Raw genomic sequence first — 56,460 nt, forward strand, 5'->3', positions numbered from 1 at the left:
AATTACCGAAAAACGGCGTGCTGAACTCGAAGCCCTCCCTGGAGCCTCGTCATGGCACGTGGACCGGTGGATTGCTCATCGGCAGGCTTTCGAAAACGATGAGGTCGTGATTCTAAACAAGTCCGCCTTCGACGACCTTCACGATACGGAGCCTCTCCTCTTGGACATAGAAACGGATCTTCAACAGGATCGGATCTGGCTGGTCGGCACCTACAGTTACCAGAACGATGCGTACCGACAATTCTTCGATCCGGACGACGAGTCAGCACTCCTTCAGGCGCTGTCTGAGTACCTTAATGATCATAGCACCGAGCCAATCATCTACTACGGAGGGAACTACTTCGACGAACAGTGTCTCAGTCGCAGATTCGACGAACACGGCATCACCGAGGGGATCGGCCATCTGGAGCGAGCACACGACCTCGGGATTACTGCACAACAGGAACTCTTCGGGCCCTTCAATCGGCATAAATTGGACGTCGTAGCGAGCGCACTCGGCTTTGAATATCAAGACCCGACCGTCGATGGATTTGTGGTCGGGGGCAAGTACACGCGATACCTCCTCGACGGCGAAGAACCAGACTGGGACCGACTCAAACAATACAATAACGACGACGTGACTGCACTGAAAACCATCGTCGACCACATCAAGTCATAGTTTTCTCACGCGCCACGACCCGTAGCCGCGTTCCTCTGACCACCGTTCCCTGAGGTGAATCAAATAATGTCGTCACTCACACCAGCGTCGAGCGGCGCTGATACAGCACAATCCGTTCTCCCCGACCGCCCGGCTCAGGCCCGGCGTTCCTCACAACGGACGCGCCGACTCACTGAGTACATCCAGGCTCACACCGGCAAAAACATCGAAGTCGTCCTCACATCACACGTCCAGACTGCGTGCGTTCTCCCGGCAGACGCCGATCGCTTAATCGACGCCGATGCGACCGACTTCGACCAGCAGGCCGCCCAGCAGCTCGTCGATGCCGTCGACGGCGACTACCTCGTTCTCATCTCCACCAATCCGGCAAATCTCGATAACCTCCCGCTCGACGACCAGCTCACGGCCGACCGCGCCCAGCAGTTCGGCCTCTCACTACACGAACTCGGCCACATCCGCTACACGAACATCTCGACGGTCGCCGACCACCTTGACGAGCGCGTCGACGAAGAGTATCAGGAGTTCGTCCACGGCCTCATCAACTACGCCGAGGACGCCGCGATCGAACACCAACTCCGAGCGGCACAAAGTCAGCTCGCCGCCGACCGCCTCGAGCTCGTCAACCGGAGTCTCACTCAGATGGCGAGCGATCTCCCCGACACCGCTACCATCACCTTTACCTACCGGGACGCGATCCAGTCCTACCTCTACGACCACGGCATCTACGACTCTGGAAAGAGCGACGTCCTCCTCGACCCGGACGACCCTCGGATCACCTTCCAGTCCCAGGATGACGCGGCGGCCTTCGCGCAGACACAGAACGCGCTTGACGACCTCCTCGCAACCGTCCTCAGTGAACCCGACTCCGTGAAGCGTGGGGATGCCGTGCTTGACTGCTGGGAACAGACTATCAAGCCGCTCCTCAACCAGATGGACGAGGACAACCACCAACAGGGTCAAAAAGACGAAGACACCGCCGCAACGGGTGGCAGTAGTCCGAACACGCCCCCGTCGCCTTCTCAATCCGACTCGTCGACGCCCGACGAGTGCGAGCAGGGCGAGTCGTTCGACCCGTCCGCTGACACGGACGCAGAGACACCCGATGAGTCGCCGGAGGATGCACCCAGTGAGGACGGCGCCGCAGACGCCGACCCGAGTGACGTCTCGGAGTCGCCAACCAGCGACAGTCCGGAGACGTCCGGAGACACTCCTAACGGCGAGCAGGGTGAGTCGCCCGCTGACGGCGACCCCTCGGAGGCATCGAGTGACGACGCTTCCGCGGAGCCGCCGGCGGACTTCGACCCAGAGAACGTCTCCCTCGAGCAGACTCAGGACGGGCTCTCCACAGACGTCCTCGCCTACCCGGACATCGGGACGGCAGACACCGCTGACGAGCTCGCTACCGACGACGCCGAGTCCACTGACGTCGACGTCGGAGCCGCGTCTGAGACCGCATCCGATGTGGAGTCCGATGCCGAGCCTAACCCCCAGGCCGAGTCGATGGACACCTCCCCGGACGAGGGCGAGAGTGACGATCCGTCGGACGAGTCGGGGACGGATGCTAGCGGTGCAGACTCCGTAGACGGAGAACGTGACAGTGGTGTTGGAGCGTCCAGCGGCGACGATCTTGAGTCCACGTCCGACGAGGTCGAAGAGCCGGCGGCCGAAGAGAGCGGCATCGAGGAGCAGGGAGACGGAAAGGCCACCGAGGGCGCCGCAGACAGTAGCGGAGCATCCGATGCGTCGAGTGCCCCGTCGAACGGGCAGGCGTCGCTTTCGCACTTCCTCGGCGGTGACCGCGCCGAGCGCACCAGCGGTGAGGCCGCGAGTACCGCCGAGGAGGCGACCCCAGATGGCTCAGACACCTCAGATACGTCCGACACTACCGGTGGAGACGCGGCTGGCGGCACGGACGGCGGCGACACAGACGCCACGGAGAACGAAAGCACCGGCACGGCAGGTGAGGATGAAGCGGACATCGACTCAGACACGCTCGACGGCCCCACTGATGACGGCACTGTGCAAGACGGCGAGATGGACAACACCGGCAAGCTGGCCGAGGAAGCCGCAGCGCCGCTCGCCGAGCCAGCGTACGATGATTCCCTCGACGAACGAGCCGACGCGCTCAGCACGGACCACGACGCCGCTCACGAGGAAGCTGACCGCGCCACTCCCGATCAGGACGCGCTCGAACGCGACCTCGAAGAAACCGTAGCCGCTCTCGAAGATCTCGCGAACGACGGCGACACCGACGAGAGCCCCGACACAACGACCGCACGGCGACGTGGCGGCGCCGGCGCAGAAAAGGGGAGTCTCGACTCGCTCTCGATCCTCCCACAGATCGGTGAGCAGGCACCTCCTGCGAGGTGGCAAGCCGCGACCGCGGGTGCAGACGCCGTCGGTGGCACCCTCCGGATGGCGCTCCGAGAGAGTCGCCGCGACCAGACCCGCAGCGGTGTCACCAGCGGGAGCTTCGACCGGCGCCGCGCTGGCGCCCTCGCCCGCGGCGACGTCGACGCCTTCAGCGTCCGCCAGCAGGGCGACGAGAAACAGTACGACCTCGTCCTCGTCCTCGACCGCTCCAGCTCGATGAGCAATCTCATCGACACTGCCGAAGACGCTGTTGCACGGTTCGCCCTCGCCTGTGAGGACCTCGGCATCAACGTCGCCATTATGGACTTCGTCTACGGGGACGCCCGCCTCATCAAACCATTCAGCGTCGAAACCGATCACGTCCAAGCGAGTCTGATGAGCGGCGAAACGGCTGGCGGGACACCCCTCACTGATGCTCTCGGACTCGCCCGCCGCCTCCTTGACCAGCGCCGCGACTCCCCCCTCGTCATCATCATCACTGATGGTAAACCCGGCTCCGCAGACGACTACCAGCAGGAGCTCCAGCAGACGTACGCGCCTGTTTGCGGACTCACGCTCGCTCTCGACACTCCCCACGGACAAGCTCCGGAGCGAGCGAAGGATGTCGAGCAGTTCTACGACCGCCATCTCTACGTCCACGACGCCGCCGACCTCGACCGCCGCCTCGACCAGTTCGCCGTGATGTTCGACGGCCTCTAACTATGAGCACCGACACCGGCTACGCCCCCACGCCGCCCCGCGTCGCCGACTTTATGACAACCAGCGTCTTCGGCATCGACCGACCCACGAGCGAGGATACGGTCTTCTACCCCGGCCTCGGCACGGGACACCTCTACGACGCTGTCCACCGCTACTGCACGCCCGGCGATGGCTACGTCTCAAAATTCGACTACGATCCCCCGCAAGGCGTCGCGTACGAGATCGATCCAGAGCTCGTCACCGAGTTCAGGCAGACACATCCTGACGCCGCCATCAAAATCTACCAGGCAGACTTCCTCACGGCGACGATCGACGAACGCGTCGACTACGTCCTCGCGAACCCTCCGTACATCCACTACAACGACCTCCCCGATGATCGCCGCAATCAGTACACCGACCGTTTCGATACCGCTCACGGTCAGTACAACAGCTACTACCTCTTCTTTGAGCAGGCGCTTCGCGCCCTCACGCACGGCGGCACCCTCACCTTTCTTACCCCTATCCAGTATCTCTTTGCGGACAACGCCCAGCCCCTCCGTCGTCTCCTCAGTCGGCACACGTTCGATGCGTTCTACCTGATGCCGGACGCGATCTTCGACGAGACCACCCAGACGATGATCACCACGCTCCGCAAGGTCGAACATCCTCCGCCGAACTTCGCTTGGTCCCCGCCTAGTGAGTCCGACTTCTGGCTCAAACCCCTCTACCGTTATGAACATGACTACTTCTTCCCCGACCGGACGGATGATGAGAAGACCGCTCTCTGGGCCGAATATCGAGACCTCGCCCGAAACCTCCGCGGACCGGTCAGACGAGCTACTACCCGCCGCTCCAAGACAAGGCAATCTCCCCCCGAGCAGGTAGAATTCATCGAGTACTACTTCGGGTCGACTGTATCCACTGCCACTAGCATTCAAGCAGAGCTATCCAAGTTCGGGTGACCATCCGAGCGACCGCCCTGTTTTATTATGATGGTAGAATTAAATGTTCATTCATCTTTTAACTCGGTGATCGTATACGAGACATCTTGTTCCAAATATAGGAGGTTGGCTTGGACGGGCTCAAATCGGATTTTCAGCCGGGTTTGTAATCCCTCCGGCTCCTCCATCATTTCTAATTCTGGCGGAAGATGCAACGTTTCCCCAATGTCACTAATATCGTTCGACCATTCCTCGGCGAAGTCATTTAATTCGTCCAAAGCCTCTTGTAATGTCATCGTCGTACTCACTTCGTTCTTAAACGGCCGGTGGCGGGTTTCTGCCCACTCCTCCACGAGATCCTCATCTTCCTCCGGTATGTCCTGTTCTGGGAGATGCAGCGGATTGAAGAACGGACCGAGTTTACGCTGCTGGACAACCCTCCCATCAGCTGTTTCCGCTTCCACCTCCACCCATGACACAGCAGGCCGCATCGCCTCATCCAAGCCATCATACAACGTGGACAAATTCGAGGCAGACTCTATTACATCAATCTGCTCGTCGACAAGAAAACCAAGGGTCCGAATTTCTTCATCAATATGCTTCTCAAGCTGGGCAAGCCTCCGATACCAATCAAGGTGCTCCCAATCAACCGGCGGGACTGATACCTGAGACTGTGGCCGTAATTCACCAACATTTCGTCCCTCTGCAATAAACTGAATGGACTCTAACGCGTCATCTGCTGCCGCCTTCGCAAACCGACACACTTCAAAATAGTCTGACACCGATATTAACGTATTACTGAAGGACCAGTTGACTTGGCCACTAAATTCTCCGTACTCCTCAACGACCGCTTCGAACTCATCACGATCCATCGCATCGATATGGAACAAGTGGTACGCACCGTCCTGCCTGGGATCAAATGAATACTGCACCGAGTGCGGGAACTCGTCCGTATACTCCTCCTCATCTACAATAATGAACTGAGCCCGTGTCCCGTCACTATACATCCGCAGCTTCGCCGGAAGCACCGTCGCAAAGGGCGTCGTCTGCACACCGTCCTGTAGCGAGAACCCCTCAACCGGGGTTACGTCAAGCCACAGCACTGGGATCGGATGCTCCTCCGACGCTTGCAACACGTCTCGAGTCAAGCCATCATTGAGGAACCGCAAATTCTCTGTCCGGTATAATTCGCCGTCAATGTATAGCTCAAGTGCTGGATCGTCCATTAACTCGAACACAGCATGGTCTGGCACGTTGCGCAATCCCGTGACTTCACCGTCATAATAGAGATAACGACCATCATCCTGTAAACTGGCCTGCACCGCAACATTCCCATAATACAGGCCATTACTGTCCGTCAGGATCCCAACACCCTCAATCGTGTCACCGACCTCCATTGGCGCTTGATCCTGCCGTCCTTCGCGTAGAGCGGCTTCTTTTGCCTCGATCTCGTCAATCACGTCGGTGATCGTATCGCATGAATCCAAGTTACTGCGGACGACATCCAAGATCATTCGCGTTCGTGATTGAAGTCGCTTCACGTCACGTTCTAACTCGGGAAAATCACGAGCTGCATCATGCACAATTTGACTGCGGATATCGTACATCCACTCGAAGATCGGTCGATATTCTTCTTCGAACTTCGGCATAATCTGGAGTAGACGCATGGCTCGTTCCGCCAGCTGCTCCTTCTTCCGCCACACGGCGCGGTCGGGAACGAGAACGTTCTCTAGGGCGATGATGAATTTCAAGAACTGATCCTCAGGATGGTAGCTTTCTAGGCCGTACCGGAACCAGCGAAGGCTGTTTTTGTATCCCTGCTCCAATTCCGATGGATTGTCAGAGATGTTGAAGAACGATTGCTGCCGGTCAACGTGATTTCTCACCTGCTCTGTCGACAACACCGAGCGATGGCCATACCGCTGGTTCCAGGACTTGAACCGGTTACTCGTTCCATCGGGCTCGAATTCGTAGAAAATGTAGCTCGGCTGCTGAAACGGCGACGCAATTAGGCCGTGATCGCGATAGAAATTCAGGGCGTCTAGAACCCGGGAGAGTTCTTCCCGCATCGCCTTCCGCGTGACACCGCGTACTGGGCCTGTCGTCGCCATATAAGCGAACTTATCAGCTAAACCGAGGTCGTGGTCGACAAACGATTCGGGAAGAACATACTCCGCCTCATCGGACTCCGCGCTTTCGTCCTCAACCTTCAATCGATCCCGGAGGTCAAAATCGCTGTGAGACTGATCGTAGATGGTGATTTGCCCGGCAAACAAGCGGTCGACATCGAGATCACAGTCAGGAAGAGGGATGTAGTACTCGCGTCCATGATTGGTCCCGGAGAGTGTGTCGATAAGGTTGTCAATCCGTTCGTCGTGAGAATCGAACTCATCTGTAGTGAACGCATTTAGCAACCGGTCTATATCTGTTTTCGACTGTTCTACAGCCTCCGCTTTCCCAAATGTCCAGCCATCAGATCGTAGTTCAGCTGATAGCTGAGCGACTATCGTGCGCAGCGTGTCCTGGCTGATGTCCTCCTCGTAGTGGAGGAATGACGCAATATCCTGGATGAGCGCGGATTTGTAGCGGTCGCGAAAATCAGGTGTTCTGAGATCGCTGATTACAGTGGCTAACGCCGCCTGCAGGTCTTCGATATCCGCTTCAACCGAGGATTCGCGTTTCGCAAACTCAGCGATTACACCGCCAAGTTCTGCATAGAAATCATCGACTGACTTCTCAATCCCATGGTCTTCAAATACCGTTTCGAGTTCTGACTCATCGTAGTCAACCGAGTCGTTCAGTTCACGTTGTAGACGCTCGGCATCTGACTGTCGCTGATTCTCATCAATTTCGAGATAATCATCCAATTGCTCACGGATGTCAGCAAACTCACCGCGCTGTATATCATCGAAGCAGGCCTCAACGTGACGAACTTTTTCCAATATTTTCCCTCGATTATGAGGCTGATCGATAAGCGTCGTCTGGAGACTTTCTAATAAGTCTACCAGTTCCTGACGAGGGCTTGATCGATATCGCTCTGTATCAATGACTTCCCTCCAAGCGCCCTCCAATCGTCGGACACGCTCATCCGAAGTAGAAAAATCGCGGACTCGGAATTTACCTGATACCATAGTATACCTCCTTTATGAAGGAGTATGTTAAAAACAGGCTGGTGAAATCCCGCATCGCTGTCTGAACCATTGGCTGATGGCTGATTAGGAGGATTTCGACAGTTCTTAGATGGTAGCAATTGCGCGATTCGCGCCCTGAGGGCACCGTAAGAAGGGTAAATCTCTATGAGTTCGGTGGTTAGAAGGGCTCTACATCCAGGAAAACATAGTCAGTTTGCAAACATACCCCTTTTTACTGGGCCCTCGCGCCCTGTATTCCGCAGACTAGTATTATCAACTGTCGATGATTGCTATGGAGCCGGTGCTCAAGCACGTCGAATGAGTCTACCTACTGAACGGGTGCGGTATTCTCACACGCCCGGTCACTACCTGCCGTCTTCTCATAGTACCCTGAGCACCCCCAGAACTGGCGGTTCTTCCCTTTCGGAGATTGGAGCACCATCGGCCGACCACAATCCGAGCAGACCTTTAGTTCGTCCTGCGTTGCCACCGCGTTCTCGAGTTTCTCACGAAGATTCTGTGGCCACGTCTGTATCCGATACGTCCGCTTTGGCTTCCGCAGCGGCCGCCACGTCGGCTCCTCGCCGGCGTCGGCCACGTTCAGCAGGAGGACCGACTTTATCGCGTCTGAACCAGCTTCACGACTCGCGTTGTCTTCGCAGTCGATCGACGAGTATACCCGCAGGCACTTCTCCCCGTCATCCAGAATCGATTCGTATACCCATTCGTCGGTCCAGCCGTACGTCTTCCGCTCAAAATCGACGCTGACACCCTCAAGAAACGTCTCGAACTCGCGACGTGTGATCGGGCGATACGTCTGCGCTGAATCATCCGAGTCGTGCTCCTCGACCATCGCGTCCGTACCCACTCCATCGCCCGCAGCTACCGACTGTTCGGTCGCACCATCGTCTGGCGAGTCGTCTGCCGTCTCGACTGGGTCCGAGGTGTCTTCTGGTGACTCCGCACCCGGCCACACGACATCGCGGAAGACGCTTGCCTCCGAGTCATAATCGGCGACGATCTGCACGGCACCGACGTCTTGGAGCTGCTCGCGAACTCGATCCGGGAGGGAGGCATACGCGGACTCAGACACTGGATAGCTCTTGATTGGGAGCGAAACGACGTCGAAGACCGTTAGCTCACGATGCGAAGCGTCTCCGAAGCGCATCAGATAGCCGGTCTGGCTCGATAGTTGTGTGCGGGATTCGCGTAACGCCTCGGCAATCCCCGGTCGCTGCTCTGAGTCTACATCGGCAGTCGCGAACAGTGTAATGACGTCGTACTCTATCCGCCCCCGCGTGCTGTTCGGTGGCATAACTCATCCTCCTCGTCCAGATAGTCCTGTCCCCTTGCTTAACACTCTTACTCTGAACAGAATAGGATCAGGTTCCCCCGCAACCGCTACTGGCTACGAGCGCCACCGTCTGCTATGGCCTCAGATCTCTCCTCGACATCAACGTGGTCGTTCTCCCATTGCCGCCGCTCTGCGAGTAGCTCGCGAGCAGCATCGGTGAGCTCGTACGAATTCGTACGGTCGTCGATTTTGCCCTTCTTGAGGAGTCCTTGCTCGACGAGCCTGTCGAGATTCGGATATAAGCGACCGTGGTTCACTTCCTCGCTGTAGTATTCCTCAAGTTCGCGTTTAATTGCCAGTCCGTAGGGCGAATCCTGATCACCGACCGCATACAGTATATCCCTCTGAAATGCGGTTAGTTCTCGCATCACACCGATCTTCATTCGTACTCCCTTATATGACTGTGGGGTATGACCCTCCAAATTTGCCCCAACTAGCGGTCTCCCCTGTGATTTCTTTCGCGCCACAAGTGCAGACGCATGGCAAAACCGAATCAAACGCCAACGACTCCCGACGATATCCCGTTCCCCCTCCTCGAGCGGGGCGATGTTGTCCGCCTCAAGGACCCCTACGAGCTCGCACCGAGTCGGTATCTCGCTACCGACACCGAAGCCACTGCAGCTGCGCTCGCTGCTACGAGCATTGACCCCGATGACCTCCCCGACCATCTCGACATCGAGCACGTCCTCCACTCCCCTCAGTACGAGGAAATCGACTCCGCCCCACCCATTCGCACCTTCACGCACGGGATCGTCGCGGAAGTCGCTACCCGGTACCCCGCTCGTGACTTCGATCTGCCGGACGGCCGCATCGTCGACTACCAGAGTGTCGGCGGAGGCCCACCTCGAAATGTCGCTCTCTTCCTTTTCAATCCCGAGACTGGCCTCATCTTCCTTGACCACGGCGCCGGCGAAACCGGCCGCCCTACTTTCGTTGACTTCCACATTCAGTGCCTCATCCTCGTCCAGAAGCACAACGAGGCCTATTCCCACCGCGAAATAGACATTGGGGCTGTCTACAACCTCTGGGGAATCACCGATATCGTCGACACACTCCCGGGCGACGACACCGACGAACCAACCGAACCGCAGCCCTTCCTCTCTTTGACTGAGACCGGCCCCGCAGCGGCCGCCAGCGGTTCTTGGCTCAGCGTCGACCCTGATCGCCTCATCAGGTCACTCGCCGCCGAAGCCCAAGAACGGCTCCAGAACGAGAGTCCCAGTCTCTATGACGCGATCCACAACACGATCGAGTCCAACCGAGCCGACCTCTGGCGTGAGCTCTCCTTCGTCGAACAGATAGCACTCGCCGACCAACTCACCGAAATGTACAGCCTTGAGGACGCCTACGAAACAGAACAAGCCAGCGAGGCACCCTACGGTAGTGAGGATTGGCGTGAAGCCATCCTCAGCGGTTACTTCTGGCATATTCTCCAGAGCGCGATCATAGCCGTCCTCGACGCCGACCACGACGACCTTTGATCGAGTGCCTCCCTTGTGAGTGTCCAAAGATTCTGTCAGGGGTAGTACTACCCCTCGCGTTTCTCCTCGTCCACACTGAGTCGAACGGTGCGATCGAACTATGTCCACACAGCCCTCAACGAAAATCCTCTGCCACTGGTCAACGATGGTCGACACTGCGACCAACGTCGCCATCGACTCGAACGATCAGTCCCATCGCGTCGTCATCCGGGAATGGCCTGACCGCCCCCAGGTCGACATCGTCCACGAGCAGCGCGTTGGCGCAGGCGACGACTGGCAGACAGCGGATCTCAAGGAAGTTCACCCACTCGTCCACCGAAGCACGACTACGCTCTGTACGTGGGTAAAAACGCGTTATGACCGAGGGATCGCAATGGCGAGCTACCGGAACGATATCGAGCATCGGGTCGTTATTCGCCCTATCGAACCCGCCGATGGTTTCGAGGTCGTTCACGAACGCCGCGGGCCCAGCGAGGACACCTGGACGACCGTCGACGACCACCAGATCACCGCCTAGCCACACACAGACTGATGCCACGAGACAGATTCATCGGCGACAGCCAGAGGATGCCCTCGAAGCGTTCATCGACGGGTGGTGTCGCAAACACGAACGAGACGGCTACAGCTATGCCTACCAAGTCAAGCGAATCACCGAGGGTCCAGAGGACAAGCCGAACGCCGACGCGAAGTTCCGGTTCACGCGAAAAGAGACGCTCTACTCGCCGACCTACCGGGAATACGAGGGCTACATCTACGAGATACACGACGGTCGGTACGCGGTTGAACACTGGGATAGCCACGTTGATCGAAACACGCCACCCCCGAAGCCTCCGGGGAAGACACCGCGCCGTCTTCGCGGACGGCGACCGCGCGACACGCGATACTGATCCAGTACGTCGAAACACCCGTTTTGTTGCGGGCTGACTACAACACAAGACGACGGCCCCCGACCACCACACCAACGCGGACGGGGACGCTGAACTACGATCCCGACTGGCCCGTGCCCTCGCTACCAGCGGTTTCGAGGACGTCCTCATCACCGACCGAGAGACCGCCAAGAAGGTCCTCACGGTGAAGCGCCAGCAACTCATCTCCCGCATCCGTGAAGGCGACATCAAGTTCGTCCGCGCCCTCGCCGATGGCCTCGATCGCGACGTCTCCGGCGTCAGTCGCGACCTCAATCTTCTCTTTGAGGCCGATACATCGAGTTCGATACCGACGACCAACGCAAAATCCCCTACCTCAAGCACGACACTATCGTCGCCGAACCCATCGCGTAGCGACCTACGGACTCGGGCGAACGCTGTCCGGGAGACTCGGGACACGGTCACGAAGCTCAGTGAGGCAAGTTTCGAGGATTGCCATCGGATTCGAGTCTGTGAAGGATGCAGACTCACGGTGCGGTGCTGGCCACGCTTCGTGGTCAACTTGGAAATGGCTTGGGCCGAGCTTCTCGTGGGTTTTGTCTTGATGCCAGCCACATGACCACGGGGTCCTCGGTTCATTATACTGAATGCGGAACTCATCGCGCTTGGAATGGGGGCGCCACTCGAATTCAAGTGTCGCGTCGCCAGCATCCGTGTTTTGGTCAAAAAAGACCGCGCGATCGAGGGTCGCTACGAGACGGACTGGCCGCATCGGACTTGGTTTGGCTTCTACGGTCGTCACGCCAGCTTCCCGTTGAAGTCGATTTGTAACCCGTTTGTGGACCTCGTATCGGTGGAGATGCGTGTCTCCAGAAATCGGTGGATTTCCCATTTTACTGTCACCGAGTCAGTTGGCGGAGGCAATACGACTCTCACGAGTCGCCTCAATCGTATCATAGAGCTGAATCGCCTGCTTAATGAGCATCGCTTGGTGCTCATAGTAGTCCCAATCCTCCGCGTCGTGGCGCCGCTGCTGGCGTTCGGATGCCGGAAGATCATCACCGACGGTCGCCCGAAGTTCGTCAGCGGACTCCACATCGTACTCCTCTTTCCACTCGTCGATATCGTCCCGGATTGCATCTAGTTCAGCCGTGAGTTCGTCTTTTCGATGGTCGTTGACGAGGTCACGGATCTGATCGAAATACTGGGTGACTGGATCTGGATAGTAGCGGGTCTCGCGGCCCCGCTGGATCGTTGCGAGTTTATCCGCTTCGACCAGTTGCGTGAGATACTTTTCAGCCGTGTTTCGGGCAACCCCAGCAGCCTCAGCGATCTCTCCCGCATTTTTTGGTTCACGAACCGTCATCGCAACCTCCCGAATCCGGGCGACCTTTGCCGTGTGATCCGTGGTTCCAGAGTCGCTCATACACGTATTCGGATCTCCAGCACCATTACTGTTTTGAATCCTAGTTCAAAATATTGAATTAGTCTTGTTTTTCGCCCGCATACCGACGAACGGGCCTCGCATCCATCGCTGCGACGCCGTTCGAAGAGGAGATTCACTATGATCGACTTCGAGTCCGCAATCCAGTCAACACTCATCCAGCTCAACGATGAGCATAGCCACACCGAGCTCGACCCCTACACTTTCCACCCGAGTCAGCTCGCGAAGTGCCCCCGCCAATGCTACAACTCAAAACTCGGTCTTCTCGACCATACCGACGCGCTTGGCACCTTCCACACAGGAACCACCATCCACGAGTTTATGGAAAACGAGGTCATCCCAGACCTCGACGTCGAAATCCAGCGCGAAGTCGCAATCGAGATGGAGGTGGACGGGCTTACGATCATCGGCCATGCCGACCTGTACGAGCCCGGCACCAACACTGCCTACGACTACAAGTCGCGAGCCAACTGGTATCGGTTCAATCCACCCATCGAGCGCCATCTGGATCAGATCTATCTCTATATGAAGGCGCTTGGCGCGTCTCAGGGTCAGATTGTGTACCTCGCGAAGTCCGATCTTGAGGTTCGGACGTGGCCACCGGAGAGTGCCGGCATCGATGCCTTCGGTCCCGACCCGGGGCGTGTCCAGGACCTTCTCGAGAAAGGTAAGCACATCGCCGCCACAATTATCGACGAGGGCTACCCGACGAGCAAAGAAGACATTCCCTTCAAGACGTGCGACTGCTGGCTCTGCGAGAAGGAATCCCTTCGCTTCGATCATATCCAAATGGATACCGACTCGACCGTAGCGCGCAACGCACTCGGAGTAGAAGGCGACGATACAACGGACTTCGAAGCGACTGAGGATGACAACAGCGGGGACGCTACAAGTAGTAGTGAAGTCTCCCAATCTCCTGCTGACGTCTGAACACTATCATCTACCGCCTTCATTCTCATCTGTCTCCGGCAAACCGCTTTGATGAATTCTATCGAGAACTCAGATTAGCTCAGTAACCCAAGATCGTTGAGCCGATCTTCGATGTTTACGAGGGCTTTTTCAGCGTCATCGAGTTGTGTTCCACCAGTGATGACGAGTTTCCCACTTCCAAAGAGGAGTGCGACCACGTCCGGGTCATCGAGTCGGTAGACAAGCCCGGGGAACTGTTCAGGTTCGTATTCGACGCTTTCGAGGCCCAGACCGATCGCGATCGCATTCAAATTGAGTGTGTGGTCGAGATCCCCACTCGAGACAATATTCTGAATTTCAATCTTCGGCGATGCTGCGACATCGACCCCCAACTCGCGGAGTTCGTCGAAGACGTGCTTAAGCGCAGTCGTCACGTCATCAACGCTGTTCGCTCCCGTACAGACGACTTTCCCCGAGCGGAAGATGAGTGCTGCGGCTTTTGGATCGTGCATCCGATACACGAGTCCCGGGAAGTTATCGGGGTCGTAGTCGGTCGCTCCTAAATCCCCAGAGAGCGTTTCGAGGTCGAGTTCTTGACCGATATCGGACGAGGCAACGACGTTCTCGACTTGAATTGACTCCGTTGTCATACTCATAGGGATATCTACCAGTCACGAGTGTCTTAAAAACAGGTGGGTGAATTCGAGCGATGGGGGTAGTACTTTCTGACCGAGCTAGAGGTCGCGGGGCTGGACAGTTTTCCGATCGTTTTCCTCGGCACGACGGGCTGCATCTTCGAGCACTTCAGTTACTTCGTCGTCCAGTGCTTCGTAGAAATCCGCCGAGACGTTGTGGTCGTTGAGTGCTTCTTTCACGGCCGATTTGACAATCAGGTCTGCCATACACTCAGGTTGTTCTCTCGTCCTCTGTATAAACATACAGATATCTGACTCGGTTCCTCTAGGAGTGTTCACGGCCACTTTCAGGGCAACAGACGTATTCAATAGCACTACGTATCAAGTAGTAGGACGATGCACGATCTGACTGGATTCCAACGGGACCTCCTGTACGTGATCGCTGGCCTTGATGAGCCCCACGGCCTCGCCATCAAGGAAGAACTCGAAAACTACTACGAGAAAGAGATCCATCACGGCCGACTCTACCCGAACCTCGACACGCTTGTTGAGAAAGGGCTTGTCGAGAAAGGAGAGAAAGATCGGCGAACGAATGTCTATACGCTTACGCGTCGTGGGCGTCGTGAAATCGAGGCTCGACGCGAGTGGGAGTACCAGTATGTCGAACCCGCAGAGTCAGCTCCTGCGTAGATACGCTTAAACAGTCAATCCGACTATCGAACGAAGTTTACTCCTCTCCACTATTATATCATTCAGATGGACGACGACGTGTTCTTCGAACAGCTACAGTCAATCTGTTCAGATGCTGTTGAGTCGTACCGGGCGGAGTACCCGGACGCACCACCCCTAACCGAGTCACTCCAACAGAATTCCGATGGCCCCCTCGCGAGCGAGGCTGACCTCCACGAACGGTTCGATGAACTCACGCGATTTTACGACGATCTTCTCGATGTCGATTCCACACAGTACCGCGAGATGTGGCGCAAGCATCTCGTTTACGACTGTTCGCGTAGGGAGCGTCTCGCACTCCTCACGAGCGATCTGCCGGCCTCATTGACGCTCGTGTTCATCGAAGGGCGATATTCCGCGCGGACGGGCAGAATCGGCGTGAGCCCAGGCCAGCTCCCCGAGACGACGGCGTACACGTATTTAGCGTCGGAGTTGTGCCACGCGTATCAGCACCAGTTTGACTCACCAACTTGGAAGCACCCATACTTGCAGGAAGGTTTCGAGCAGGCTGTGTCAGTCTGTACGCAAGCTCATTTCGCCACTGAGCTACAGTACGACTTCTTGGCTCATCTCGCGGAGAGACAGCATACGAAGACGCTCTTGGAGGGCGTCCTTGCCCACGGAACGCGTCGAGGCGGGATCACACCGGCAGCTGTTCGTGAACTCGGTGTTACCGACGAGGAGCTGGCTGCACTTCGATCTCATCGTTTGTGGCGACCTCTCGGATATCTTCGCCCTCGATACTGGTGGAGCGACGTTGCGTTCCTCCCTGAATACGCTCTCTTCGGCTCATTGCTCCTCGTGAGTGAGACAGCAGACGTTTCGGCTCCCTATGCCCGGGCGTTCCACGGCAACCACCCGTGGACATCAGCTATCGACGAAATCACTGCCTCAACGCCCGGCTGGCTCTGGCGCTTCTATCATCAATAACAACCATCCTGACGGACGAAGGCGAGTCTTCAGCTAGCTTATCGACCTGTTCAAGCTCCTACTCCTCGGGATCAGCGGCCGTCCTCAATAGGTTTCATCGTGGCGTAAGTCCGATGGGGACCATAGCGTGACTGATCGAGAAACCAATTACAGGAGAGCAATTATGCTCGACTCGCTCTGTTACTGTGGATACTGTTATCGGTATGGATTCCACTCGTAGACAGTTTCACCATCATCTGTCTCGGAGGCTTGATAATTGACTGAGTGGTCCCAGCCACCATGTCGCCAGAGCTGATCGAACGTCTTCCGCATCACATCCGGGACATCGACATCTGGATTGTCGATTTGGACGCGATTCAACCGTATCTCGTCCTTGGTGAAAGGTCGCACATTGCTGGGTGGTCGGTTTGATCCACTTGGTCGGGAAAGTGTGTACCCCTCGGCACCCAGTATGCTGACGTACACATAGTAGGGCGGGTAGATGTCTGCTTCGTCAAACGTCCCGAGAGCAGTGTGGACGAAGTTCGCTATGAGTCGATCAATAGACGTCCGGAGTTGGGGGTTGTCGCTGGGATACAGAGCTGTGAAGATACCTTCAGTCCACCCGTCCCGATGGATAGCAGTGTATCGCTCCCTCTCGGTGCCATCATGGAAGCGTCGATTATTTTCGGTGATCTTCACCTTCGGTCGTGTTACAGCGTATGCATCACGTTTTTCGAACTGAGGTGGGTGGGGGAGGTCGCCTGCATACCGGTCGTGATGGTCGTCAACGGCTTCCTGAGGAATGACATGGACGACAACCAAGGCTGGGTCCTCGACAATTGTCCCATCGGGAGCTTGTCGGCGCTTCACACGATCCAGCAAATCCTCATAGAGATCATCTACTTCTGACTCAATGTCTACGAACGGTCGATTGGGGTCGACACGGAGGTGTTCCCGGATCAGATCGTTGTTCTCACGATCGCCCACCAAGCTGTTCCGGATTTTCGAGAAGTCCCAAACCGTCGTGGGAATTCCCCATTCCTCGTGGAGCTCCTCTTCAACCCGATCCCGTTTGGTCGTACTGGGGTCTTGTGTTGTGGCGAAAATGTAGAAGTCAAAGTCACGATCGAAGTTCTCAACAGCTGTTTCGATGTCGTCGTGGGCTTTCCCGACCCAATTGTCCTTCTGCACGGAGCAATGAAGGATCCCGTCTCGGTCACCATCCACGAGGAAGGCGTCGCGACCGCCATCGGGACCGCTTGTCCCCGTTGGATCCACTGTGTATCCTTCCCGCTCCAATAAATCGTGCATCAACCGCTCAAACCGGTCACTGCCTACTGTTTGGAGAGCGACCTCAATTCGGCTGTTCGACATAGTTGTGTATACTCTTTGTTTTAGTTAGTTGTATTGACTTCTTTGAGGATATCGACTTGAACGCTGCTTTCGAGCTGAAGACGCCGTTATATCCTATTTGTGGGGCTATTGCATACACGGTATTCCCCTGCTGTAGCAACTCTTCTCGTTCAGTCGTACGAGGATGCTAACTCGGGATTCACCTATTTGTTCCATCGGTAGAAATTCCCAACCAATTGGAATTTCCAACCCGACCACTATTCACACACTCCATCCTTCCCCCCTCAGATACATCAGATATCGCAGTCACCACAGAGCCGTCACGTTGGGAACATCAGCAATCTCAGATATGGAAGATATATCAGTAAGGGAAGTCGGCCACCATTGAGCTATCTATCTCATTCTCAAATACCTCAGATACATCAGTCATCTCAGTTTCGCTACTTACGGACCAGCTATCAGTTATCTCAGATACCGTAGTGAGATGGCGTGTTTACGAAAATAGTGTTAGATGCGTCAGATATCTCAGATACACCAGATAGGTTCCTCCCAAGAACTTCTCAACCTGTCTCATCCCTCGATCAATCTTCTCAGATACGTCAGATACAGCAGGTACGTCTGACAAACAATTATATCAGACGCCTCAGATACATAGGTCATATGACGCAGATAATCGCCATCTCAAATCAAGCAGGTGGGGTCGGAAAGACCACTACCACCATCAACCTCGGTGGTGCGCTCGCGAACCAAGGCCACGATGTCCTCCTCATCGATGCCGACCCGCAGGGAACCCTCACCGAAGGCACGGGCTTCCGTGACCTCTACGATCAGAAGATCCCATCTCTCCACCAAGTGATGGTCGAACCAACACGCACCGAGGAGATCAATGAGATTATCGAGCATCACGACGAATTCGACGTCATTCCGTCCAATAAAGCAATGGACGGGCTCAAAGATATGCTCGTCACTCAGGTCGCAAACAGCGAAATGCGACTCAAAATTGCCGTCGACGAGCTTGACCACGACTATGACTTCATCCTCATTGACTGCCCGCCTGATCTCAGTCAAATCCTTGATAATGCCCTCCTCACTGCCGAACAAGTCCTCATCCCCGTTGAACCAACCCGACGTTCCATCCGTGCGATCGAGAAGATGAACGAAGAGATCGCCTATCTCTCAAACAGTTTCCCGGGCCAGATCGATACCATCGACATCCTTGGGATTGTCATCAACGCTGTCGAGAGCGTCCAGAACAACGATACCAAGCAGATGATCGAGTTCTTCAATGACGCTCCATACGACGTCTTCCAGGTGCCTGAGCGCGTCGCTATCCGGCGTGCTTGGAACAACGGCGTCTCTATCTTCCTTCACGAGGACGACGCGAAGACCGAGGACGCACGCGAAGCCTACAGCGAGATCGCGAAAATGCTCGAACATCACACTACGGAGGTGGAAGCATGAGCAGCAATGACGGCGACGACGAACTCGAGGAGCGGAAAAGCGACGTTTGGAGTATGGACGAAGTTCGAGGCGGCGGTACAAAGACGAAAGACACAGAAGATACCTCAGATACAGCCGACGAAGAATCGGCATCCATCACGTCCAATACTGCAGAAGACTCAGACGCCCCAGATACATCAGACGCATCAGATACCTCAGAAATGGAAGATACCTCTGATGACGAATCCTCGTCCACCACGTCCGATGTCGAAGATGCTGAAGATACGGCAGATACCTCAGATATACCAGACACGGCAGATGAGATCGACGACACCGCTATGCAAGCCGAGGGGGAGACTGTCCGGAAGATGGCCCTTGACGCAGACGCGAAGGGTCTTGTTGTTCGCGACCTTCACAACGTGAACGTCTATCTCTACGAAAGCGTCTATCAGGAGATGCGTGTGAAGTACAAGGAGCTCGATACCGAGTATTTCGCCGCACATGGCGAAGATCTCTCGAAGAACAAGGACTTCTTCAACGCCGTCTTTCGGGCCGGACTCCAGAGCCCTCAGCTGAAAGAAGAGCTTGAGATTGACTGACTGCTCCCGTCGGATCTATTCACAAAAATCGAGAGAAGGAGCTCGTATTCCTCTGTTTCAGGTCTTAGCGTATCCGAACCCTACTCACTGGACAGCGGTTTCTTTTGTGAATAAGCCCTCAAGATCCTCTCGCATCTCCTCGCGGCGATGTCGGCGCTTCTCCGCTTCTGAGAGATAGTTATCCAACACGACCTCCGCTGACTTCGACCCCTGCTCCTCAGCGACATCTGCAAACCGCTCGGCCAAACGACGTACCGCCTCTCCGTACGCCGTGTACCAATATCGTCGCCCCATCTTCGGCGTCGGGACCTCCCCATCGACAGTCACTCCAGCGCGTTCTGCGAGGTTCTTGAATCGACGTCGAACCGTCGACGTCGACAGGTGCCCGCTCTCCGCCGACGAAGACGGGAACACAGCGCCCATCCAGTCGTCGCCGGCCTCCTCAACGACGGTGTCGATCCGTGCGGTTGCATCTTCAACACCCGTGAGGAGTGCGACCGTCCCGGGTCCGTTCTTCCGCTCACTCCCGAATTCGATGTACGGTCCGGCCTCCGTGTCGTCTTCTGGTGGATCGAGAACCAGCTGGTCAACGCGTAGCGACGCAACCTCGCTCGGTCGAAGCCCCCACCCGCAGACCCCGATCACGATGAGGCAGTCGACCGGATCGGTGGCTGACTGATAGAGTGTTCGTATCTGATCAGCCTCAAGAGCTTGGTTGTCCCACTCAGGCGTCGAATCCCATCCAAAGCGACGTTCCAGCTGGTCGGTTGGGTTGTGACGTGCACCCTTGAACGTGACTTGATGGGTGTAAAACTGCCGAACTTCCTGGACGTACTTCCGTCGCGACGCGTGCGTTGTCAGCGTATCCTCGCGGCGACGCAGGACGTCGAACGTATCCGCGACGCGATCCATCTCGTCGGCCCGCGAAGCGTCGTCGTGAAGCGGTCCAAGCAGATCATCGGTGCCATTGACGTCCTTGTACGTCCGGACGTACAGACGGAGCGCAGAGCGGCGTGTGGCGACCGTCGACTCCGCCCGTCCCTGCCGATCGCGCAGCTCGACGAGATAGTCCTCGAGGGCTGCACGCGTCTCGTCGTCGTCGACGAAGTCAAACGGTCGCTCCTCCGGCTTGGACTCAACCGGAACGTCGATCTTCTCGTAGAAGTCACCCGGTGAGAGGTCGAATCGCCGCGAGAGATGTTTGATGAACCCCGGAAAGTGCGATTCGAGCCACGAATAGGTGGGGGTTTCGTGCTCAGGAGCGAGTCCCTCGGCACGCATCTGCGGCGTAATCTCGTTCTGGTAGAAGGCCTCGGCGTCCTCGAGGTCCATCGTGCTGTAGCGTGGAGTGTCGGTCGTCTTGGTCATAGTGTTCGTGTAGTCGTCGCGGTCAGTGAGAGACTCGAGTGTGAGCGCGAGTGAAATCGCCAGCAGGAGCGGACGTGCTCCGTGCAGTAGCGATTCTAAGTCTGGTGGTTTCGGTGGATAGAGCGTTTCGTTCGATTTACTTATAGGTTGTCCTCTACTGTTTTCCACGTGAGAAAACGGTAACCGGACAAAAATTTCCAAAATAATACACGGCAAGAATAAATCGTATGTCGCTATATCTAAACCTAGACTGGGAATTGCCACAGTTTCGGAGGATAGGCCAGTTTCGGGTCGAATCTCCGCCGGTTCGAGGTCTATCTCCCAACGAAGCGCTCGGTTCCTGTCCACTCAGGACGAGATAATCGAGCGAGCATGCGATATCCCGCGGATTTTTGCGCTCCTACAGAGCGTCGCCACTCCCAAGCGGCGAACCTAGTGGGGAATGGGTCGCTCAGTCAGGCGGTATCAATGCCGAGGCGATGATCTCGGCACATTCACCCGCGGTTAGCACGGGTGCGTAGTCCATTTCGCCATTGACACCAGCTTTCAGCAGGAAGTCGGTCAGCCGCCAGATGTTGTAGAGCAACACCGCGAACACGAAGTAGAACAAGCGAACGCAGTAGTCCTTCGAGGAGGTCTTCGCGAGGAAATCGTGCTTGATAGATTTGTACTCGTTCTCGATCTGCCACCGGCGACTGTAGCGCCGACAGAACGTCTCGGCCTCGTCTGGCCCGACTCGGAGATTCGTCGCGAAGACGGTCGTTCCCTCGCCGTTCGTCGACGGAACGTACAAAAACCGCATCGGGTGTGACCCTGCCTCCACATGGACGGACGCCGATTCAACAGCGACCTTCTGGTCGTCTTCACCCATCCGCTCAATCACCTCGCGTTCGGAACTGGTCATTCGTTTTGGGATGAGGTAGTTCATATTCAGGTTCGAGAGCGTCTGAAACCCCCGCATGGAATCGAACTCGCGGTCACAGAGCACTGTCTCGACCTTCTCCTCGGGTAGTAACTCAGCACGCATCTTGTCGACGCGCGCTGCCTCACCAACTGCTCGTTCCGTCAGTTCGTTATCCCCAGTCAACATAACGACGCGCTCAACGCCGAGCTAGTGGAACCGCTTGACTGTCTGCTTTGCCTACGCTCGACCTTCGTCTGCGACCGCGACGACGCCCAACCGATGCCGAGCAGTTCGACGTCCTCAAGTACCCCGTGACGGTTGGTTTCGCTGACGTAACACACGAACTCCGTGAACCCCACCCTGCGATCTGGATCGCGACTTCGAGCGCAGTTCAGTCACTTTGCCCCACATCGAGATCGTGTACCTGGTCGGGGGGATCGGGGACTAACCACGCTGGGACGACTCGCGTGAGGACGACCATTCCCGTCAGTTCAACGAGCGTCTGGGTGACGACGACCGCCGGTGCAAGCGCGTAACCCGACGGGAGCGCTAGCGCTAGCGGGAGGATAACCAGCGAGTTCCGCGTGACGGAGGTGAACACGAGCGCCCGACTCTCACCGGGGTCCATTCTCAGGAGTCCAGCCACCACCCGTCCGAGGAGTGGCATGATGGCGAGGAACGCGACGTACACGGGAACAACCGACGCTATCTGTCCGGTCGAATCCTGTACCCGCGGCAGTTGGGAGGCGATGACGACGAACAGCGTCGCCCCCATCATCGGCACCGGCAACCAGCCCATCGTGTCCTGCCACTGTGCGCCACGCTCGGAGCGCTCCGCCCAGTATTCAGTCGCCCACGCGAGCGTCAGCGGCAGCGCGATGATGACGACGAACGCTTCGATAAACGGTCCGGCCTCGATGAACTCGGCCATCTGCTGGCCCATAAACAGCCAGAGGTACAGCGGGAGCAACAGCAGCTGGATGAGCATCAGCGCCGGCGTGGCGGCCGTGATCTGCTCGGCGTTACCGCCCGAGAGTTCGGTGAACGTGATGACGTAGTCGATACACGGCGTCAACAACACCATAAACGCTCCCACGAGAATCACCGGCTGCTGCGGAAGGAATCGCATGAGCCCGAACACGACGACCGGCACGACCACGAAATTCATCCCGAGCGCAGCCGCCATGAACCGGCCATTCCGGAACGCCCGTCGAATCCGGACGAACGGGATCTCGAGGAACGTGACGTACAACAGCACCGCGAGCACGGGGTTGATGAGCGGCTCCAGCACCGAGCTCGTGCTTGGAAGTCCGAGGCCGACACCAATTGCGAGGATGACTCCAACCGCGTAGATACCGACTTGATTGTGCTGTACCCACTGTTTCGAGAGTCGTGTCATGAATTGAATCGAATCGTTAGCGAATCGTGATTCCCAGAGCGATCACTACCCCGAGGACAACCAAGGTCGGTGCGGCGACGGATGGATCGCTCGCCGCTGGCCGACCAGTCGGGATATCGAGCAGCGGCGCTCGGCTGAAGGGCAAAGAGGAGGCCAGCACCGATAAAGACGTACCCGAGCCCACTCATTCACGGATATATCAGGATGACAGGCGTAAGTCCTCATCGATACCTACCCCACAACCGCCAGCATACGAGCGTTGGTTCCGATAACAAGGGTGCTCGCAAGCAGGACGCCGATGTTCTGCCAGGAGGGGCCTGCGGTGGCTATCGCGACACTCATAATCGGGATAGCGAGGACGGCGCCAAGCCACGGGACTCGATCGAAGAACAGCGACAGCGCAGCCCCAATTTCGAAACCCCCGATTACGAGCACCAATAATTCAGGAGCCGGAAGCCCGAGCCTCGTAAAGAAGGCGACCGACTGGCCATAGGTGATGAACTTGCTGACACCAGGTCCGAACAGAAGCGCAGCGGCACCGATTCGAAGCGCCGGCCGGCCATATGTGCGGAGCCACGTTGCCGGAGGTTCTCTCGCCGTCGCCATTCGTTAGTGCCGTGGCCGATTATGCTCGTCGAGTGCGCTGCGGATCTCCGCAAGCGTCCGGTTCGAGGTATGCTCGTCGATCCACGCCCGATGGGCCTCATCTCGGCGGGCTTTCTCTTTGAGATGCTCTGCGACCTTGGCTCTCGCGAACTGTGCGTTTGCGCCCTCCGAGGAGTTACAGACCGGACAGTCTTCTTCGACGGCGTCAGTCAAACGTAGTGCTCCTCTAGGTAGGCGACGATGTCATCGGATTCGTACATCGTCACTCCGCGCTGGTGGTCGACGAGGAACGGGATCTGGTCTTCCCCACTAAGCGTACGCAGCTGATCATAGGTCTGTTCGTTGAGCGTCTCGCCGGCGGCAGAGCGGGGTTGTGGACGACACACGAGACACCCACGTCGGTCAGTGTCTCGCGGACTTTGGCCGAGTACTGACATCCCTCTGCCTGGTAGAGTTCTAACATGGATAGTGTGAGGTTGCGGCTTCGCAGGGACGCTCAGGCGTGGGCGTGAGCGCGATCGTGAACCGCCTCAGTGATTGCTTCGAGGTCGATCCCGCCGTCGTGCTCGTTTTTGTCCCAGATGAGGTCGTCGTCCGCGTATACTTTGAATACGCCGCCGTGGGCGGGCTGGAGCCGGACGCCGTCGAGATCCTGCCCGAACTCTTCGAGCAACGTTTCCTGCGTCTCAACGGCGTATTCGAGCAGACCACACGGCACACAGTATTCGATATTGACTTCCGTCATTGCAGATCACCCGAGGAGTGCCGGGAGTATAATTATCATGTACCTGTTAGGATATGAGGTTTCGTCGGCGAAACCGTAGTTTCGTTTTTATACGACGTATCGTTGAGGAACTACTATCCGTGTGGCTGTCTAACAGAGCAGTATGAGCGATTCGGCCGAAGTTCCGGAAGACGACTGTCTGGCGGTTTGGTGTGCGGGCGACGACTGGTGTGCGGTTACATGCGCGATTGACGTGATCGGAAATAAGTGGCACACGGTCATCATCCACCGCCTGCTGCAACACGACGCACTCCGGTTCAACGAACTCAGTGACGAAGTTGGTGCGATCACGAACAAGATGCTCTCGGAAAGTCTTGACGACCTCGAAGAGAAGGAGTTGGTCGACCGCGAGATCGTGAGTGAGAAGCCCGTCGCTGTCGAATACTCGCTGACCGATCGGGGAGAGTCGCTGCAACCAGTGATTGACTCACTCGAAAAGTGGGGGAAAACGTATCTCCGTCCTGCCGAGAGCGAAGCGGACGCTGCCTGCTAGACCGGGCGTTAGTGGGTGGTAATACACCCAGAAGGTCCGGGAGAAAATCGCCCCTGCAGCAGTGTGCGTTGATCACTACGATAACTGCATTCTAAGAAATTAGGAGCGCACCACAGCTGGCGATATCGAGAATATATCACACGGGAAATTATATATTTAGCCTCGTCTAATTCTCTCCACGATGCTGAGCGCCATCATGGAGGACTATCTCAAAGCGATCTATTACCTCCAGGACGAAACGGATGAACGGGTGCGGACCTCGACGCTCGCTGAGCATATGGACGTAGAACAACCGTCAGTCACCAGTATGGTGAAAAAATTGGCCGAGCGCGATTTTATCCATTACAAACCTTACAAGGGCGTTGTACTCACAGACACTGGAATTCCTGTCGTGCTCGAAATTATCCGCCATCATCGGCTCTTAGAACGATACCTGACGGAGCGCCTCGAGTACGATTGGGCCGAGGTACACGACGAAGCAGATCGCCTCGAACACCATATTAGCAATCAATTCGCCGACAGAATTGCAGCGCAGTTAGGGAATCCCGCAGTTGACCCACATGGCGACCCGATTCCCACAGCGGATCTGGACGTTTCACCGCCACAATCCGGTGAAACTCTCGCTGATCAGCAGGTCGGCGACAAGGTTCGAATCGAACGGGTGCCAGACAATGACCCAGATCTACTCCGGTACCTGTCTGAACACGGGATTACCCCAAAAACTGTAGTCGAGATTGTTGAGACCACCTCATTTGGGATGGTGACGCTTGATCCCGATGGCACCGACGAACGAGTTGCACTCCCAGAGGAAGTGGCCCGATCCATAATCGCTCAAACGCTCACTGGAGCTTCAAACTAAACTGATGAGTCTCCAGTAGCGAGATCATTAGTTTAGACACAATCTAAGTTTAGATGCGTCTAATTTATGTATTGGGTGGTACAATGGGCGTGTATGGGTAAACGAAGGCTTGACCAGCGGAGGAGATCATGCCATCAATAGATTACGACAGTGCAGCAGACGTCACGAAACGGCTCGAGGAGCGACTGGTCGAATCACTCACTGGTGAAACGAGTGTCAGTCGCCGCACGGTCCTCGGCGGGCTCGGTGTTGCCGGGAGTGCAGCCGTCGGACTCGGGAGTTCTCGGGCAAGTGCCTCGTCCGACCACGACGATGAGGATGAACACGGTAACTTCGGTGCGGTGGGCGAATACCGGGATTTGGATTTCGATCCCCACGAGTTCCTCACCGCATTCAATACTGGAGACAGCGGGCAGGATAACGTTCCCCAACAGGTCTACGAAGAGAATGGCCGGACCGTGCGGGAGTTCGAGTTCACCGCCGTCGACACGACGATAGCAATCGCGCCGGGCGTCGAGTTCCAGGCGTGGGCGTACAACGGCCAGGTACCGGGGCCGACGATCCGCGCCGTCGAAGGCGATCTGATCCGCGTGAAGTTCACGAATCTGGGACGACACGCACACACGATCCATCCACACCTGAAGAATCTCAACCCGCGAATGGATGGGATTCCTCAGAACGGGCCTGGCGTCCTCGATACGGGCGAGTCATTCACCTACGAGTGGATCGCCCAACCCGCTGGCACGCACTTCTATCACTGCCACTCACTCCCGTTGAAAGAGCACATCCACCGCGGACTCTACGGCACAATCATCGTCGATCCGGATCCCGAGCGCGTCAGGGAGAATCCACGCGAGTACGTCAACTACCCGGGCCCGATTACCGACGACTTCCGAGAGCAGCTCGTCGAAGAGGCGAAGAGCCGGAATCACGAGTACGCCGAAAACGACGCCGTCAACGAGATGGTGATGGTGATGAACTCATTCGATACCAACTTCGACGGCGGTAACGAGGTCTACGCGGCAAACACACGAGCGTTCGGATATGGAGTCGGTGACACCGACGGCAACGGCAACTGGACGGCGGGCGAGACGAAACGCCCCATCCAGATCAACAAGAACCAACGCCAGCGCGTGTACCTCTCCAATGCAACGGAATTCGACCTCATCAACTCGTTCCACACGCATTCGCAGTTCTTCGACTACTACGACCACGGGACAACGCTGACGCCGACGAATAAGACCGTGGACACGATCATGCAATGCCAGGCGCAGCGCGGCATCATCGAGATCGACTACTCCGATCATGAGCCGGGCCTGTACATGTTCCACGCCCACCAGTCCGAGTTCGCCGAACTCGGCTGGATGAGCTTCTTCGAGGTGGTCTAACATGGCGGATAAGACACGAGACACGACGACGGACGGTGGTGTAACGGCTGACGAAGAGATCACACAACCGCTCGGACTTCCGAAATGGGTCAGTGCGTTACTCCCAATCGTGTTGCTCGTACTCGTCTTGGGCGTGTTTGCGTTCACGTCACCGCTCGCCGGTGTTCAGAGCGGCGAACCACTTCCCGACGTCACGGTCACACACACGACGCTTCCGAGCGACGAAACGGTCGTTCTGCACGTCACGAACAACGGGCCCGAATCCGTGACGATATCACAGGTCCTCGTCGACGAAGCCTACTGGAATTTCCGGGTCGAAGGAGCCGGTGGCGACCAAACGCTCGCGCCAATGGAAAGCGCACAGATTGTGATCCCGTATCACTGGAATCCGGGATGGGATCTCGAAGTCGCGCTCGTGCTCTCGGATGGAGCGACATTCCATAATACGATCGTCGCTCCGAGTCAGTCACCCGGGTTTAGCCTCAGTCTGCTCGGGACGCTTGCAGTAATCGGGCTGTTCGTCGGCGTGATCCCGGTCGCACTAGGGATGCTCTGGTTCCCCTACATCAAGACGATGAGCGATCGCTGGCTGCACGCCGTGCTCTTGTTTGCGGCCGGCGTACTGGGCTTCTTGGCGTTCGACGCCGGGTTCGAAGCGTTCGAACTCGCCGAACGAGTTCCGGGCGCCTACGAGGGCAATCTCCTGGTCGTCTTTGGGATCTTCGGTGCACTCCTGCTCGTCCAGGCGATCAGTGCGTGGCGTGAGGGCCGTGTCGCCGCTGGCGATAGTCGGGCGAGTAGCGGTCTCTGGATCGCGTATCTGGTCGCGGTCGGGATCGGCCTGCACAACCTCGCGGAGGGACTTGCTATCGGGAGTTCGTTCGCACTCGGGCGTGTGTCGCTCGGCGCATTCCTCGTGATCGGGTTCATGCTCCACAACGTGACGGAAGGCCCGGCTGTCGTCGCGCCGGTGGCCCGCGGAGAGCGGCCGTCGCTCGGACACTTCGCCGCACTCGGCGTCATCGCCGGCGCACCGGTCATCCTCGGTGGCTGGATCGGTAGTCTTGCCTACTCGCCGACGATCGGTGCCTTCTTCCTCGCGATCGGGGTCGGCGCAATCCTGCAGGTCGATTGGGAGATCGCCCGAATGGTTCGTGATGCCGGAGGTCGCGTGGCTAGCGCCACGAACCTACTCGCATTCCTGCTCGGCCTCGCCATCATGTACGTGACTGACCTCTTCGTGGCTCTCTAATAGGTAACATCCATTTCTGTAATAATGTCACCCAGGTTCTGCAATCGACGAACAGTATTGCGGCTCACCACTGCGACCTTCGCGACTCTCAGCACTTCCGGGTGTCTAAACGGGCAGTCATCGTCGATCCAGACAGTCACGATGCCCGGCGACCTCACGTTCGAACCGAAGACTGCGACGATCGAAACGGGGGAGACGGTAAAGTGGACGAACGAGAGCGACATCGAGCACACGGTCACAGCGTATGAAGACGAGATTCCAGACGAGGCCACGTACTTCGCAAGCGGTGGGTTCGAGTCAGAACGCGCAGCGAGGAACCGTGTCACCGAGGGGCTCATCGCCCCGGGCGAGGACTACGAGCACACGTTCGATCAACCCGGAACGTACGGTTACTTTTGTATCCCACATGAGAGTTCGGGGATGGTCGGGACAGTTCGTGTGAAATAATCGAACAACCGATTTCTTTTTTCTACGGGAGACAGACGAGACCTCTTTACAGTCACTCTGGGAGTAGGTTATCAACGAGACGGGTGAATCGGTCGAGCATCCGACCAGACAGCGACGGGGTGACTTCCTCAAGCAGACGAATGGTTTCCGTCGGCGTGGTCACGACCAACGTCACGTGATTGTGTTTATCCCGTTGTTTCTTGACGAGGTTCTGCTCTACTAGATGATTGAGATGCCATTCGAGGGTGCTCCGAGCGATCTCAAGTTCGTCTGCGACGGGATCTGGTTTGGAAGGTCCGTGCTCAAGCAGGTAGAACAGAATGTCTCGGGCCGTTTCTCGACGAAGGACGGCGATTGCCCTCCGTTCACACGGATCGTATTCTTGTGTATAATAATGCGTCCGTCCGTAGAGGTTTTCTTCGACGATCTGCCCTTGGTTCCGGAGTTTCTTGAGGTGGTACTGGACTTGTCCTGGTGCGAGATCAAGCGCCCGGGTGACCGCGTTGAAGTGCTCTCCTGGGTGCGTAGCAATATACTCGTGAATCCGGTCGCGCTGGTGCGTCATGGGTTGAAATCGGTCTCCTGGGAGGCGGTTCGGGAGTGATGAACTGCAGCAATAACGAGTGCGACGAGGACGACATCGAGGCCGTGTTCAAGGAAGTGATGCTCTGCTGGCGAGAACAGGCCTGTGATGGTGAGTCCTGCAACCGTAGATCGTCCGAGGAGTGCAGCCAAAGCAGCAACGATCAATAGATACGGCCGGGATTGACGCTGGACGAACGCGCCGATCGCAAGTCCCAGAAGCACCGCTGTGCCCGCAGCCGCGACGGTGATCACCGCGAGCAACGGAAGGGACTGCGAACCGGTGAACTCGCTATGGAGCAGTACGGATCCCGCCATTGCGTCCAGATCGGACCTACAGTCACCTGAGTACGTCGGTTCGAAGAGACGACTGCTGTGGGAGAGTCCTCGTCATAAGAGACCTCATCCTGAGACCACTGGTTGGGAGATGATCCAGAGCGAGAGGACTGTGTACCCGACCATCAGTACCACCAGCGGCAGGTGTCCACGCCGGGCAGCAGCAGGGGAGTCGTACCGCCGGACTGCGACGTAGTGAGCAGCGACGACTGCGATGACGTGGCCGACGACGATGAGGACGACTTGCGAGCCCCAGAAGAGGGGGAGAGACAGCCATCCAAGCGGGCTAACTGATTCGACGCCGGGACTAACCCACCGGACCGAGATGATGATGAGCTGGCCGAGATTCCGGATCACGTAGGGGTAGTTGTGCGCCACTTCGTACGCGGCGGCGATCGGGAGGACGGTCGGGGCGAACCAACGTGCCGCTGCAATCCAGTCACGCCCCGTCTTCGCCCCAAGTCGTTCGACGACCCAACTTCCGATCCCGAAGGTGACGACGAAGCCAGCGAGTCCGACCGCATACAGGAGCACGCTCGATCCGGAACCGGTTCCGAGCGCATCGCGCACGCCGAAGAGCACGGTCTGAAAGAGGCGCGTGTTGGTGAACCCGTCAAAACTCACCGTATAGACCGTCGCGATGGCGAAGACGATAAGCGGAAAGCTGCCGACGGGATCGAGACAGCCACGCCACGGCGGACGGAGCGCGACCGTGTACCCGCCATCGTCGGTGCTAGACACATCGATCGGTGCGACACGACCAAAGAGCCGGTAGAACACCTCCAGTGGATCAGCATGCCGGAACCACGCCGTCCCGTAGAGGGTGGCGCCACCGACCATCACCAGTGCGTACACGGCGAGTATCACGGTTGTCAGACGTGGTGACCGGGGGATGACGGTCAGGTTCTCGATGATTCCGATCAGAACGAGGAAGCCGACGATAGCAGGCCATCCTCCGAGAACAGACGGGTAAGTCCCGAGCACGGCGATAGTACGGCCTTCCAGCCAGACGAGACCACGATAGATAGTCCGCCATGGAGAGAGCGTCCGCCAGGGGTTTCCGAGGAGGATTGCGAGAAGGGCGACGCCCCGGAACCAAACGGGCCAGGTAAAGACCGTCGCGAAGTTCTCCGCAGCGACCTGACGGCCGACGAATCCGAGCACGAGCGCCATGGCGACGCCGACAAGGAAAAGTCCCTGAATCCCGTACCGGAGCGGTTGAGCAATCGGGGATGGCACTGCCAAGACCTGCCGTCGACGCTCCGTTGGCGTTGTGGATCGTTCTGTGACGGCCAACCAGAGAGCGGTCAGCGCGACAGTCGCACCGGCACCAGCAAACAGCAATGACAGTGGGAGCGGCGAGTCAAAACGAGACCCAGCGACTTCGTGGGCACCGGCAACCCCGGAACCAAGAACGAGGACGAAGAGCATGAGAGCGGTCTGTGAAACCCACGAAATATAGCGACGGACTCCCATCACGTAGAAATAAACAATTGCTGCTGAAAAGCCACTGTGGTTCACGTCTCGAATCCCCGTGAGACCTGCTATGGCTTTTTGCGCCCGCAGTCGAACATCTCCACAGATATGCGCCCTCGGACGCTGGCAGTGTTGGGTCTCATTGTCCTCGTTGCCGGGGGACTCGCAATCGCTGCATTCACTGGGAGCCAACAGTTCGACGTGGAGATGACGACCATGTGGGTGAGTGATACGGGTCGTGATACGGGCGGCAATCACCATGCACCGGCAGCGGGTCGAATCCAGGGGACTGGGATGGTCTATGCCCCTATCAGTGGTCGTGCGAATACGCGGAACTGCGCGCTCGTCGCGCTCAACGGAACGACGGGGAACAAACGCTGGTCGTACCCGATTCCGGCGGCCAACTGCACGATCCACTCGGTAGCCAGTCCGACGCTCGCCGATTTCGACAGCGACGGCACGAAAGAAGTGATCGCGGCGACGACCGAACAGACCGTCACGGCGTATCATCCACGTACCGGCGACATCGAGTTCCGACACAACCTGACGTCGTACGGCTATACGAAGCCGATCGTCGCCGATTTCGTCGGCGACAGGACACCCGAGATCATCGTTGTCGACGTCAAGGGGACGGTATTTGTCCTTGAGCCGAACGGGACAGCCGTCTGGTCGAAGCAGCTCTCTTCGTACACATGGGGGCAACCAGCCGTCGCTGATTTCGACGGAGACGGGGAGTCTGAATTGACAGTCGCCACTGGGGGGACTGGTAAGCTCTACGTCTTTGAACAGAACGGCTCATTGGCGTGGGAACAGCCCCAGTCGTACGAGGGGTCGATCACCTGGATGACGACAGGGAATGCAGACGCTGACGATGCTGTGGAAATCGTGGTCGCAACTGCATCTACTGGCCGTGTTTCGATGGTCGACGGCGCCTCGGGGGAGCGAGAATGGAGCCGTGACTTCGGGAGCTATGCCGCCGTCCACGCATTCGGTGACGGCGATGGTGATGGTGAGCCAGAGATCTATGCGGTCGCAAAGGACGGCAAACTCAGAAGTCTCGATGCTGCGACCGGTGAGACGGAGTGGACGACGACACTTACCACGAGCGATGTTCAGATGACGCCGCCTCCGTCGCTGGGAGATGTCAACGGCGATGGTGATCCGGAACTGGTGGCCGTCACGAACGACGGCATCGTTTCGGTCGTCGACCCCGAATCGGGGGCCATATTGGACACGTACAAGCGCGAGACAGCGATCTACACCCATCCACGCCTGGCAGATATCGATGGAGATGGTGACCTCGAAGCGTTCGTCATGTATGCCGACGGGCGAGTTGTTGCACTCACGTTCAGCTGATGCTGTGTGTCGACGGAGGGTGGGATAGTTCTAGGTGTCCGGTGCGTGATTACGGGTAATTCGATGGAGGCTCGTGAGAGAGGTTACTCCTGGGTGCTGCTCCGCCTGCAATATACCCCTCCACGGCGAAGAGAGCCATCGACAGGAGAATAAGCGGCACCATCAGAATGTTTCCAGTGTATAGCCACGAAAGCTGACGTATCCCAATGGGATAGGTAGCGAGGAGGTAGTTGATTCCCCACAGTGCACTGTAATCGGCACGCGGAATGACGTAACTCATACCGAGCCAGAGGGTGACCCCGAACAGCAACCCGCCGATGAGTCCGGTCAGGAGTCCATGCACGGCACGCGTTTGCCATCCTCCGCTCGTGAACCGGCCAGCAACGAGCCCGCCGACTAGTCCAGTAGTGAGGGTGAAGACGACCCCAACCCACATGATCGCCCCCGGGAGCGAGACGAAATTAGCCACCAGTATCGCCAGAACCTCGACCAGAACTCCCAGAGCGATCGCATCTCGACGTATCATTGTCAGTCAGGTCTTCGTGCAAGGTGGGTGAGGATGTTATATCTCATCACCCATAACCGTCCAGAGTCGTGCCAATCGAGCATCTGGGGACTGTGCGGACTGATCTGAGTTGTAACCCGTTTCGCGATGGTCACGAGTATTCATGTGGCGTGTCGGTGGTGTTCGAGCGTTGTAGACAGCAGCCAACAGAAACACAGCCATGAGTCCATCAAGCGCGTGTTCGACGAGGTGGTGCTGGCTGATCGGGATTACTTTCCCGAGAGCGAGGCTTCCAAGCACGGCCTTTGCGACGAGCGTTCCGAGGGCCAGCACGACGAGGAGGTAGGAATGGGATTGCCGTCGAACGAAGGCGAAGAGTCCGAGACTCACCAGGACGGCTGAGGCAACCCCGCTCAAAACGAGTACCGGGAACAACGCAGTATCGATGGGCTGGAGGTTGGCTCCGACGTGGAGAGGGGTGGTGCTACAACTCGCGACACACGAATGGGAGAGCGGGGTGGATATAGGCAACTCCATGCCAGCACGCGTCTCAGGCCCAGCCAAGTCGACGCCACTTCCATCGATCATGCGGATGTCTCCTTATAGGGCGCGTAGATCGCACACCACGCATCCGGTTCGATATATCCCTCGACGACACTGCAGGCACCAAGCCCGTCACCGTTCCGATCCGGAATATAGTATCGACAGGTCGCACACGTTTGCTTGCGCTCGCCGACTGCAGAGGAGTAGTTCGCACCGCCCTTCGAAGTGAGCGTCCCAGGATCACGTTTCGTTCCGCCTTGACTGGTCGCTGTTCGATACGCGGCTGGAACGGACCCCTGGAGTTCCTTCGGGCCAGCTGCGCCGATACACCCAGCAACACCGACGAGTGACAAACTCCCGACCTGACGGAGTATCGACCGACGTGACGTCCGCCGAGTCTCACCCATTATGATAGTAATATGCGTGCCGTCCAAAACGAATTCTGGTCCGATTCTCGAACCAGGGCTACGTACTCGCTACGGGTATTGCTCCTCTTGGAATGATCCGAGACGAAGCTTGCGTTACAACGAGTCAACTGCCTCGGGGTCAAGCCCCGAGGCTTGTCAGAGGACTCCCGCTCTAACTGCGTAGTGCAGTAGGTCGGAATCGACCGTTCGCGTTCAACGTCCCTGACTTCAGAGCCAGTTGACTTGTGGCTCGTCCAGCACCAGACTTGAGCCAGTGCTGGACAAGACGCCACCCGATATTCCGGGCGGCATTATAATCACTGTGCAACCGCTTTCCCCACTTCAGACACTCAAACTCATCACCGTCACGGTTGTCTTCGTGCGTGAATCCACACTCACCGTGACTACACCGTTGACTCGTGTATGCCGGATTCACGTCATTTACGTCGATGCCGTATTCTTCGGCTTTGTATTCGACGTGACGTTGCAGTTCCTTGAACGCCCACTGCTGGAACTTCGAGGCGTTCGAGATGCGTTTGCGGATGTGTTTCAGGTTCTCGAACGCAATCGCGGTGCAGTCGTTCTCCACGGCTTCCCGAACGATTGCTTTGGAGATGCGGTGAAGATAGTCGGCGCTCCACCGAGCGAACCGTGACCCGATGCTGTTGATGGTGAGGTGTGCCGAGCGAGTGCCTGTCTGTTGTAGGTTGCCGCGCCGACGTTCGTATTCGTCGCGGCGGTGGTTGAGGTAATCTGCATTGCCGATGAACGCTCCCGTACTGGTGACGGCCACGTATCCGCCCACGTTCAAGTCCACACCGAGAACCACTCCGTTCTCGGTTTCTTCGTCGCAAGAAGGTTCAACGTCTTTCTTCACGGCGACGTGAAGGTAGTACGTGCCATCGCGTTTGTGAAGCGTTGCTTCGGCTTTCTCCAACTCGTCCGTCCAGTAGTCCTCGAACGATGTGCCGTCTTCGTTGACTGGCGTGACGTATTCGGCGGTCACGCGCTTGTCTGTGGTAGCAAGGGATACGTGGTCGTCGTTGTATGTGATGGTGCGACCGTTGTACACGACGACCGAGCCTTTGAACTCGGGTTGCTGGCACGTTCACCATCGAACTTACGGTCTTTGCAATTCGAGAGTGCGGTAGCCGCGAGGTTCCTCGCGCTTTGAACGAGGCTAGATTGCAGGGAGAGTTCGTCACGAACGTCGGAATACGTCTCGTTGTGGAGCGTGTTCTTCGTGTCCGTGATGTTGTAGGGGTTGTCATCCCATCCGTGGTCTGCGACGTGTTGCGCCGCTTGTCGGAACTGCTCAAACGTCTCGTCAAGGACTTCATCGCCCTCGTCGGAAACATCGAGTTTGACTTGAATGTTCCGAACAACCTCCATACTTCATTAGCATAGTCAAATATACTTAAAACTACATATTAGATTCGGGAGTCGGCCTTGCTATCGAACGTGGTTTGTGTATTGGGTTGTCGGCTTCCTCCCCGAGGTCAAGCCTCGGGGTATCCGCCTTGAATTTTCGATGAATTGCGATCATGTGGAACGCTGATCTGTAGGTGGAGGTTCGTATGACCATACTATTGCATCTGCTCATTTGGTAGTTGGTCTTCGACAGAGTCTGTGTTCGAGAATCGGACCAGAACCCCTATCCAAGACACATTCAAACCATGTCGTGATGACCGATGGAAGAGGCATTCCGCGTCGGGCCTTTCTCAAATCAGCGGTGGCGATCGGAGGCACAGCGGCCTTCAGTGCCTGTCTGGGCCGTGAGGAGGTCGATGTCCCGACTGGACCATCCGACTTGTCGTCGTATCCTCGCCGACAACACGCCTGGAAAAGCGTCCTTCCAACCGACGACGCCGGAAACACAATCGCCCCCCGGCACCGCGTTCTCCTCTTTTTAGACTACCTGAACGACGGTGTTCCCGTAGGCAGCGACCAAGAAGCGATGGAGACTGCACTCCAGGGGATCGAACACGCGTATGAGCGGAGCGGCAAGGGACTCGTGCTCACCGTGAGCTACTCTCCAGCGTACTTCGACCGGTTTGACGAAGACCTGCCCGAGAGTGTCGCCCTCCCCGCACCGAAAGCGCTTGCTCCCTTCGAGGATCCCGAGCTAGACACACCCGACGCCGTCGTTCACCTTGCAAGCAATACGGCACAGGTCGTACTCGGCGCCGAAGAATCGCTCAAGGGGAACAAATCGACGCTCAACGGTGTCGAACAACCAGACACTGCCCTAACGGACGTCTTCGAGATCGTCGATCGGCGGACGGGCTTCGTCGGGGACGGCCTCCCCGCAGAGAATGCAGGCGATGCTGAGGGTGTCCCCGCCGACAAGGTCCCGGAGGACGCACCGCTGTTCATGGGATTCAAATCCGGGTTCAAAAAGAACCAGGCGAGCGAGGATCGCGTCACGATCCAGTCGGGACCGTTCGCGGGCGGGACGACCCAGCACATCTCCAAGCTCCAGCTCAACCTCAATCAGTGGTACAATCAGGACGACCGCTGGCAGCGCGAGGCGAAGATGTTCTGTCCGTACCACGCCGAAAACGATGTTATTGAAGGCACTGGAGACAATCTCGGAACGAGCAGCAAGATCGACGATTGCAAGCCAGTAGACGAGACGGCCCGCGAGATGGGCGTCGTCGGCCATTCGCAGAAATCCGCAGCCGCCCGGGAGAACGACACCCCGATCATTCTCCGTCGGGACTTCAATTCGACAGACGGTGGGCAAGCTGGCCTCCATTTCCTCGCACTCCAGCGCGGTATCGGTGACTTCGAAAAGACACGGAAGGCGATGAACGGGACCGATGTCTCCAAACAGTCAGCCGTCGGCCAGCGCAACAACAACGGCATCCTACAGTACATCCGGACGGAACGTCGCGGCAACTACCTCGTGCCCCCGCGGTCTTTACGCGCGCTTCCGCCTGCACAACCAGCGACCAACGCACAGGAGGTGACGGATGCGTCGTCGTGACGTGCTCCGGGTTGCCGGAAGCACCTCGATCGTCGGACTCGCTGGTTGTACCAACTTATTCGAGACACGCTCAGCTTCTGAACCACCCCTCGCCGAGAACCGACCGGATGCGGTCTACTTTCCGACCCACGTTGAGGGGATGAAGATGCCCGGGATGAACGAACAGGGTGGGTACAAGTGTGCGCTCACGTACTCGTTTCCGCATCGGTTCTGGCTGATGAAGCCGAGTGGAATAACGAAAGTCGACATCCAGTCGGCGGATTCCGTTCATATGATGCCGATTGTCTGGGACGCACAGACGAGGATTATCCCGCCTGACATCAATCCGCAACTCACGATCACGCAGGATGGCGAGTCGGTCGATCAGTTCGCGCCGTGGCCGATGCTCTCCCAGCCGATGGGCTTTCACTTCGGCGACAACGCTCAACTCAATGGGAACGGCACGTATACCGTCGACGTTAGCATCGGGGGCCCATCGACACGACGTACGGGGTCGCTGGCCGAGAATCAGGGGGACGCCTCGTTCACGTTCGAGTTCGAATTCAACCAATCGACACTCGACGAGATCTCGGTTACGGACCTCTCCGAAGACAAACAAGGTACGAAGGGTGCAGTCGACGTGATGGACATGGAGATGTTGCCGAGTTCGCAGGTGCCGAAACCGGACGCGCTTCCCGGTGACGTCCGGGGGACGGCAACGAGTGGAGATGCGAAATTCGTGGTCACGGTGCTCGAGGACGCATCGAGATTTGGCGGCACCCAAGACCAGGTCTATCTCGCAGTCTCGCCACGTACGCCCTATAACCGGATTATGCTCCCGATGATGTCGCTCTCGGGCACGCTCACGCGGGGTGGATCCTCAGTCTTCGACGGGATTCTGCAGGCGACGATAGACCCCGAGTTGCGCTATCACTACGGAGCGACGGTCTCGGACGTCCAGTCGGGGGACGAGTTGACGATTACTGTCGATTCGCCACCACAGACGGCTCGCCACGAGGGATACGAGACAGCGTTCGTCGATATGCCCTCGATGACCCTAACACTATAACATCGGAGAGACACCATGCCTGACACTCAACGCACGGTATCAACGGGTAAGCAGATTCTGTCCAAGCAGCCGTCAACTCGTCTTGGATACAGACATTTAGCCGCGGTGACGCTGGTCGGAACATACGTGGTGATGCTTCTCGGTGCGTACACGAGTGCAATCGGTGCGGGGCTCTCATGTCCGGACTGGCCGACGTGTTACGGAACCTGGGTCCCGTTTCTCCAGCCCGATATCGTTGCCAATTCTCCGTATTCAGCCCTTCAGATCTTCGCTGAATGGGCGCATCGAGGGCTCGCGATGATCGTCGGCTTTCTGATCCTCGGGACGGCGATTGCCGCATGGCGTACCCACCGTGACTCCCCGCTCGTGGTGTGGTCGGCGACGCTCGCTATAGTACTCCTCCCGATACAGGTCCTCCTTGGCGGGCTGACTGTGACCCGAGATCTCCAACCGTTCATTGTGACGACGCATCTCGGGGTCGCAACCTTGATCCTACTCGGTCTTACGATAACAACGGTCGTGGCGTGGATACGGGCTCAAAACTGACTACACTACGATGGGCCGCGGAGAGCCCGTTCCCCATACGTTGACTTCGAATCCACGAACCATCGAAATCGCGCAGGCTTTTATAGTGTCCCTCCAATACTCGCCCGATTTGAGCTAATGTGGGCGAAAAGGAGGGTTCTGACCATCATCCTTTCAACGCTTGGAGTTGCAAGTCTCGCCCAACCCACGGCTGCCCACGTCGGCGGGCTCAGCGGGACAACGACGTCTGCATCCGTCCCGACATGGCTGACGATTCTCACCGGTGGTGTGATTGTCGGTGCCTCGTTTATGTTCACGAGTCTGATGACCGACCATACCGCGATTCGTGCCATCAACGAGTGGCGTATAGTCGTTCCGACGCCCAACGCCGTTCGTACAGCCATTCGCTATGCAGTCCAAGGAACCAGTATCGGCGTGTTGCTGGTAATTCTCGTGACCGGGTTCACAGGGCCACAAACACCAACCTCGAACTTCGCGATTCTCGTCGTCTGGGCGGGGTGGTGGGCCGGGTATACAATGACCGTGTACCTGTTCGGAAACACGTGGCCGCTGTTCAATCCGTGGCGTGCGATCGCGGAGCTCCTCCCCAGCAGTCGACATCGGACGTATCCCGAGTGGCTGGGAGCGTGGCCGAGCGTCGCTGCACTCCTTGCCCTCGTCTGGCTCGAGGTCATCAATCCTGTCGCACAAGATTCACAACTGCTCGCGCTCTTGATTATCGGCTATTCGGTATTCACACTTGGAGGAGCTTGGCTGTACGGAACGGAGACGTGGTTCGGAAACGTCGATCCAATATCGAGAGTGTTCCGGTGCTACGGACTGTTGGCCCCGTTCCAGCGAACCGAGTCGGGGTTCGAATTCAAATTGCCCAGCGCCGCTCTGGCAGAGCGTCAGGTTTCCGAACGCGTCGACGAAACCGCGTTCATTATCGCGCTCCTCTGGGTGACCACCTATGATGGATTCGTTTCGACACCACTCTGGACAGACGTTGCACGCCCAATTGTTGGTGTTGGCATCCCGCCATTACTCCTGTACTCCCTGACGATCATTGCTGGGTTCGGGTTCTTCTACATTTACCGATTCGCAGCTCATCAAGTCCGCCAGACAGGCCGAACATACGTCACTCCAGAGTTCATCGAGGGATGGTTCGCACCGTCGCTGCTTCCAATCGCGGCCGGTTACCACATTGCTCATTTCCTCGGCTACTTCCTCACGCTCACACCGGCACTTCTGACGATCCTCAGCCAACCGTTCTCCCCGCCAGTGAACGTTCAGGTCTTGGTACTTCCCGGCTGGTTCCCGATCCTTCAACTCCTATTCGTTCTCCTCGGCCATCTAGTCGCCGTCTGGGTCGCCCACGCGCTGGCCTTCGAACTGTTCCCCGGTAAACTCAAACCCATCCGGAGCCAGTATCCGTTCATCATCGTAATGATTTTCTACACGATGACGAGCATGTGGGTTGTCACCCAACCGTTCACCCCCCCACCATACGTATGACTTCCGGTGTCCTCACCCCAGAGACTGCAGTACTCGATGATGAACCGCCAGAAGCCCGGTGTCAGTACTGTCATCGCCCGTTCGATACTGGCCGTTCGTGTGCGCTCCATATCGGTGAGGTTCACTCGAATGAGTGGACCGAAGACGAGCAACTCGCGTACGAAGACGCAGTGGCGGCTGAGGAGGACGAACTCTGGATGTACCACATGAAAATCGTCGTTGGTCTTGGCGTGACGTATGCGATAATTGTGCTCATCTATATGATTGTCCTCGGATAGCGATCTACTACCGTCGGCTCTGAAAGTCATGCTACACTCGATCGCGCATCGTTGTGCGATTCGACGCGCACACAGTTTCAAAGCAACTATAGAAGTCAGAACGACAATTCTGAGAGTCCACAGAACGCTACTCGAGACGCGGCTTTCGAAAGGAACACTCATTTGGCGCTCCCATCTAAGCTCTGGATATGGAGGATAAGAATCTCATGCTGGTAGCACTGCTTGGAATCGTTTCATTATTGGTTCTGATCGGCTTTGTTATCCGATTAACGTAGGGTCTATCTTGTGTTGAAGGGTCGAAGAACCGCTGTTCAGTCAATCACCCGAAGGGGGCAGTGACTGGGTGATTCGAGCACTGAACCAGAATTCCTACCTCCGTTGGAAAGAAGAACATCATATGAAGCGACGCGCCCTCATTACGCGAGGGGCAGGACTTGCTGGTGGGGTTGCTCTCACTGGGTGTCTGAGTCGTCTCGGCTTCGAGACGCAATCCGCATGGCGGGACCCCCCTCTCGTTCAGGACCGTCCTGATGCAGTCTATTATCCGGCAATCGTCGAAGGGATGGGAATGTACGGGGTGACGAAAGCTGGCGACGTCGGATTTGCACTGATGCACTCGTTCCCGCATCGGTTCTGGAACTTAACGGGGACGAACAAGACGAAGGTCGTCGTTCGATCCAGCGATTCTCTCCATCTCATGGCGAGTGTCTGGGACGTGAAGACGAACACCATCCTGCCGGTTGATATCTCCGCGGAGATCAGCAACGCCGACGGGCAGGTGACCAGCACCAATTTGTGGCCGATGATCTCGCCGAACATGGGATTTCACTACGGAGACAACGTCGGGCTGCCCGGTGAGGGACAATACGATGTCACCCTCCGTGTCGGACCGCTTCAGACCAATCGCACAGAGCCACTCGAAGGCCGGTTCACGGAGGCACAATCGGCGACGATGAGCTTCACCTTCGATACGAGTGAAACGTACAATCTCGAGTACCGACGGTTAGGAGAGAAAGCGGGGACCCGAGGAACCGTCGACCTGATGGAGATGGAGATGATGCCTGAACCCCTGGCCCCGTCGAAAGACGACCTTCCCGGTCGGCTGATCGGTGACGGCTCCTCTGGTGATGCAACTTTCTTCATCACCGTTGTTGAGGGAGAAACCCGCTTTAGTGAGGATGATCGCCCGTACATGATCGTCTCGCCGAGAACACCGTACAATCGTGTCGTTCTCCCACGGATGACGCTCTCAGTGACCGTAAGACGCGGAGAGAAAACGGTTTTCGAAGGACCGCTTCGGGCTTCGCTCGATCCGGAGATCAGCTGTTATTACGGGACGTCCATCCCCGAGATCGAGTCCGGCGATAGAGTTACCATCACTGTCCAGACGCCACCCCAGCTCGCACGACACGACGGATACGAGACTGCCTTTATCGATATGCCACCGATCGAGTTCACTGTGTGATAGATTGGATCTGCCCGAACGTTTGAACTCGTCCATCTCGGTTGGGTAACAGCGAATACACTCGAGGGTATATTCCAGCGGCAGTCAGGACAGGTATGGTGGGATCGCGCCGGGGAGGGAGATGATCCAGAGGCTGATTACCGTATATCCGATCATCACCGCGATGAACGGATACTGACTCCGAATCGCGACGAGTCGGCTGGAGAAGAGATCATACGCGACCGCGTGCGCCGCCCAGATTGCGAGGAGATGCCCGATGAGTACTGACGCGATACCTAACCCCTCAAACCATGACGGTGGAGACAGAACCAGGGGGTTCGCTGGTGGGGACAGTGGTGAGGTGAGGGCCATCGTCAGTGCCGGGCTGAGGGAAACAAACAGCCCGGCGTAGTGAGCGAAGTGATATCCTGCTGCAATTGCCAGGAGTGGTGGAGCAAACTGAAACGCGATCGTCCGAGCGGTGATATAGGTGCCAGTCCCGCGTCGTGAGAGGCGGCCCGCATACCAGTATGCTCCTAGGAAGACGGCATACCCGCAGACGAACAGTATCGTGTACACGAGGACTGCGCGAACCTCCACGTTCGCGACCATGGCGGGGATAAAGCTGACGAGCGTCTCGACGGTCGTTACACCGGCACTCGTGGTGATGAAGCCGCTGTACGTTAGTTCCCAGATCAGCGCGATAATGAACGCGACGTCAGAGACATCGGTAACCACGTCCGAACTCCGAAGGTCACTTCCCGGTAGCTTCACCTGGATCTCGTCGTTCTCTCGTTGGAGGGGTGCAACAGCACCGTACAGCCGGAAGAGGACAGAGAGCGGATCTGCGTTATCAAACCACGATTCTGGGCCGAACAGGAGAGCGCCGGTAATCGTTATCGTCGAATAGATCAGGATTACCATCACGAGGACAGTCGGAACAGTACTGATGGGGAAAATAACCTCGACCCAGACGAGCACCAATAGCCCTCCAACGGCTGGCCAGCGTTGCAACGAATCTGGATACTCGCGGTAGCCGGAGGGAAGAATGGCAGCGATGGTCCGCCATGGATTGAGTACTGGCCAGACGTTCCCAACAAAATAGGTCACGATCGGGAGGCCGGCGCGAACCCCGGCGAACGTGAGCAAGATTGTGAGGCTCGCCGTTGGGAGCTGGGGTCCAGCAAACCCGAGAAATACCGACAGCACGAGAGCAGCGACTCCAAGACCGTGGCCGATCCAAACAAGAGGATCCCACCACCGTTCAATCGACGGAAGTGTCCGCGACCAGCTGTGTAGATAGCGGATGAACGCGCGATCGGTAACGAAACTCGCGAGGAGTGCGGATGCCCCAATTGTGGCACCTCCCGTCGCAAGATAGAGCCACTGCGGGACTGCCAGTGTGTCTCGTGATTGCTTCGAGAGCGTAAGTCCGTTCCCTGCCGCGACGGTATCCACGACGAACATCAACAGCGCGACCCACATGAGAAACTGCACGCCGACTCTGAATCGAGGTACCGATAGAACAGTTCTCAGTATGGTCGATAGAGACCATCCCTTCGACTCCTTCTTAGCACAGCCAGTTACGTCCATATCTGGATCACGCGAAGATGGCATAGAGGATTAATAATCCGAAGTATAACAGAACCAATACTGCGAGTGCTTTCAAGCGGAGCGTTCGGAGGTCCGCCTCCTCTTCGGTTACTGCGGACTCAAACGCCTCTTGCTCTGAATCGTCAAGCTGGCTAGGATGTTCTATCCCCTTGTGGAGCACGAGACGCTCGCTGGTTGGAAACGGATGCCCGCAATGCTCACAAGTGCCAGCGGGTGTTTCTTCCATCGGTATCGTAGTCCGTATTTGCGACATCACGATCTATCGCTGTTACGAAGAACTAACGAACTCGGCTATGAAACCGTTCTGGTTCGCCGTTCGAACGTCTCCTCTTGAATATCGAGCTACGTGGCGCCACCAATAGACGGAGATCGTCGGTTACAACAGATCTGCTATCAAGGAACGTAGTTGTCCAAGCACTCCCTTTGACGGCGGGGATGTGGCCTTTCTTTCAGAATGGTTGTGCTCGACCGAGGGCTGACTCTCCTCCTCGTGGTCTTCTTCGTAGGCGTCACAGTAAATGCACATAGGGAAGAGGAAGCAGTGTACCTGTATAAAACCACTTGCTGGAAATGCAGGATACACCGGAAAATCAGACTGCAGATTGGTCAAACCGGGAGAGAGCGAGTACGATACCAAGAATCATTGTAAGCCCGATTGTTGCGGCTAAGGCTCCATAAAGTGCCATACTCGCCGGTGTCGGATGAAAGATAACAACATCGAAAACGGAGATGTGCTGAATCTTTGGGCTCGTCCCGATAATTAACCCGAGTCCAGTGCCGACGGCGATCCCGATAAGTATGATGATCCCGAAGACGTGCTTCCCGCCATATGTACGTACCGTATCGTCCATACAGGTTAGTCGTGGACGATGGCGTAAGAACACTGCTGTTCGACTGGAGTTATTAACCTGAAGAGTTCGAAATAGTTTCTTCTGGCAAAACAGGATGGCTTGATAGCAGTCGATTTATTATGTTCGTAGCCGTAGCTCCATTAATGGCTGATCGATTTGAGAGTCACCACGCCAATATTCGATTGTCAGATGCCTGCCACCGATTGCCTAAAGGTGATGGTCTCTTGAGACGGCTAATAGCATGTCAAGGTGGACGTAATCAGGAGGTAGGACACAGGCAAACAAACGAGTTCCCGTTACTACCTAACGATGAGTGACGAGTCCGACACCAATTCAACCTACACGGGGGCAAGCCCGTGGCCGCTGTTCGTTGCACTCGGCTTAGCACTCTCTGAGGTTGGCGTCGTCCTCGGGCTGCGTCCAGTATCTGTCGCGGGCCTACTACTGTTCGTCGGATCGGTTGCCGGCATTCTGACGGAAGCAGGGTACGTCTCCCGACCTGCACGGGCAGCTGGTGTGCAAGGAGTCGCATTAGTCGGTATTGGGATTACGTTGGTCCTTCAGAATCAAACCGGGACTACGGTTCGTGGACAGTCGATCGCCATTGCAGGCCTCCTCAGCCTCCTCAGCGCACTCCTCTGGGTGGGGTTCATCCGGACACGTACTCGAGATTCGATGGCGACAACCGAGTCGACAGACACGACATCCGATTAACTCCACTACCTGATACAAATGGAATTTAACACGACAACGACCGCGATCGTGTTCATCATCCTGCTCGCCGTTCTTGTCGGCGGCACGGCGATGAGTCCGATGAGTACAAGTACCGTTGCGATGGTGAGTGTCGGCCTACTCATCTTCGGGGTCCTGTCGCTCGCCCTCGGCGTCAAACACGGCGAATACCGGGCAAGCCACCACCGATGAGACTTCCCAAGAAAGCACAGTTCGGGCTCACAGTTGTCGCAGCGATCCTCATTCCAGGGCTCGCCGATTACGCCTTGGCTTCAGCAGGCTACAAGACGCTTGCTGGGCTCGTCTGGACTGGAGGGTATGGCTTCGGTGTTGTCGCCATCTGGTACCTCTGGATTCGTCCGCTCGACCTCACCGGTCCCACGGGGATTCAGCTCACCGAGGACGAGGACGCAGATCAGGACAGCAATCCACCAGAGGGGAACGCTCCTTCGTCGTAACCCATGTGAATAGGTGACCCAGTACCGACTGGACCCCAAGACCCCATACTGGGATCTTGCCGCAGCCAAGCCGGGAATTAATAATACAGGACGAAAAATTTGTTAAAGATACTTATCCAGACGCGGTTTTATAGCAGCCAGTTTAATAATATTCCAGTACCTAGCTGCCAGTAATGACATCGTCCGACCGGGATTCACACGATTCAGGGGATGAATCCCACGACCACGGACACGACCATGATCATGACCACGAACACGACCACCACAACAATGGACAGGAAGCCGACCGCGTAACCGCGACCTCGTCGAATCAGGACGACGTCGCCCAGTTCTCGGTGCCCGAGATGGATTGCCCGTCCTGTGCGGGAAAGGTCGAAAATAGCGTCCGAAAACTCGACGGCATCAATACTGTTGACCCACAGGTGACGACCGGGACACTCTCTGTCTCATACGAGGGGAGTCGAACGTCGCCAGATGAGATTGGCGAGCGCATCGAAAAAGCTGGCTACACGGTCGAAAACCAGGGCGAGACGACCGCGACGTTCACAGTCCCTGAAATGGACTGTCCTTCCTGTGCGGGGAAAATCGAGAACGCCCTCGATGGTCTCTCGGGCCTCTCGAGCTACGACACCCAACCAACTACTGGAAAGGTGACCGTCACGTACGACGCAACGTCGCTCTCGCCACCAGACATCGTCGATGCCATCGAGGGCGCTGGCTACGAGGTGACCAATTCGACGGCAACTGACGCAGATACCGAGGACAGTCCCACCGACGAACGTGAGAGCGTCTGGACCAGTTCGCGGGCGATCAAAACGTGGATCAGCGGTGGGTTCGTCGCACTCGGCCTCCTCTTCGAGTTCTTCCTCACCGGCCAGAATATCCTCGTGGCCGAGATCGTCGGCCGCGAATTACTTGTCGCCGACCTCCTCTTCCTGATTGCCGTTGGGGTCGCTGGCCAGGTCATCTTCCGCAACGGCTACTACTCTGCGCTAAACCGTAACCTCGACATCGACCTGTTGATGAGCATCGCCATCAGCGGTGCCATCATCGCCAGTCTCGTCTTCGGCGAGTCACTCTACTTCGAGGCCGCCACGCTCGCGTTCCTGTTTAGTATTGCTGAACTCCTCGAACGCTATTCGATGGACCGCGCACGCAACTCCCTTAGAGAGTTGATGGATCTATCGCCGGACGAGGCGACAGTGAAACGGAACGGTGAAGAGGTGACGGTTCCCGTCGACGACGTGGCTATCGGCGATATCGTTGTCGTGCGCCCTGGTGAGAAGATCCCGATGGACGGCGAGGTTCTCGACGGGGAGAGTGCGGTCAACCAGGCCCCCATCACGGGCGAGAGCGTTCCCGTGGACAAGACGCCGGGCGACGAGGTGTACGCCGGCACAATCAACGAACAGGGATATCTCGAGGTGGAGGTCACCTCGGAGGCAAGCGACAATACGCTCTCGCGCATCGTCCAGTTGGTCGAAGACGCCCAGGCTAACAAAACCGAGCGCGAGCAGTTCGTCGAGCGCTTCTCGTCGTACTACACCCCGGTCGTCGTCGGCTTCGCAATCCTCGTCGCGGTTATCCCGCCCCTCGTGTGGGGTGCGTCGTGGACGACGTTCATCGTCTACGGCCTCACGTTGCTCGTACTCGCATGTCCGTGCGCGTTCGTCATCTCGACACCCGTCTCAGTCGTCTCGGGCATCACCAGCGCCGCGAAGAACGGCGTCCTCATCAAGGGCGGCAACCATCTCGAAGCGATGGGTGCCGTCGAAGCCATCGCGATGGATAAGACCGGCACGATCACCAAGGGCGAACTCACCGTCACCGACGTCGTTCCGTTGAACGGCAACAGCGAGGAAGACGTCCTCCAGTGTGCCCGTGGCCTCGAATCGCGGTCGGAACACCCCATCGGCGAGGCGATCGTCGGATTTGCTGAGGAGAGCGACGTCAGGGCGCCGATAGTTGACGACTTCGAGAGCATTACCGGGAAGGGCGTTGAGGCCGATCTCGACGGAAAGAAACACTACGCGGGTAAGCCCGGGCTCTTCGAGGAACTGGGCTTTGACCTTGATCACGTCCACGCGACGACCGACGGCGGCGTCGTCACGACGAAGAGTCAACAGCTGTGCGAGCGCAACGACTGCATTGATCTCTTGGAGGAGACGGTCCCCGAACTCCAGTCCCAGGGGAAGACCGTCGTTCTCGTCGGGACCGAGGACGAGATTGAGGGCGTCATCGCCGTGGCTGACGAGATTCGGCCCGCAGCGACGCAGGCGATCCAGCAGCTCCACGACTTGGGCGTTGAGCACATCATCATGCTCACGGGTGACAACGAACGGACTGCCCGAGCAATCGCCGACGAGGTCGGCGTCGACGAGTTCCGCGCGGAACTCCTGCCCGATGAGAAGGTCGAGGCGATCAAGGAACTCGACGAACAATATGACGGGGTCGCGATGATCGGCGACGGGGTTAATGATGCACCCGCGCTCGCGACGGCGACCGTGGGCGTCGCGATGGGCGCAGCTGGCACGGATACCGCCCTCGAAACGGCAGACATCGCGCTCATGAGCGACGACCTCTCGAAGCTGCCGTACCTCTACGAACTCTCTCACGACGCAAACAGCGTGATTCGGCAGAACATCTGGACGAGTCTCGGCGCCAAGGGTCTACTTGCACTGGGCGTTCCCTTTGGCCTCGTTCCAATTTGGGCAGCTGTCCTCATCGGTGACGCCGGGATGACAGTCGGCGTCACTGGAAATGCAATGCGCCTCTCCAGGATCAAGCCGGAGTCGTTACTGACCGAGTAATCCCACTAATGGCTGGGTTTAGGCATAGTACACCTACTGACTTCCCGTCAAGTAGCCATGCGGCAGTCCAGTCGAGGTATTGCAAGGTAGTGAATCGTCTCGGGGTCAAGCCCCGGGACATCCGCCTTGATCCAGGTGTAAACCATCGTTATTCGATAACCGTACCAGAACACCCAACCCGTTCGCTTGCTAATTTTCCAGTATGACCGTAGGCGATAGCTCTGTCTCCCGACGGGCATTTCTTCGGTCAGCCACGGCCGTGACAACGGCGACGGGCGCTACCGGAATCGCAGCTGCTCAAGAGGGACAGTCCAAAACAGTCGAGATGAACGACGATCTCAAATTCGTCCCTGCGGATCTGACGATTGCCCCCGGAACGACTGTGGTCTGGGAGAACGTCGGATCTATTGCTCACTCGGTCACTGCGTATGAAGACAACATCCCGGAGGGAGCATCGTACTTCGCGTCGGGTGGATTCGACGCGGAGCAAGCTGCTCGGTCTGCGTATCCTGATGGCAGCATCGAGGGGGGCGGAACCTACGAGTATACATTCGACACCGAAGGGACGTTCGATTACTTCTGCATCCCACACGAGTCCGCCGGAATGACGGGTACAGTTTCTGTTCAGCAAGGCGGTGGAGCTGAAGGAGGTGGTGGCGGAGAATCAGTTCCTCAAGTTCCTAATAGTGCAAAGACACTCGGCGTTGCCACGACTGGCGCGATGGTACTGACCCTTGGTCTCGCCTACTTTTTCATGAAATACGGTGGTGATTATGGCGAATTCGAAGAATAGCACTTTGCTCGATCATTATGACTGGCCAGTTGGAGACAACTACCACGTGCCGTTCAACTTCCTGGATAATCTCCTCAACAGAGACAGGTGGTTCCAACAGGCTGAAAGGACCCGACTCCACTCCCTGCAGTTGGCCAAGCCTCCGGACGCAATCGTCTCCACACTCAACCCCGCTTCGACGTAACGATGGCTGAGTGTGACGAGTGTGGCGCGGACGAGAACCTACCGTACCAGTGTCGTCGGTGTGGCAACACGTTCTGTGCCGCCCATCGCCTCCCGGAGAGTCACAATTGCCCCGGACTGAATGACTGGGCTAACCCCGATGGCGTTTTCGATTCTGGGTTTGATGACTCGATCCAGAATCGAGGTCGTGCCGAGGAGGGTGTGCTCAAGCGGGTAAAGTCTACTGTTGGACGACAAACGTCCACCCATAGTGTGGTCAATTTCTTCCCGGGAGGTCTGACCAATGTCTTCCTTGTGCTGATGTGGGTGACGTTTGCGATGCAGTTCGTCATTTTTCCCGTTCTCTTCGGAATCTCTCCCGGATCATCTCTGTGGCGGTCAGTGTTCGTCCTCTCGACACAGCATCCACTGTATGTCTGGACGTGGCTCACAGCTATCTTCGCCCACGGTGGCTTCACACACATCGCCGTCAATAGTATCGCACTGTACTTCTTCGGACCAGTCGTCGAGCGTCGCCTCGGGGCAATGCGCTTCACAGTGCTATTTCTCGCCACGGGCGTGCTCGCTGGGCTCGCACAGGTTGGGGCGACACTGCTCCTGAATCCTGGAGTACAGTCGGGAGTTGTCGGCGCGTCGGGAGCCATCATGGCTGTCATGGGGGTACTCACCGTTCTCCGACCCAAGCTCACGGTATATCTGTACTTCGTACTCCCAATCCCGCTCTGGATGCTTACCATCGGGTTCGCCGTTTTTTCGACCGTCGCCGGCTTTTCCTCGATAGGTCCTGGGGGTGTAGCGAACTGGGCCCACCTCGTGGGGATCGGTATCGGCCTTGCGTACGGAGCGGTTGTCAAGAAAGGACAAAACGTCCCCGAATCGATTCACGTTGGTCGCGGTCCGGGCCGCTCAGGCCGGCGCCGCTTCTGAAAGAACGCACAGACGAGTCACCATCCATTATCATCATCCGCCTCGAGAAATCCCGCCACGTTTGTTCAGCTTGAAAGACGAGCACCCACAAGAAGTGCAGCACCAATGAATACGATCGCGAAAATAGCGCTTTCGAGTGGGCCGATCACTTCGAAGACGTCATTTGCGACGGTCCAGATAGCATCAGCGTACAGAACAATGAGGAGGCCGAGCGTAAGCATCACCATCGCAAGCCCTGAACCATGCACGTCAAGGTCCATCCCGTTTCCGAACTTACGAGCCACTGATCAAAAGTCTGCGGCAGCATTATGAAGATACAGGTTACCTACAGGGATGATATCTGATGATTGACTTCGATGATGGAGACCAATTATTGAACATCATCGGAGTTATCCTACTAGTATTCATCATTCTCTCCGTGGCGGTTCTCATCCTCGCAGCTATGTCCGCTCAGGAACGATCCGCTGAGCAACCAGAGACAGACTGGGACCTGCAACAAATTAATGAGAGCTATGTCAGGATCATACATGCTGGTGGCGAACCTGTTCAGACAGGGAAACTCAGCGTGACCGTTGATGGAACCCCTCGTCATCCCCAGTGGACCTCGATCACTCTTACAGAAGGCGCATACGGAGTCGTCCGAGTGGGGGACGGTGTCACGGTAACGCTCTTGTGGCAACACTCAGAATCAGAGCGGGACGTATTGCAACGGTGGCAGCTCTCCAGAACGACAACTCAGTGATTTCCCACGCACCTGATCGGCATTTCCACCTATCGAATAGATTTTAGGTCCGCTCTTCTAGGGTAGGTTGTAGATTCGTTCATAGGCTGTGATAGGCGGATAGCTTGGGCTTGACCCCAAGCAGGAAGCCGATAGGCTTAGTTGACTTCGGTTCCGTATCAGGGGCACGTCCTCCAAGGCCACACGTGTCTGGATGATTGGGCTACCAGTCAACTGGCCCCGAAGTCGGGGACGGCGAGTCCGAGTGGGAACAGAGTGGTTCCGCCCGTCAGAGGGGGAGTCCACCGACAAGCCCCGTCCATTGTGGTCGGGGCAGCTGACAACGTCGTCCTGTTCAGTATAACGCGAATGGCGGTCGGCAGATGGAACGGTGGAAGATCAAGTCGGGGAAACTCAGTAGACGACGTAGAGCAGCAGATAGACGACGATACCGAGTGTGAACGAGACGAGCCACAGCGACGTGGCGATTCGTCCTATCGTCGGATGACGCGTCTGTGGAATCTCTTGGATTGGCCGCGTCATCGCAAGAAGGAGCACGTAGTAAAGCAATGGAACGCAGATGATGGCGAGCGTGATGTGAATTGCGAGGAGCGGTAAGTAGGCGAACTGGCGGATGGCTGCCGGACCCGTGAACGGAGTCGGCCCTTGCAGTGCCACCTTGTACAAATAGAGCGTGAGAAACACCGCAAATAAGACCACACTCGTGAGCATCGCCGCTCGATGACGGGCGATCCGACCGCCACGAATCCAATACCATCCGGCTCCAATAGTGAGTATAGCGAGTCCACTGATGATCGCGTTGACGAACGGAATTACGCTGAGCACCCACGCTGGGGCTCGTGGAAGAAGGCTCTTCGGGATCGCTCCAAGGGCGGCGCCAAATACGAGCGCCAGTGAAATGATGGACAGGAGTCCAGCGACTTCCGGGACGCGGTCTTTCACACGATACTCCATATTTGGACTGTCTCAGTTCAAGCACTTGAAATCGGCGAGTGATGTTGCAGATGGATTAAGGTACGACTGGGAAGAGCCCGCGTCCACGGCATTTACTCGGGACAGTCGTGTTCGTCTCGTCAATCGCCCTCCTGTGGTGGCGTCCCACCGTGTGACTCATATCAGCTTTACATATTGTATTGACTGTCGGCCCCGACGGGCCTCCACCCATAGAGGCAGCCAGCAATCGTGGATGCCCCGGTCGCCAGCACACTTCCTCTCCAGCGAAGTACCGTTCGTCGTGAGTACCCCTTTATTGTTGTATTCCATGTGTATGGGAATCATCCGTTGGTTCGAGCTTTTTCACCCGCGTCGCCAGCGCGAGGAACGTCGCGGCGAGCGTCAGCGTCACTGCCGCGGCCGCCGCGAGGTCATGGGCTCGCACCGAGTGGTCGAGTGCCCCGTTGACGAGTTCGACCCGCAGGAACGTGTGATGGAACTCCCCAACGAGCGGCGCGAAGTAGTCCACGACATCGTTAACTCCGTACCAGACGGTGGCGACTGCGACCGCACTGACTGGGAACTCGGCGTAGCGATAGATCAGGAACGACTGCAAACTCATCGCGAGATGGCTGACAATGAGAAACCAGTAGAGCCAGGGTTCAATGCCGCCCGGCCCGTTGAGAAACAGCTGGACGAACGGCGTCCAAAGCCCGAGTTTGATGTTGCCGAAGAAGGCGAGCATGTGGAGCCACTCGACATCGTAGTCCAGCTTCCACGCGGCGAGACTAAGCGCGATCAACAGCGTTGCGCCGGGGCTATCTGGGACGAACGGCCACATAACGAACGGCGTCTGGGTGAACTGGAAGCGGTAGTACCAGAACCCGAACGCAGTCCCGGCGAGATTGATCGCGACGACGAGCCACGCATACCGAAGTGCGAAGTCCTCGAGACGCCGGGGAAGCGGCGCGAGGTACGAGGGGAGATCGTCCCGAGAGATGGTGGTTGCCATTAGCCACCCGGCTCACATTCTCGACTCGCTATCGGAGCGGTTCATCATGATGATTCCGCTGATCAACATCAGGACCGCGAGCGCGACCATCCCGAGGTCCCAGCCCATCCCGGCAGTCATCGACGAGCCCATACCACCGCTCATACTTCCACTCATACTGCTGTCCATCCCCGTTCCCATACCGCCTCCCATCCCCCAGTTCATGCTCCCAGTAACGCCGACGATGGCCTGGTTGAGCAACATCACCAGCGAGTAGCCGATCATCAGCGCCCCACTCGCGTTTCCGAGTCGGCTGGCGTAGGGCGTCAGCAGGACGACGCCGTGAACGACTACGACAACGCCGAGGACCGCCATGAGAAGCCCGCTGTTCGAACTCATCATCCCGCTGCCGGTGGTCGCAGAGAACAGCGAATACACTCCCGAGACGAGGGCGATTGCCGCGCCGTACTGTCGTGTCGTATCGTTCGTGTTCATCGTATCCATTATCAGACTCCAAGCATCATTCGGAGTGATCCGCGAACGCCCATCGGCAGCCCGATTGCCCCGATGAAGAACGTCATGAGCCACCACCAGGTCCGGTTCATTTCAGGCTTCGCGTCCGCGAGGTACCACACGATACCACCGGTGACGAGGAATTTGAGAACGAACGTCGATCCAGGAAATCCGGTCGCTTGATAGATGAGGTTGGTCAGAAACATCTTCGGCGAATACCCGAGGAAGGTAACGCCAATGAGGTTTTGTGCTGCGTCCCACAGTTGGCCGAAGACGGCGAGCAGGAGCATCGGATGACGGAGGTGGGCGACATCAACGAATCTCACGCCCCAGTAGTACAAAGCGGTCACACCGAGCGCAATCCCCGTCGTCGCAACCGGGACCCAGAGTCGAAGCGGAGCGGCTGTTGTCGCCCCGTACAGGAATGCCCAGCCGACAGCGCCTACCGCCCAGATTGCTCCAACTACACCGACGGTCCCCGGAATCGAAAGGAATCCCCGGTTACGAGCCAATGCTCCGACGCCGAGTGCAAGGATCGTAATGGCGGTGACGACGAGATAAATCGTAGGCGTGATGAACAAGACAGCATAGTCGCCGAGCAGCCCGATGTCCTCCAGCGCTCGCATCGCTCCGCCGGCGATAATTATCGGTGCGAATCCGTAGGCTAGTCGAGCGTCGAATGTGACGTTCAGGTACCGTAGATATGCACGCAATCCCGGGAAACTATACCCGACTGCGGCGAGATACGTCGCTGTGTTCACAATATTGTAGCCGGTAACTGCGCGAACGCCGTCGTGGACTACGGGACGGCCAGCAGCATCTGCGACGACCGGCCCCCAGAGATATTGCCAAATAAAGCGGTCGTAGACGAGAGCCGGAAACACAAGCATGGAGATCGCACCAAGGACAATTGGAGCCAGAAGATAAAGCAACCACCATTCCTTGCTTCCTGTCTCAGGGAGAGCTTCTACTGTCTGCTTCGAGAAATAAGAACTCATTTCGAACGTCTATACGTTATCTTTGCCTCACCGACTAAAGTGTCTGGGTACTATTCCGCTGGAGTAGTGAACTACCCCACCCTACTCGCTCACCGCTGACGCGGTTCGCTCTTTGAGGGTGGGGCTTCCTGTTTCCACGACGTGCTTTGCAGATACGGACGTATCCACAGGGAGCGCAGTCTCCACAGGCGTTGATTCGGAGTGAACCACTCCTACTTCTTCAAGACCGCGAGAAAGAATATTCCACGCCGCGTTCGCGTCCCTGTCTGCCTCAAACCCACAGGCTGGACAGGAGTGTTCGCGCACCCACAGCGGCTTCTCCGTTGAGACACCGCAGGACGCGCACTCCTTGGTCGTCCCTCTTGGATTCACCGCGACAAAGTGCGTTCCTTCGCGCTCACACTTGTATTCGAGCATCCGCAAGAACATCCCCCACGCCGCACCCGCTCGGTTCCGCGAGTTGCCCGGTAGTTCGACCAAACCTTTCGCGTCCAAGTCTTCAACCGCTACAAAGTCGTACTGGCGGGCGTAGTGGTTCGACAACTTGTGAAGGAAGTCCCGACGCTTGTGCTTCAGGTCGGCGTGTCGTTCGGCCACAACTCGGCGCTGTTTCTCCCAATTCGCAGAGCCGTGTTCCTTCCGCGAGAGGTCACGTTGTGCGCGTTCGAGTCGCTCACGTTCCTCGCTGAAGTCGGGACTCTCGATGGCGTACCCGTCGGTGTCGTGAGCGTACTTGAGGATTCCCACGTCGATGCCAACGACCCGCTCGGGATTCTGCGGCTTCTCTGGTGTAGCCTCGTCCACGTCGATGCCGAACGTGGCATACCACTCGCCCGTGGGTTCGCGTTTGACCGCGACCTGTTTGATGGTCGCGTTCTCGGGGATGTCTCGGTGGAGGTGAATCGGAATCTCGCCGATCTTGCTCAACCACAACGTGGGCCGACCACTCGTATTCTTGAGTTCGAAGCCGGACTGGTTGTAGGTGAGCGACCGATACTCCCGAGGTGGTTTCCACTTGAGCATTCCCACGGCGCGTCCATGCTCCTTCTGTGCTTTAAGTGTGGAGAGGTTGTCGTAGACGCGCTTGACGACCATCTGGAGAACTTTCGAGTGGACATCGCCGAGGTCGTCCCACCACGATTTGAGGTCAGGGAGTCGCCCCTGCACTTCGTAGCGGGCGGGGATGTCGTCTGCCTCGTTGAGCAGGTGGAGGACGTGGTTGTAGAGTTGCCTACAAGTATCGACGTGGTACAGAAGCTCTTCTTCGAGGGTTTCTGGCGGGTTGAGTCGATACTTGTAGTTGTAGTGCATGGGCTATTCGTCTGGGTCGGGATCGGAGACGCGGACGACTTTCACGTCGGCTCCGCGCCAGCGTTTGGGAACGATGACGTGGGCGCTGTTCCCTGACGGTTTTGCCGTCCCGTCGAGGACTTCCTCACCTTCGATTTCAAACCTATCCACACTGATGTATAGACTATGGATAGACATAAAGGTAGCGGTGGGCCTGTGAGCCGAGCGGTGAACGTGTTTGAGGACTGTGCGGCGCTGTATCCCCTCCCTACTGCGCTACTCGGTCGCTTCGCTCCCTGCGTTGCTCCTTGAGGAAGGGGACTTAGCGCCTAATTCCAGTTAACTCCCGCTCGCTCACAAAACACTTGTTGTGACGTAGGGTTGTCCAATATATCTGGTATAATCCAGGTATCCAGTCTTTCTGGTCTGTCACCCAGAGCATCATCGTTTCTCTATGTGTGGGACACGGGACTACGCCCTCGTACGATCGAATCTCCGGCCCGTACTCTTAACCTAGTTAATGCAGAACGCGTAGATGGGTGATTTTGCTTGGGAACTACTCAGAGCCACAATAGCGGACACGGTCATGGTAATGGCGAACGGAGCATCCGGAAA

The 56,460-nt window shown here is 57.2% G+C and carries 59 protein-coding genes and 2 pseudogenes; 30 read left to right on the forward strand and 31 right to left on the reverse strand.

The window, feature by feature from the left end:
• From ACP99_RS00005 to ACP99_RS00015, 3 genes are all read left to right on the forward strand, one after another.
• Positions 1-658 (forward strand): ribonuclease H-like domain-containing protein (locus ACP99_RS00005; protein WP_231554180.1); only part of this gene is annotated, 658 nt, incomplete at its 5' end.
• Between the two features lie 66 nt (positions 659-724).
• A complete protein-coding gene (locus ACP99_RS00010; RefSeq protein ID WP_049984629.1) occupies positions 725-3,730 on the forward strand; it encodes a VWA domain-containing protein in 3,006 nt (1,001 codons plus the stop codon).
• A gap of 2 nt (positions 3,731-3,732) precedes the next feature.
• Positions 3,733-4,671: an Eco57I restriction-modification methylase domain-containing protein gene (locus ACP99_RS00015; RefSeq protein WP_049984630.1), complete on the forward strand. Its 939-nt coding sequence runs from the start codon at positions 3,733-3,735 to the stop codon at positions 4,669-4,671.
• Between the two features lie 47 nt (positions 4,672-4,718).
• Here the strand turns inward: ACP99_RS00015 and ACP99_RS00020 are convergent, their stop codons facing one another.
• The 3 genes from ACP99_RS00020 to ACP99_RS00030 form a co-directional block, all read right to left on the reverse strand.
• A complete protein-coding gene (locus ACP99_RS00020) occupies positions 4,719-7,781 on the reverse strand; it encodes a HEPN domain-containing protein (RefSeq protein WP_156105551.1) in 3,063 nt (1,020 codons plus the stop codon).
• A gap of 328 nt (positions 7,782-8,109) precedes the next feature.
• Complete coding sequence (locus ACP99_RS00025; RefSeq protein WP_156105552.1) at positions 8,110-8,874, reverse strand: zinc ribbon domain-containing protein; 765 nt, start codon at positions 8,872-8,874, stop codon at positions 8,110-8,112.
• Positions 8,875-9,182: 308 nt separating this feature from the next.
• Positions 9,183-9,503, reverse strand: coding sequence for a PadR family transcriptional regulator (locus ACP99_RS00030; RefSeq protein WP_049984633.1), 321 nt, complete (start codon positions 9,501-9,503; stop codon positions 9,183-9,185).
• Positions 9,504-9,614: 111 nt separating this feature from the next.
• On the opposite strand from ACP99_RS00030, the gene ACP99_RS00035 reads away from it, so the two are divergent.
• The 3 genes from ACP99_RS00035 (at position 9,615) to ACP99_RS21580 (ending at position 12,101) form a co-directional block, all read left to right on the forward strand.
• Complete coding sequence (locus tag ACP99_RS00035) at positions 9,615-10,616, forward strand: hypothetical protein (RefSeq protein ID WP_049984634.1); 1,002 nt, start codon at positions 9,615-9,617, stop codon at positions 10,614-10,616.
• Between the two features lie 145 nt (positions 10,617-10,761).
• Positions 10,762-11,133: a hypothetical protein gene (locus ACP99_RS20285; protein WP_049984635.1), complete on the forward strand. Its 372-nt coding sequence runs from the start codon at positions 10,762-10,764 to the stop codon at positions 11,131-11,133.
• Positions 11,134-11,651: 518 nt separating this feature from the next.
• Positions 11,652-12,101, forward strand: a complete 450-nt coding sequence (locus tag ACP99_RS21580) for an HVO_A0114 family putative DNA-binding protein (RefSeq protein ID WP_449271586.1) — start codon at positions 11,652-11,654, stop codon at positions 12,099-12,101.
• 288 nt (positions 12,102-12,389) lie between these two features.
• Here the strand turns inward: ACP99_RS21580 and ACP99_RS00050 are convergent, their stop codons facing one another.
• The gene (locus ACP99_RS00050) at positions 12,390-12,908 is read right to left on the reverse strand and encodes an ArsR/SmtB family transcription factor (protein WP_049984637.1); all 519 of its coding nucleotides are present in this window, start codon (positions 12,906-12,908) and stop codon (positions 12,390-12,392) included.
• Between the two features lie 138 nt (positions 12,909-13,046).
• Here ACP99_RS00050 and ACP99_RS00055 point away from each other — a divergent pair, with 138 nt between their 5' ends.
• On the forward strand, positions 13,047-13,856 hold the full coding sequence (locus tag ACP99_RS00055) for a PD-(D/E)XK nuclease family protein (protein ID WP_197052300.1): 810 nt from the start codon (positions 13,047-13,049) through the stop codon (positions 13,854-13,856).
• Positions 13,857-13,930: 74 nt separating this feature from the next.
• On the opposite strand, the gene ACP99_RS00060 is transcribed toward ACP99_RS00055, so the two are convergent.
• Both ACP99_RS00060 and ACP99_RS00065 read right to left on the reverse strand, forming a co-directional pair.
• The gene (locus tag ACP99_RS00060) at positions 13,931-14,491 is read right to left on the reverse strand and encodes a TATA-box-binding protein (RefSeq protein ID WP_049984638.1); all 561 of its coding nucleotides are present in this window, start codon (positions 14,489-14,491) and stop codon (positions 13,931-13,933) included.
• Positions 14,492-14,569: 78 nt separating this feature from the next.
• Positions 14,570-14,737 (reverse strand): DNA-binding protein, encoded by a 168-nt coding sequence (locus tag ACP99_RS00065; RefSeq protein ID WP_049984639.1) that lies wholly within the window; start codon positions 14,735-14,737, stop codon positions 14,570-14,572.
• Between the two features lie 129 nt (positions 14,738-14,866).
• On the opposite strand from ACP99_RS00065, the gene ACP99_RS00070 reads away from it, so the two are divergent.
• Positions 14,867-15,160 (forward strand): PadR family transcriptional regulator, encoded by a 294-nt coding sequence (locus ACP99_RS00070; RefSeq protein WP_049984640.1) that lies wholly within the window; start codon positions 14,867-14,869, stop codon positions 15,158-15,160.
• Positions 15,161-15,226: 66 nt separating this feature from the next.
• Complete coding sequence (locus ACP99_RS00075; protein ID WP_049984641.1) at positions 15,227-16,129, forward strand: hypothetical protein; 903 nt, start codon at positions 15,227-15,229, stop codon at positions 16,127-16,129.
• A 195-nt stretch (positions 16,130-16,324) separates the two neighbouring features.
• Here ACP99_RS00075 and ACP99_RS00080 read toward each other — a convergent pair whose 3' ends face one another.
• Complete coding sequence (locus ACP99_RS00080; protein WP_049984642.1) at positions 16,325-17,485, reverse strand: restriction endonuclease; 1,161 nt, start codon at positions 17,483-17,485, stop codon at positions 16,325-16,327.
• A gap of 639 nt (positions 17,486-18,124) precedes the next feature.
• Here ACP99_RS00080 and ACP99_RS00085 point away from each other — a divergent pair.
• Together ACP99_RS00085 and ACP99_RS00090 are read left to right on the forward strand one after the other, a co-directional pair.
• Positions 18,125-18,925, forward strand: coding sequence for a ParA family protein (locus tag ACP99_RS00085; protein WP_049984643.1), 801 nt, complete (start codon positions 18,125-18,127; stop codon positions 18,923-18,925).
• Complete coding sequence (locus ACP99_RS00090; protein WP_049984644.1) at positions 18,922-19,503, forward strand: hypothetical protein; 582 nt, start codon at positions 18,922-18,924, stop codon at positions 19,501-19,503. Before ACP99_RS00085 ends, ACP99_RS00090 begins: the two co-directional genes overlap by 4 nt.
• An 84-nt stretch (positions 19,504-19,587) precedes the next feature.
• Here ACP99_RS00090 and ACP99_RS00095 read toward each other — a convergent pair whose 3' ends face one another.
• The 7 genes and pseudogenes from ACP99_RS00095 to ACP99_RS00125 all read right to left on the reverse strand — a co-directional run bounded on the left by ACP99_RS00095 (position 19,588) and on the right by ACP99_RS00125 (position 24,525).
• Complete coding sequence (locus ACP99_RS00095) at positions 19,588-21,219, reverse strand: tyrosine-type recombinase/integrase (RefSeq protein WP_197052301.1); 1,632 nt, start codon at positions 21,217-21,219, stop codon at positions 19,588-19,590.
• 103 nt (positions 21,220-21,322) lie between these two features.
• Positions 21,323-21,961 carry a transposase gene (locus ACP99_RS00100; RefSeq protein ID WP_312620714.1) on the reverse strand — a complete coding sequence of 213 codons (639 nt, stop codon included), beginning with the start codon at positions 21,959-21,961 and terminating at the stop codon, positions 21,323-21,325.
• A gap of 205 nt (positions 21,962-22,166) precedes the next feature.
• A complete protein-coding gene (locus ACP99_RS00105) occupies positions 22,167-23,174 on the reverse strand; it encodes an arsenic resistance protein (RefSeq protein ID WP_049984646.1) in 1,008 nt (335 codons plus the stop codon).
• 231 nt (positions 23,175-23,405) lie between these two features.
• On the reverse strand, positions 23,406-23,780 hold the full coding sequence (locus tag ACP99_RS00110; protein ID WP_049984647.1) for a DoxX family protein: 375 nt from the start codon (positions 23,778-23,780) through the stop codon (positions 23,406-23,408).
• A 3-nt stretch (positions 23,781-23,783) separates the two neighbouring features.
• Positions 23,784-23,993 (reverse strand): hypothetical protein, encoded by a 210-nt coding sequence (locus ACP99_RS19740; RefSeq protein WP_156105555.1) that lies wholly within the window; start codon positions 23,991-23,993, stop codon positions 23,784-23,786.
• Positions 23,990-24,243 (reverse strand): annotated as a pseudogene (locus tag ACP99_RS00120) (glutathione S-transferase N-terminal domain-containing protein). Before ACP99_RS00120 ends, ACP99_RS19740 begins: the two are co-directional and overlap by 4 nt.
• A 33-nt stretch (positions 24,244-24,276) precedes the next feature.
• Entirely contained in the window at positions 24,277-24,525 is a 249-nt protein-coding gene (locus ACP99_RS00125) for a SelT/SelW/SelH family protein (RefSeq protein WP_049984649.1), read from the reverse strand.
• A gap of 142 nt (positions 24,526-24,667) precedes the next feature.
• Between ACP99_RS00125 and ACP99_RS00130 the strand changes: the two genes are divergently transcribed.
• The 5 genes from ACP99_RS00130 (at position 24,668) to ACP99_RS00150 (ending at position 29,003) form a co-directional block, all read left to right on the forward strand.
• Positions 24,668-25,057 (forward strand): winged helix-turn-helix transcriptional regulator, encoded by a 390-nt coding sequence (locus ACP99_RS00130; protein ID WP_049984650.1) that lies wholly within the window; start codon positions 24,668-24,670, stop codon positions 25,055-25,057.
• A gap of 181 nt (positions 25,058-25,238) precedes the next feature.
• The gene (locus ACP99_RS00135; protein ID WP_049984651.1) at positions 25,239-25,916 is read left to right on the forward strand and encodes a metal-dependent transcriptional regulator; all 678 of its coding nucleotides are present in this window, start codon (positions 25,239-25,241) and stop codon (positions 25,914-25,916) included.
• A gap of 128 nt (positions 25,917-26,044) precedes the next feature.
• Positions 26,045-27,304, forward strand: a complete 1,260-nt coding sequence (locus ACP99_RS00140) for a multicopper oxidase domain-containing protein (protein ID WP_049984652.1) — start codon at positions 26,045-26,047, stop codon at positions 27,302-27,304.
• A gap of 1 nt (position 27,305) precedes the next feature.
• On the forward strand, positions 27,306-28,556 hold the full coding sequence (locus ACP99_RS00145) for a ZIP family metal transporter (RefSeq protein ID WP_049984653.1): 1,251 nt from the start codon (positions 27,306-27,308) through the stop codon (positions 28,554-28,556).
• Between the two features lie 141 nt (positions 28,557-28,697).
• Positions 28,698-29,003 carry a cupredoxin domain-containing protein gene (locus tag ACP99_RS00150; protein WP_231554182.1) on the forward strand — a complete coding sequence of 102 codons (306 nt, stop codon included), beginning with the start codon at positions 28,698-28,700 and terminating at the stop codon, positions 29,001-29,003.
• 52 nt (positions 29,004-29,055) lie between these two features.
• Here ACP99_RS00150 and ACP99_RS00155 read toward each other — a convergent pair whose 3' ends face one another.
• From ACP99_RS00155 to ACP99_RS00165, 3 genes are all read right to left on the reverse strand, one after another.
• Positions 29,056-29,568, reverse strand: a complete 513-nt coding sequence (locus ACP99_RS00155) for a winged helix-turn-helix transcriptional regulator (protein ID WP_049984655.1) — start codon at positions 29,566-29,568, stop codon at positions 29,056-29,058.
• Entirely contained in the window at positions 29,565-29,903 is a 339-nt protein-coding gene (locus ACP99_RS00160) for a DUF7471 family protein (RefSeq protein ID WP_049984656.1), read from the reverse strand. The genes ACP99_RS00155 and ACP99_RS00160 overlap by 4 nt, the downstream gene beginning before the upstream one ends.
• Positions 29,904-29,987: 84 nt before the next feature.
• Complete coding sequence (locus ACP99_RS00165) at positions 29,988-31,352, reverse strand: hypothetical protein (protein WP_049984657.1); 1,365 nt, start codon at positions 31,350-31,352, stop codon at positions 29,988-29,990.
• Positions 31,353-31,505: 153 nt separating this feature from the next.
• Here ACP99_RS00165 and ACP99_RS00170 point away from each other — a divergent pair, with 153 nt between their 5' ends.
• On the forward strand, positions 31,506-32,753 hold the full coding sequence (locus ACP99_RS00170; protein WP_049984658.1) for an outer membrane protein assembly factor BamB family protein: 1,248 nt from the start codon (positions 31,506-31,508) through the stop codon (positions 32,751-32,753).
• A 49-nt stretch (positions 32,754-32,802) separates the two neighbouring features.
• Here the strand turns inward: ACP99_RS00170 and ACP99_RS00175 are convergent, their stop codons facing one another.
• The 4 genes and pseudogenes from ACP99_RS00175 to ACP99_RS00185 form a co-directional block, all read right to left on the reverse strand.
• Positions 32,803-33,279: a hypothetical protein gene (locus ACP99_RS00175; protein ID WP_231554183.1), complete on the reverse strand. Its 477-nt coding sequence runs from the start codon at positions 33,277-33,279 to the stop codon at positions 32,803-32,805.
• 36 nt (positions 33,280-33,315) lie between these two features.
• The gene (locus ACP99_RS20290; protein ID WP_197052302.1) at positions 33,316-33,846 is read right to left on the reverse strand and encodes a DUF7471 family protein; all 531 of its coding nucleotides are present in this window, start codon (positions 33,844-33,846) and stop codon (positions 33,316-33,318) included.
• Positions 33,843-34,208 carry a high-potential iron-sulfur protein gene (locus ACP99_RS21365; protein WP_081926964.1) on the reverse strand — a complete coding sequence of 122 codons (366 nt, stop codon included), beginning with the start codon at positions 34,206-34,208 and terminating at the stop codon, positions 33,843-33,845. Before ACP99_RS21365 ends, ACP99_RS20290 begins: the two co-directional genes overlap by 4 nt.
• Before the next feature lie 172 nt (positions 34,209-34,380).
• Positions 34,381-35,600: pseudogene (locus ACP99_RS00185) on the reverse strand (RNA-guided endonuclease InsQ/TnpB family protein).
• A 292-nt stretch (positions 35,601-35,892) separates the two neighbouring features.
• On the opposite strand from ACP99_RS00185, the gene ACP99_RS00190 reads away from it, so the two are divergent.
• The 6 genes from ACP99_RS00190 (at position 35,893) to ACP99_RS00215 (ending at position 42,031) form a co-directional block, all read left to right on the forward strand.
• The gene (locus ACP99_RS00190; RefSeq protein WP_049984660.1) at positions 35,893-37,197 is read left to right on the forward strand and encodes a DUF7405 family protein; all 1,305 of its coding nucleotides are present in this window, start codon (positions 35,893-35,895) and stop codon (positions 37,195-37,197) included.
• Positions 37,184-38,245, forward strand: coding sequence for an iron transporter (locus ACP99_RS00195; protein WP_049984661.1), 1,062 nt, complete (start codon positions 37,184-37,186; stop codon positions 38,243-38,245). The genes ACP99_RS00190 and ACP99_RS00195 overlap by 14 nt, the downstream gene beginning before the upstream one ends.
• Positions 38,246-38,350: 105 nt before the next feature.
• Positions 38,351-38,791 (forward strand): COX15/CtaA family protein, encoded by a 441-nt coding sequence (locus tag ACP99_RS00200; protein ID WP_197052304.1) that lies wholly within the window; start codon positions 38,351-38,353, stop codon positions 38,789-38,791.
• Positions 38,792-38,908: 117 nt separating this feature from the next.
• Positions 38,909-40,288: a hypothetical protein gene (locus tag ACP99_RS00205; RefSeq protein WP_049984663.1), complete on the forward strand. Its 1,380-nt coding sequence runs from the start codon at positions 38,909-38,911 to the stop codon at positions 40,286-40,288.
• Complete coding sequence (locus ACP99_RS00210; RefSeq protein ID WP_049984664.1) at positions 40,285-40,566, forward strand: hypothetical protein; 282 nt, start codon at positions 40,285-40,287, stop codon at positions 40,564-40,566. Before ACP99_RS00205 ends, ACP99_RS00210 begins: the two co-directional genes overlap by 4 nt.
• A 397-nt stretch (positions 40,567-40,963) precedes the next feature.
• Entirely contained in the window at positions 40,964-42,031 is a 1,068-nt protein-coding gene (locus tag ACP99_RS00215) for an iron transporter (RefSeq protein ID WP_049984665.1), read from the forward strand.
• An 84-nt stretch (positions 42,032-42,115) separates the two neighbouring features.
• On the opposite strand, the gene ACP99_RS00220 is transcribed toward ACP99_RS00215, so the two are convergent.
• From ACP99_RS00220 to ACP99_RS00230, 3 genes are all read right to left on the reverse strand, one after another.
• Positions 42,116-43,603, reverse strand: coding sequence for a hypothetical protein (locus tag ACP99_RS00220; RefSeq protein ID WP_231554186.1), 1,488 nt, complete (start codon positions 43,601-43,603; stop codon positions 42,116-42,118).
• Positions 43,604-43,610: 7 nt separating this feature from the next.
• On the reverse strand, positions 43,611-43,850 hold the full coding sequence (locus ACP99_RS00225) for a DNA-binding protein (RefSeq protein ID WP_197052305.1): 240 nt from the start codon (positions 43,848-43,850) through the stop codon (positions 43,611-43,613).
• Positions 43,851-44,214: 364 nt separating this feature from the next.
• Positions 44,215-44,475 carry a DUF7520 family protein gene (locus ACP99_RS00230; RefSeq protein ID WP_049984667.1) on the reverse strand — a complete coding sequence of 87 codons (261 nt, stop codon included), beginning with the start codon at positions 44,473-44,475 and terminating at the stop codon, positions 44,215-44,217.
• A gap of 309 nt (positions 44,476-44,784) precedes the next feature.
• Here ACP99_RS00230 and ACP99_RS21305 point away from each other — a divergent pair, with 309 nt between their 5' ends.
• From ACP99_RS21305 to ACP99_RS00260, 6 genes are all read left to right on the forward strand, one after another.
• Positions 44,785-45,189 carry a DUF7541 family protein gene (locus tag ACP99_RS21305; protein ID WP_049984668.1) on the forward strand — a complete coding sequence of 135 codons (405 nt, stop codon included), beginning with the start codon at positions 44,785-44,787 and terminating at the stop codon, positions 45,187-45,189.
• 18 nt (positions 45,190-45,207) lie between these two features.
• Positions 45,208-45,399: a DUF7333 family protein gene (locus tag ACP99_RS00240; protein ID WP_049984669.1), complete on the forward strand. Its 192-nt coding sequence runs from the start codon at positions 45,208-45,210 to the stop codon at positions 45,397-45,399.
• On the forward strand, positions 45,396-45,665 hold the full coding sequence (locus tag ACP99_RS00245) for a hypothetical protein (protein ID WP_049984670.1): 270 nt from the start codon (positions 45,396-45,398) through the stop codon (positions 45,663-45,665). The genes ACP99_RS00240 and ACP99_RS00245 overlap by 4 nt, the downstream gene beginning before the upstream one ends.
• A gap of 173 nt (positions 45,666-45,838) precedes the next feature.
• Positions 45,839-48,475: a heavy metal translocating P-type ATPase gene (locus ACP99_RS00250; RefSeq protein WP_049984671.1), complete on the forward strand. Its 2,637-nt coding sequence runs from the start codon at positions 45,839-45,841 to the stop codon at positions 48,473-48,475.
• Positions 48,476-48,677: 202 nt separating this feature from the next.
• Positions 48,678-49,268, forward strand: a complete 591-nt coding sequence (locus tag ACP99_RS18810; RefSeq protein ID WP_081926966.1) for a plastocyanin/azurin family copper-binding protein — start codon at positions 48,678-48,680, stop codon at positions 49,266-49,268.
• 186 nt (positions 49,269-49,454) lie between these two features.
• Positions 49,455-50,378 (forward strand): rhomboid family intramembrane serine protease, encoded by a 924-nt coding sequence (locus tag ACP99_RS00260; RefSeq protein WP_049984672.1) that lies wholly within the window; start codon positions 49,455-49,457, stop codon positions 50,376-50,378.
• 65 nt (positions 50,379-50,443) lie between these two features.
• On the opposite strand, the gene ACP99_RS00265 is transcribed toward ACP99_RS00260, so the two are convergent.
• Complete coding sequence (locus ACP99_RS00265; RefSeq protein ID WP_049984673.1) at positions 50,444-50,638, reverse strand: hypothetical protein; 195 nt, start codon at positions 50,636-50,638, stop codon at positions 50,444-50,446.
• Between the two features lie 83 nt (positions 50,639-50,721).
• Between ACP99_RS00265 and ACP99_RS18815 the strand changes: the two genes are divergently transcribed.
• Positions 50,722-51,120, forward strand: coding sequence for a type IV pilin N-terminal domain-containing protein (locus ACP99_RS18815; RefSeq protein ID WP_081926968.1), 399 nt, complete (start codon positions 50,722-50,724; stop codon positions 51,118-51,120).
• A gap of 393 nt (positions 51,121-51,513) precedes the next feature.
• Here ACP99_RS18815 and ACP99_RS00275 read toward each other — a convergent pair whose 3' ends face one another.
• The 6 genes from ACP99_RS00275 to ACP99_RS19745 all read right to left on the reverse strand — a co-directional run bounded on the left by ACP99_RS00275 (position 51,514) and on the right by ACP99_RS19745 (position 56,016).
• The gene (locus ACP99_RS00275; protein ID WP_049984675.1) at positions 51,514-52,074 is read right to left on the reverse strand and encodes a DUF420 domain-containing protein; all 561 of its coding nucleotides are present in this window, start codon (positions 52,072-52,074) and stop codon (positions 51,514-51,516) included.
• A 292-nt stretch (positions 52,075-52,366) separates the two neighbouring features.
• A complete protein-coding gene (locus ACP99_RS00280) occupies positions 52,367-53,065 on the reverse strand; it encodes a DUF1405 domain-containing protein (protein ID WP_049984676.1) in 699 nt (232 codons plus the stop codon).
• A 12-nt stretch (positions 53,066-53,077) separates the two neighbouring features.
• Positions 53,078-53,539: a hypothetical protein gene (locus tag ACP99_RS00285; protein WP_049984746.1), complete on the reverse strand. Its 462-nt coding sequence runs from the start codon at positions 53,537-53,539 to the stop codon at positions 53,078-53,080.
• Between the two features lie 11 nt (positions 53,540-53,550).
• On the reverse strand, positions 53,551-54,555 hold the full coding sequence (locus tag ACP99_RS00290) for a DUF63 family protein (RefSeq protein WP_049984677.1): 1,005 nt from the start codon (positions 54,553-54,555) through the stop codon (positions 53,551-53,553).
• Positions 54,556-54,636: 81 nt separating this feature from the next.
• A complete protein-coding gene (locus ACP99_RS00295) occupies positions 54,637-55,866 on the reverse strand; it encodes an RNA-guided endonuclease InsQ/TnpB family protein (RefSeq protein WP_049984678.1) in 1,230 nt (409 codons plus the stop codon).
• Positions 55,867-55,869: 3 nt separating this feature from the next.
• Positions 55,870-56,016, reverse strand: coding sequence for a DUF2080 family transposase-associated protein (locus ACP99_RS19745; RefSeq protein WP_139246813.1), 147 nt, complete (start codon positions 56,014-56,016; stop codon positions 55,870-55,872).
• Positions 56,017-56,460 lie beyond the last annotated feature (444 nt).

Source organism: Halobellus rufus, assembly GCF_000739575.1.
Lineage (GTDB): Archaea > Halobacteriota > Halobacteria > Halobacteriales > Haloferacaceae > Haloquadratum > Haloquadratum rufum.

What these genes read in the sequence shown, in the direction of transcription:
- ACP99_RS00010 (WP_049984629.1), top strand. Translation starts at nt 725, where the DNA reads ATGTCGTCACTCACACCAGCGTCGAGCGGCGCTGATACAGCACAATCC.
- ACP99_RS00015 (WP_049984630.1), top strand. Translation starts at nt 3,733, where the DNA reads ATGAGCACCGACACCGGCTACGCCCCCACGCCGCCCCGCGTCGCCGAC.
- ACP99_RS00020 (WP_156105551.1), bottom strand. Translation starts at nt 7,781, where the DNA reads ATGGTATCAGGTAAATTCCGAGTCCGCGATTTTTCTACTTCGGATGAG.
- ACP99_RS00030 (WP_049984633.1), bottom strand. Translation starts at nt 9,503, where the DNA reads ATGCGAGAACTAACCGCATTTCAGAGGGATATACTGTATGCGGTCGGT.
- ACP99_RS00035 (WP_049984634.1), top strand. Translation starts at nt 9,615, where the DNA reads ATGGCAAAACCGAATCAAACGCCAACGACTCCCGACGATATCCCGTTC.
- ACP99_RS20285 (WP_049984635.1), top strand. Translation starts at nt 10,762, where the DNA reads ATGGTCGACACTGCGACCAACGTCGCCATCGACTCGAACGATCAGTCC.
- ACP99_RS00050 (WP_049984637.1), bottom strand. Translation starts at nt 12,908, where the DNA reads ATGAGCGACTCTGGAACCACGGATCACACGGCAAAGGTCGCCCGGATT.
- ACP99_RS00055 (WP_197052300.1), top strand. Translation starts at nt 13,047, where the DNA reads ATGATCGACTTCGAGTCCGCAATCCAGTCAACACTCATCCAGCTCAAC.
- ACP99_RS00060 (WP_049984638.1), bottom strand. Translation starts at nt 14,491, where the DNA reads ATGAGTATGACAACGGAGTCAATTCAAGTCGAGAACGTCGTTGCCTCG.
- ACP99_RS00065 (WP_049984639.1), bottom strand. Translation starts at nt 14,737, where the DNA reads ATGGCAGACCTGATTGTCAAATCGGCCGTGAAAGAAGCACTCAACGAC.
- ACP99_RS00070 (WP_049984640.1), top strand. Translation starts at nt 14,867, where the DNA reads ATGCACGATCTGACTGGATTCCAACGGGACCTCCTGTACGTGATCGCT.
- ACP99_RS00075 (WP_049984641.1), top strand. Translation starts at nt 15,227, where the DNA reads ATGGACGACGACGTGTTCTTCGAACAGCTACAGTCAATCTGTTCAGAT.
- ACP99_RS00080 (WP_049984642.1), bottom strand. Translation starts at nt 17,485, where the DNA reads ATGTCGAACAGCCGAATTGAGGTCGCTCTCCAAACAGTAGGCAGTGAC.
- ACP99_RS00085 (WP_049984643.1), top strand. Translation starts at nt 18,125, where the DNA reads ATGACGCAGATAATCGCCATCTCAAATCAAGCAGGTGGGGTCGGAAAG.
- ACP99_RS00090 (WP_049984644.1), top strand. Translation starts at nt 18,922, where the DNA reads ATGAGCAGCAATGACGGCGACGACGAACTCGAGGAGCGGAAAAGCGAC.
- ACP99_RS00100 (WP_312620714.1), bottom strand. Translation starts at nt 21,961, where the DNA reads ATGTTGACTGGGGATAACGAACTGACGGAACGAGCAGTTGGTGAGGCA.
- ACP99_RS00105 (WP_049984646.1), bottom strand. Translation starts at nt 23,174, where the DNA reads ATGACACGACTCTCGAAACAGTGGGTACAGCACAATCAAGTCGGTATC.
- ACP99_RS00110 (WP_049984647.1), bottom strand. Translation starts at nt 23,780, where the DNA reads ATGGCGACGGCGAGAGAACCTCCGGCAACGTGGCTCCGCACATATGGC.
- ACP99_RS00125 (WP_049984649.1), bottom strand. Translation starts at nt 24,525, where the DNA reads ATGACGGAAGTCAATATCGAATACTGTGTGCCGTGTGGTCTGCTCGAA.
- ACP99_RS00130 (WP_049984650.1), top strand. Translation starts at nt 24,668, where the DNA reads ATGAGCGATTCGGCCGAAGTTCCGGAAGACGACTGTCTGGCGGTTTGG.
- ACP99_RS00135 (WP_049984651.1), top strand. Translation starts at nt 25,239, where the DNA reads ATGCTGAGCGCCATCATGGAGGACTATCTCAAAGCGATCTATTACCTC.
- ACP99_RS00140 (WP_049984652.1), top strand. Translation starts at nt 26,045, where the DNA reads ATGCCATCAATAGATTACGACAGTGCAGCAGACGTCACGAAACGGCTC.
- ACP99_RS00145 (WP_049984653.1), top strand. Translation starts at nt 27,306, where the DNA reads ATGGCGGATAAGACACGAGACACGACGACGGACGGTGGTGTAACGGCT.
- ACP99_RS00150 (WP_231554182.1), top strand. Translation starts at nt 28,698, where the DNA reads ATGCCCGGCGACCTCACGTTCGAACCGAAGACTGCGACGATCGAAACG.
- ACP99_RS00155 (WP_049984655.1), bottom strand. Translation starts at nt 29,568, where the DNA reads ATGACGCACCAGCGCGACCGGATTCACGAGTATATTGCTACGCACCCA.
- ACP99_RS00160 (WP_049984656.1), bottom strand. Translation starts at nt 29,903, where the DNA reads ATGGCGGGATCCGTACTGCTCCATAGCGAGTTCACCGGTTCGCAGTCC.
- ACP99_RS00165 (WP_049984657.1), bottom strand. Translation starts at nt 31,352, where the DNA reads ATGCTCTTCGTCCTCGTTCTTGGTTCCGGGGTTGCCGGTGCCCACGAA.
- ACP99_RS00170 (WP_049984658.1), top strand. Translation starts at nt 31,506, where the DNA reads ATGCGCCCTCGGACGCTGGCAGTGTTGGGTCTCATTGTCCTCGTTGCC.
- ACP99_RS00175 (WP_231554183.1), bottom strand. Translation starts at nt 33,279, where the DNA reads ATGATACGTCGAGATGCGATCGCTCTGGGAGTTCTGGTCGAGGTTCTG.
- ACP99_RS20290 (WP_197052302.1), bottom strand. Translation starts at nt 33,846, where the DNA reads ATGATCGATGGAAGTGGCGTCGACTTGGCTGGGCCTGAGACGCGTGCT.
- ACP99_RS21365 (WP_081926964.1), bottom strand. Translation starts at nt 34,208, where the DNA reads ATGGGTGAGACTCGGCGGACGTCACGTCGGTCGATACTCCGTCAGGTC.
- ACP99_RS00190 (WP_049984660.1), top strand. Translation starts at nt 35,893, where the DNA reads ATGACCGATGGAAGAGGCATTCCGCGTCGGGCCTTTCTCAAATCAGCG.
- ACP99_RS00195 (WP_049984661.1), top strand. Translation starts at nt 37,184, where the DNA reads ATGCGTCGTCGTGACGTGCTCCGGGTTGCCGGAAGCACCTCGATCGTC.
- ACP99_RS00205 (WP_049984663.1), top strand. Translation starts at nt 38,909, where the DNA reads ATGTGGGCGAAAAGGAGGGTTCTGACCATCATCCTTTCAACGCTTGGA.
- ACP99_RS00210 (WP_049984664.1), top strand. Translation starts at nt 40,285, where the DNA reads ATGACTTCCGGTGTCCTCACCCCAGAGACTGCAGTACTCGATGATGAA.
- ACP99_RS00215 (WP_049984665.1), top strand. Translation starts at nt 40,964, where the DNA reads ATGAAGCGACGCGCCCTCATTACGCGAGGGGCAGGACTTGCTGGTGGG.
- ACP99_RS00220 (WP_231554186.1), bottom strand. Translation starts at nt 43,603, where the DNA reads ATGGACGTAACTGGCTGTGCTAAGAAGGAGTCGAAGGGATGGTCTCTA.
- ACP99_RS00225 (WP_197052305.1), bottom strand. Translation starts at nt 43,850, where the DNA reads ATGGAAGAAACACCCGCTGGCACTTGTGAGCATTGCGGGCATCCGTTT.
- ACP99_RS00230 (WP_049984667.1), bottom strand. Translation starts at nt 44,475, where the DNA reads ATGGACGATACGGTACGTACATATGGCGGGAAGCACGTCTTCGGGATC.
- ACP99_RS21305 (WP_049984668.1), top strand. Translation starts at nt 44,785, where the DNA reads ATGAGTGACGAGTCCGACACCAATTCAACCTACACGGGGGCAAGCCCG.
- ACP99_RS00240 (WP_049984669.1), top strand. Translation starts at nt 45,208, where the DNA reads ATGGAATTTAACACGACAACGACCGCGATCGTGTTCATCATCCTGCTC.
- ACP99_RS00245 (WP_049984670.1), top strand. Translation starts at nt 45,396, where the DNA reads ATGAGACTTCCCAAGAAAGCACAGTTCGGGCTCACAGTTGTCGCAGCG.
- ACP99_RS00250 (WP_049984671.1), top strand. Translation starts at nt 45,839, where the DNA reads ATGACATCGTCCGACCGGGATTCACACGATTCAGGGGATGAATCCCAC.
- ACP99_RS18810 (WP_081926966.1), top strand. Translation starts at nt 48,678, where the DNA reads ATGACCGTAGGCGATAGCTCTGTCTCCCGACGGGCATTTCTTCGGTCA.
- ACP99_RS00260 (WP_049984672.1), top strand. Translation starts at nt 49,455, where the DNA reads ATGGCTGAGTGTGACGAGTGTGGCGCGGACGAGAACCTACCGTACCAG.
- ACP99_RS00265 (WP_049984673.1), bottom strand. Translation starts at nt 50,638, where the DNA reads ATGGACCTTGACGTGCATGGTTCAGGGCTTGCGATGGTGATGCTTACG.
- ACP99_RS18815 (WP_081926968.1), top strand. Translation starts at nt 50,722, where the DNA reads ATGATTGACTTCGATGATGGAGACCAATTATTGAACATCATCGGAGTT.
- ACP99_RS00275 (WP_049984675.1), bottom strand. Translation starts at nt 52,074, where the DNA reads ATGGAGTATCGTGTGAAAGACCGCGTCCCGGAAGTCGCTGGACTCCTG.
- ACP99_RS00280 (WP_049984676.1), bottom strand. Translation starts at nt 53,065, where the DNA reads ATGGCAACCACCATCTCTCGGGACGATCTCCCCTCGTACCTCGCGCCG.
- ACP99_RS00285 (WP_049984746.1), bottom strand. Translation starts at nt 53,539, where the DNA reads ATGAACACGAACGATACGACACGACAGTACGGCGCGGCAATCGCCCTC.
- ACP99_RS00290 (WP_049984677.1), bottom strand. Translation starts at nt 54,555, where the DNA reads ATGAGTTCTTATTTCTCGAAGCAGACAGTAGAAGCTCTCCCTGAGACA.
- ACP99_RS00295 (WP_049984678.1), bottom strand. Translation starts at nt 55,866, where the DNA reads ATGCACTACAACTACAAGTATCGACTCAACCCGCCAGAAACCCTCGAA.